The 57,671-nt window shown below is 46.9% G+C and carries 48 protein-coding genes, 1 tRNA gene and 1 pseudogene (1 of these 50 running past the window's edge); 27 read left to right on the top strand and 23 right to left on the bottom strand.

Annotated features, from left to right (window positions below; translation table 11 throughout):
- A protein-coding gene (locus tag QUB63_RS23400; RefSeq protein WP_332947713.1) for a phospholipase D-like domain-containing protein crosses the window boundary here: on the top strand, positions 1 to 1,143 show its 3' portion. 381 nt of this gene lie to the left of the window's left edge; only the last 1,143 of its 1,524 coding nucleotides appear in the window; the start codon falls outside the window, past its left edge; it ends in the stop codon at positions 1,141 to 1,143.
- Here QUB63_RS23400 and QUB63_RS23395 read toward each other — a convergent pair.
- Entirely contained in the window at positions 1,108 to 1,416 is a 309-nt protein-coding gene (locus tag QUB63_RS23395) for a hypothetical protein (protein ID WP_332947712.1), read from the bottom strand. The genes QUB63_RS23400 and QUB63_RS23395 overlap by 36 nt on opposite strands.
- A 138-nt stretch (positions 1,417 to 1,554) precedes the next feature.
- On the opposite strand from QUB63_RS23395, the gene ftsH reads away from it, so the two are divergent.
- Positions 1,555 to 3,492 (top strand): ATP-dependent zinc metalloprotease FtsH, encoded by a 1,938-nt coding sequence (ftsH, locus tag QUB63_RS23390; protein WP_332947711.1) that lies wholly within the window; start codon positions 1,555 to 1,557, stop codon positions 3,490 to 3,492.
- A 264-nt stretch (positions 3,493 to 3,756) separates the two neighbouring features.
- Here the strand turns inward: ftsH and QUB63_RS23385 are convergent, their stop codons facing one another.
- Positions 3,757 to 4,365 carry a M23 family metallopeptidase gene (locus QUB63_RS23385; protein WP_332947710.1) on the bottom strand — a complete coding sequence of 203 codons (609 nt, stop codon included), beginning with the start codon at positions 4,363 to 4,365 and terminating at the stop codon, positions 3,757 to 3,759.
- A 301-nt stretch (positions 4,366 to 4,666) separates the two neighbouring features.
- Here QUB63_RS23385 and QUB63_RS23380 point away from each other — a divergent pair, with 301 nt between their 5' ends.
- The 5 genes from QUB63_RS23380 (at position 4,667) to QUB63_RS23360 (ending at position 11,152) form a co-directional block, all read left to right on the top strand.
- Positions 4,667 to 5,047: a hypothetical protein gene (locus tag QUB63_RS23380; RefSeq protein WP_332947709.1), complete on the top strand. Its 381-nt coding sequence runs from the start codon at positions 4,667 to 4,669 to the stop codon at positions 5,045 to 5,047.
- 348 nt (positions 5,048 to 5,395) lie between these two features.
- Positions 5,396 to 6,844 (top strand): RecQ family ATP-dependent DNA helicase, encoded by a 1,449-nt coding sequence (locus QUB63_RS23375; protein ID WP_332947708.1) that lies wholly within the window; start codon positions 5,396 to 5,398, stop codon positions 6,842 to 6,844.
- Between the two features lie 233 nt (positions 6,845 to 7,077).
- A complete protein-coding gene (locus QUB63_RS23370; protein WP_332947707.1) occupies positions 7,078 to 8,043 on the top strand; it encodes an RluA family pseudouridine synthase in 966 nt (321 codons plus the stop codon).
- Between the two features lie 179 nt (positions 8,044 to 8,222).
- Positions 8,223 to 9,404: a hypothetical protein gene (locus QUB63_RS23365; RefSeq protein WP_332947706.1), complete on the top strand. Its 1,182-nt coding sequence runs from the start codon at positions 8,223 to 8,225 to the stop codon at positions 9,402 to 9,404.
- On the top strand, positions 9,374 to 11,152 hold the full coding sequence (locus tag QUB63_RS23360; RefSeq protein WP_332947705.1) for a formylglycine-generating enzyme family protein: 1,779 nt from the start codon (positions 9,374 to 9,376) through the stop codon (positions 11,150 to 11,152). Before QUB63_RS23365 ends, QUB63_RS23360 begins: the two co-directional genes overlap by 31 nt.
- Before the next feature lie 13 nt (positions 11,153 to 11,165).
- Here QUB63_RS23360 and QUB63_RS23355 read toward each other — a convergent pair whose 3' ends face one another.
- The 4 genes from QUB63_RS23355 to QUB63_RS23340 all read right to left on the bottom strand — a co-directional run bounded on the left by QUB63_RS23355 (position 11,166) and on the right by QUB63_RS23340 (position 17,310).
- A complete protein-coding gene (locus QUB63_RS23355) occupies positions 11,166 to 14,534 on the bottom strand; it encodes an AAA domain-containing protein (RefSeq protein WP_332947703.1) in 3,369 nt (1,122 codons plus the stop codon).
- Between the two features lie 151 nt (positions 14,535 to 14,685).
- Complete coding sequence (locus QUB63_RS23350; protein WP_332947702.1) at positions 14,686 to 15,450, bottom strand: NERD domain-containing protein; 765 nt, start codon at positions 15,448 to 15,450, stop codon at positions 14,686 to 14,688.
- 142 nt (positions 15,451 to 15,592) lie between these two features.
- Positions 15,593 to 16,351 (bottom strand): phycobilisome rod-core linker polypeptide, encoded by a 759-nt coding sequence (locus QUB63_RS23345; protein ID WP_332947701.1) that lies wholly within the window; start codon positions 16,349 to 16,351, stop codon positions 15,593 to 15,595.
- 362 nt (positions 16,352 to 16,713) lie between these two features.
- On the bottom strand, positions 16,714 to 17,310 hold the full coding sequence (locus QUB63_RS23340) for a phycobiliprotein lyase (protein ID WP_332947700.1): 597 nt from the start codon (positions 17,308 to 17,310) through the stop codon (positions 16,714 to 16,716).
- A 237-nt stretch (positions 17,311 to 17,547) separates the two neighbouring features.
- On the opposite strand from QUB63_RS23340, the gene QUB63_RS23335 reads away from it, so the two are divergent.
- Complete coding sequence (locus QUB63_RS23335) at positions 17,548 to 17,718, top strand: NblA/ycf18 family protein (protein WP_332947698.1); 171 nt, start codon at positions 17,548 to 17,550, stop codon at positions 17,716 to 17,718.
- A 189-nt stretch (positions 17,719 to 17,907) separates the two neighbouring features.
- Here the strand turns inward: QUB63_RS23335 and pstB are convergent, their stop codons facing one another.
- The 4 genes from pstB to pstS all read right to left on the bottom strand — a co-directional run bounded on the left by pstB (position 17,908) and on the right by pstS (position 22,423).
- On the bottom strand, positions 17,908 to 18,702 hold the full coding sequence (gene pstB, locus QUB63_RS23330; protein WP_332947736.1) for a phosphate ABC transporter ATP-binding protein PstB: 795 nt from the start codon (positions 18,700 to 18,702) through the stop codon (positions 17,908 to 17,910).
- 99 nt (positions 18,703 to 18,801) lie between these two features.
- Positions 18,802 to 19,698, bottom strand: coding sequence for a phosphate ABC transporter permease PstA (gene pstA, locus QUB63_RS23325; protein WP_332947697.1), 897 nt, complete (start codon positions 19,696 to 19,698; stop codon positions 18,802 to 18,804).
- Between the two features lie 34 nt (positions 19,699 to 19,732).
- Positions 19,733 to 20,689, bottom strand: coding sequence for a phosphate ABC transporter permease subunit PstC (gene pstC / locus QUB63_RS23320; RefSeq protein WP_332947696.1), 957 nt, complete (start codon positions 20,687 to 20,689; stop codon positions 19,733 to 19,735).
- 555 nt (positions 20,690 to 21,244) lie between these two features.
- Positions 21,245 to 22,423: a phosphate ABC transporter substrate-binding protein PstS gene (gene pstS, locus QUB63_RS23315; RefSeq protein WP_332947695.1), complete on the bottom strand. Its 1,179-nt coding sequence runs from the start codon at positions 22,421 to 22,423 to the stop codon at positions 21,245 to 21,247.
- 435 nt (positions 22,424 to 22,858) lie between these two features.
- Between pstS and QUB63_RS23310 the strand changes: the two genes are divergently transcribed.
- The 6 genes from QUB63_RS23310 to QUB63_RS23285 all read left to right on the top strand — a co-directional run bounded on the left by QUB63_RS23310 (position 22,859) and on the right by QUB63_RS23285 (position 27,354).
- Positions 22,859 to 23,437, top strand: coding sequence for a biotin transporter BioY (locus tag QUB63_RS23310; protein WP_332947694.1), 579 nt, complete (start codon positions 22,859 to 22,861; stop codon positions 23,435 to 23,437).
- Positions 23,438 to 23,742: 305 nt separating this feature from the next.
- Positions 23,743 to 24,252 (top strand): signal peptidase II, encoded by a 510-nt coding sequence (gene lspA, locus QUB63_RS23305; protein WP_332947735.1) that lies wholly within the window; start codon positions 23,743 to 23,745, stop codon positions 24,250 to 24,252.
- Positions 24,253 to 24,448: 196 nt separating this feature from the next.
- A complete protein-coding gene (locus QUB63_RS23300; RefSeq protein ID WP_332947693.1) occupies positions 24,449 to 26,086 on the top strand; it encodes a B12-binding domain-containing radical SAM protein in 1,638 nt (545 codons plus the stop codon).
- A gap of 101 nt (positions 26,087 to 26,187) precedes the next feature.
- On the top strand, positions 26,188 to 26,517 hold the full coding sequence (locus QUB63_RS23295; protein WP_332947692.1) for a type II toxin-antitoxin system RelE/ParE family toxin: 330 nt from the start codon (positions 26,188 to 26,190) through the stop codon (positions 26,515 to 26,517).
- Between the two features lie 3 nt (positions 26,518 to 26,520).
- The gene (locus tag QUB63_RS23290) at positions 26,521 to 26,880 is read left to right on the top strand and encodes a helix-turn-helix domain-containing transcriptional regulator (RefSeq protein ID WP_332947691.1); all 360 of its coding nucleotides are present in this window, start codon (positions 26,521 to 26,523) and stop codon (positions 26,878 to 26,880) included.
- 12 nt (positions 26,881 to 26,892) lie between these two features.
- Positions 26,893 to 27,354 carry an SRPBCC family protein gene (locus tag QUB63_RS23285; protein WP_332947690.1) on the top strand — a complete coding sequence of 154 codons (462 nt, stop codon included), beginning with the start codon at positions 26,893 to 26,895 and terminating at the stop codon, positions 27,352 to 27,354.
- 6 nt (positions 27,355 to 27,360) lie between these two features.
- Here QUB63_RS23285 and QUB63_RS23280 read toward each other — a convergent pair whose 3' ends face one another.
- The 3 genes from QUB63_RS23280 to QUB63_RS23270 all read right to left on the bottom strand — a co-directional run bounded on the left by QUB63_RS23280 (position 27,361) and on the right by QUB63_RS23270 (position 30,401).
- Positions 27,361 to 28,089, bottom strand: coding sequence for a gamma-glutamyl-gamma-aminobutyrate hydrolase family protein (locus QUB63_RS23280; protein ID WP_332947689.1), 729 nt, complete (start codon positions 28,087 to 28,089; stop codon positions 27,361 to 27,363).
- Between the two features lie 251 nt (positions 28,090 to 28,340).
- A complete protein-coding gene (locus QUB63_RS23275; protein WP_332947688.1) occupies positions 28,341 to 29,000 on the bottom strand; it encodes a DUF2834 domain-containing protein in 660 nt (219 codons plus the stop codon).
- 123 nt (positions 29,001 to 29,123) lie between these two features.
- On the bottom strand, positions 29,124 to 30,401 hold the full coding sequence (locus tag QUB63_RS23270; protein ID WP_332947687.1) for an FAD-dependent oxidoreductase: 1,278 nt from the start codon (positions 30,399 to 30,401) through the stop codon (positions 29,124 to 29,126).
- Between QUB63_RS23270 and QUB63_RS23265 the strand changes: the two genes are divergently transcribed.
- The 3 genes from QUB63_RS23265 (at position 30,393) to QUB63_RS23255 (ending at position 33,315) form a co-directional block, all read left to right on the top strand.
- Positions 30,393 to 30,599 carry a hypothetical protein gene (locus QUB63_RS23265; protein ID WP_332947686.1) on the top strand — a complete coding sequence of 69 codons (207 nt, stop codon included), beginning with the start codon at positions 30,393 to 30,395 and terminating at the stop codon, positions 30,597 to 30,599. The two genes, QUB63_RS23270 and QUB63_RS23265, sit on opposite strands and share 9 nt — an antisense overlap.
- Before the next feature lie 80 nt (positions 30,600 to 30,679).
- On the top strand, positions 30,680 to 31,996 hold the full coding sequence (locus tag QUB63_RS23260) for a glycoside hydrolase family 10 protein (protein WP_332947685.1): 1,317 nt from the start codon (positions 30,680 to 30,682) through the stop codon (positions 31,994 to 31,996).
- A 338-nt stretch (positions 31,997 to 32,334) separates the two neighbouring features.
- Positions 32,335 to 33,315: an aldo/keto reductase gene (locus tag QUB63_RS23255; RefSeq protein WP_332947684.1), complete on the top strand. Its 981-nt coding sequence runs from the start codon at positions 32,335 to 32,337 to the stop codon at positions 33,313 to 33,315.
- Positions 33,316 to 33,523: 208 nt separating this feature from the next.
- On the opposite strand, the gene QUB63_RS23250 is transcribed toward QUB63_RS23255, so the two are convergent.
- The 4 genes from QUB63_RS23250 to QUB63_RS23235 all read right to left on the bottom strand — a co-directional run bounded on the left by QUB63_RS23250 (position 33,524) and on the right by QUB63_RS23235 (position 38,360).
- Positions 33,524 to 34,741 carry a M20 family metallopeptidase gene (locus QUB63_RS23250; protein WP_332947683.1) on the bottom strand — a complete coding sequence of 406 codons (1,218 nt, stop codon included), beginning with the start codon at positions 34,739 to 34,741 and terminating at the stop codon, positions 33,524 to 33,526.
- A 159-nt stretch (positions 34,742 to 34,900) separates the two neighbouring features.
- Positions 34,901 to 35,608: a dethiobiotin synthase gene (gene bioD, locus QUB63_RS23245; RefSeq protein ID WP_332947734.1), complete on the bottom strand. Its 708-nt coding sequence runs from the start codon at positions 35,606 to 35,608 to the stop codon at positions 34,901 to 34,903.
- A 220-nt stretch (positions 35,609 to 35,828) separates the two neighbouring features.
- A complete protein-coding gene (locus QUB63_RS23240; RefSeq protein ID WP_332947682.1) occupies positions 35,829 to 37,535 on the bottom strand; it encodes a serine/threonine-protein kinase in 1,707 nt (568 codons plus the stop codon).
- A 366-nt stretch (positions 37,536 to 37,901) separates the two neighbouring features.
- Complete coding sequence (locus QUB63_RS23235) at positions 37,902 to 38,360, bottom strand: GatB/YqeY domain-containing protein (RefSeq protein ID WP_332947681.1); 459 nt, start codon at positions 38,358 to 38,360, stop codon at positions 37,902 to 37,904.
- A 330-nt stretch (positions 38,361 to 38,690) separates the two neighbouring features.
- Between QUB63_RS23235 and QUB63_RS23230 the strand changes: the two genes are divergently transcribed.
- Together QUB63_RS23230 and QUB63_RS23225 are read left to right on the top strand one after the other, a co-directional pair.
- Positions 38,691 to 39,683, top strand: coding sequence for a ribose-phosphate pyrophosphokinase (locus QUB63_RS23230; RefSeq protein ID WP_332947680.1), 993 nt, complete (start codon positions 38,691 to 38,693; stop codon positions 39,681 to 39,683).
- A gap of 440 nt (positions 39,684 to 40,123) precedes the next feature.
- Complete coding sequence (locus QUB63_RS23225; protein WP_332947679.1) at positions 40,124 to 41,404, top strand: DUF3747 domain-containing protein; 1,281 nt, start codon at positions 40,124 to 40,126, stop codon at positions 41,402 to 41,404.
- 225 nt (positions 41,405 to 41,629) lie between these two features.
- On the opposite strand, the gene QUB63_RS23220 is transcribed toward QUB63_RS23225, so the two are convergent.
- From QUB63_RS23220 to QUB63_RS23200, 5 genes and pseudogenes are all read right to left on the bottom strand, one after another.
- The gene (locus QUB63_RS23220; RefSeq protein ID WP_332947678.1) at positions 41,630 to 41,980 is read right to left on the bottom strand and encodes a XisI protein; all 351 of its coding nucleotides are present in this window, start codon (positions 41,978 to 41,980) and stop codon (positions 41,630 to 41,632) included.
- Positions 41,968 to 42,384: pseudogene (locus QUB63_RS23215) on the bottom strand (XisH family protein). Before QUB63_RS23215 ends, QUB63_RS23220 begins: the two are co-directional and overlap by 13 nt.
- A gap of 158 nt (positions 42,385 to 42,542) precedes the next feature.
- Positions 42,543 to 43,484, bottom strand: coding sequence for a hypothetical protein (locus QUB63_RS23210; RefSeq protein ID WP_332947677.1), 942 nt, complete (start codon positions 43,482 to 43,484; stop codon positions 42,543 to 42,545).
- Positions 43,462 to 47,766 (bottom strand): AAA domain-containing protein, encoded by a 4,305-nt coding sequence (locus QUB63_RS23205; protein ID WP_332947676.1) that lies wholly within the window; start codon positions 47,764 to 47,766, stop codon positions 43,462 to 43,464. Before QUB63_RS23205 ends, QUB63_RS23210 begins: the two co-directional genes overlap by 23 nt.
- Before the next feature lie 346 nt (positions 47,767 to 48,112).
- Positions 48,113 to 48,185: transfer RNA gene (locus QUB63_RS23200), tRNA-His, on the bottom strand.
- Positions 48,186 to 48,576: 391 nt separating this feature from the next.
- On the opposite strand from QUB63_RS23200, the gene QUB63_RS23195 reads away from it, so the two are divergent.
- The 8 genes from QUB63_RS23195 to QUB63_RS23165 all read left to right on the top strand — a co-directional run bounded on the left by QUB63_RS23195 (position 48,577) and on the right by QUB63_RS23165 (position 54,843).
- On the top strand, positions 48,577 to 49,500 hold the full coding sequence (locus tag QUB63_RS23195; protein WP_332947675.1) for a serine/threonine-protein kinase: 924 nt from the start codon (positions 48,577 to 48,579) through the stop codon (positions 49,498 to 49,500).
- Between the two features lie 162 nt (positions 49,501 to 49,662).
- A complete protein-coding gene (locus QUB63_RS23190; protein ID WP_332947733.1) occupies positions 49,663 to 49,890 on the top strand; it encodes a GUN4 domain-containing protein in 228 nt (75 codons plus the stop codon).
- Positions 49,891 to 50,347: 457 nt separating this feature from the next.
- On the top strand, positions 50,348 to 51,031 hold the full coding sequence (locus QUB63_RS23185; protein ID WP_332947674.1) for a manganese catalase family protein: 684 nt from the start codon (positions 50,348 to 50,350) through the stop codon (positions 51,029 to 51,031).
- A 135-nt stretch (positions 51,032 to 51,166) separates the two neighbouring features.
- Entirely contained in the window at positions 51,167 to 51,907 is a 741-nt protein-coding gene (locus QUB63_RS23180; RefSeq protein WP_442921841.1) for a sirohydrochlorin chelatase, read from the top strand.
- A 74-nt stretch (positions 51,908 to 51,981) separates the two neighbouring features.
- Complete coding sequence (locus QUB63_RS35135; RefSeq protein ID WP_442921842.1) at positions 51,982 to 52,128, top strand: MerR family transcriptional regulator; 147 nt, start codon at positions 51,982 to 51,984, stop codon at positions 52,126 to 52,128.
- Positions 52,129 to 52,151: 23 nt separating this feature from the next.
- Positions 52,152 to 53,228 carry an RNA-guided endonuclease InsQ/TnpB family protein gene (locus QUB63_RS23175; RefSeq protein WP_332947673.1) on the top strand — a complete coding sequence of 359 codons (1,077 nt, stop codon included), beginning with the start codon at positions 52,152 to 52,154 and terminating at the stop codon, positions 53,226 to 53,228.
- A 112-nt stretch (positions 53,229 to 53,340) separates the two neighbouring features.
- Positions 53,341 to 54,123, top strand: a complete 783-nt coding sequence (cobA, locus tag QUB63_RS23170; protein WP_332947672.1) for a uroporphyrinogen-III C-methyltransferase — start codon at positions 53,341 to 53,343, stop codon at positions 54,121 to 54,123.
- A 129-nt stretch (positions 54,124 to 54,252) separates the two neighbouring features.
- Positions 54,253 to 54,843, top strand: coding sequence for a cytochrome b (locus QUB63_RS23165; RefSeq protein ID WP_332947671.1), 591 nt, complete (start codon positions 54,253 to 54,255; stop codon positions 54,841 to 54,843).
- Between the two features lie 292 nt (positions 54,844 to 55,135).
- Here QUB63_RS23165 and QUB63_RS23160 read toward each other — a convergent pair whose 3' ends face one another.
- Complete coding sequence (locus tag QUB63_RS23160; protein ID WP_332947670.1) at positions 55,136 to 57,388, bottom strand: transglycosylase domain-containing protein; 2,253 nt, start codon at positions 57,386 to 57,388, stop codon at positions 55,136 to 55,138.
- Between the last annotated feature and the right edge of the window lie 283 nt (positions 57,389 to 57,671).

Below are 57,671 nucleotides of genomic sequence, written 5' to 3'. Positions count from 1 at the left end.
GAAGAGCGAACATTTGATATAAATTTTGATGGGCTTTTACGATATCCTCGCTGGTACGGACGATTAGAGTATCGTTTACTGAAGCAAAAAGACTTGCGCAATCAAGACATTATAGAAATTGACCCATCTCCCAAAAAGCCACCAGAACTCTCCGATCTTAAACTTAAAGATGTGGACGCAATTATTCGCCAAATAGAAGGCTCAAATAAAGCTAACTTTAAGCAAGAGCGCGACCTTTTAGCATTGAAAGCTCTTGAGCGCAGGCAGAGGTTTTTTCAACCTGCTTTGATGCTAATTTATAAGGCAAAAGATAGTGATAATGTTCAGGTAGCCTTTGCGATTGATGATGTCCTTTCCAATGAACATGAAGCAAGTTTTGCTCGTACCAATGGCGTTAAAAAACTTCGCATATTAGAGGATTTAAAGGAAAGCGCACCCCGAAAGTTAGCTGAAGAAGTTTTAGGACATGAATTTGTTGCTCAAGCTCCTTTACAACAAGTTGAGGATATTAAAGAAGAAGTTTCTGCGGCTCAAGCTCAGATAGAAATCACTCGAAACACCCTCGAACGAACTGAAGATAATAAAGAAAAACTCATTCTTGAGCAACAACTTCAAGAGGCACAACAACAAATAGAGAAACTCCAAGTCAAACTAGATTCTCTCTTAGCAGCGGTTCCTATGCGTTGGCTAGAGATGTACGAACACCGCCCACTCCTGGAACAGGCTCTTCAAGATAGCCAAGAACGTCTGATGATTATCTCTCCTTGGATTCGAGCAAGTTCTGTGGATAAGCGGTTTCTTCAACAGTTTGAGAATCTTCTCAAACGGGGAGTACAAGTTTTCATTGGGTACGGTTTGGGAGAGAACGATGATAAAAAGTACGAATCCGACATTAAAGCTGAAAAAAATCTTCAAAAATTAGGGAATCAGTATAAAACTAATTTTCTCCTCAAGCGCCTTGGGGATACGCACGCAAAAATTCTGATATCTGATGCGAAATTTGCTGTTACAACAAGTTTCAACTGGCTTTCTTTTAAGGGCGATCGCGATCGCACGTTCCGGGATGAGCGGGGGACGCTTGTATCTGACCCTCATAAAATCGATGAACTATTCGATAGCTATAGATCGCGGTTTGACAATTAATTCAAGCTGCATCCGGGACATCTGGCTCGGCAATAAACTCCAGACCCCGCCCCGCAGCTTGTTCACTTTGTGGTAGAGCACTCCTCGCGCCATTTCCTCGCAGCTAGAAGCAAATGCTAGCTCGCGCTCCAAAATCCACTCGCTCTCACCTTGTGGCAACCCCAGGCAAGCTTGAACCAACGCAGCTTGCAACACCTCGTCGCCTTTGCTGCCTAGCTTTAGAGTACGATCGCGAACTGTAATGTACAAGGAAAACAGACTCGAATGGTTCAAAATCCAGCATCTTGAGCGGCCTCTTGAGATGTCATCGACAGATAAACCTATTCAACACCCGGCATCTTGTTAAAATAAACGAACGTAGCAAACCAAAAGCGGTCAATCTTGGCAGTCATCAACAAGCGGCACAGCAATATGAAAAATTCTTGGAAACACGCATGGCTGGGGCATCTAGCTGTAAACAAAGACAAATCGAGCCAGAATCCTAAAAAATCAATTCCAGGACGGAATCTTTGGCGCATCCTGGGGAGTTTGGTGATTTCTCAAGGAATATTGCTCTCGACCCCTGTTTTTGCCGACAGCGCGCCAAACAACACCATGAGTTACAGCCAACTGATCGACAACATAGAAAAAGGGCAAGTCAGTAAAGTCGAAATAGACGAAATCCAAAGAACTGCCAAAGTTAAGCTAAAAGATCAAAAAAGCGATCAGGCGCAAATTGTTACTCTCTTCGACTACAACAACCGAGAACTCTACTCGCAAATCCGCGCCAAAAAGATTGACTTTGAAGTCAAACAAACAGCAGACAACACCGCAGCAGTCAGTTTAGTAGTAAACTTGCTAGTGATTTTTGCAGTGCTGGCAGTGCTGATGGCTATCCTGCGCCGATCGACCCAATCGCAAGGAAATGCCATGAACTTCGGCAAATCCCGAGCCCGTTTCCAAATGGAAGCCAAAACCGGCGTGATGTTCGACGACGTAGCAGGAATCGAAGAAGCTAAAGAAGAACTGCAAGAAGTTGTCACCTTCCTCAAAAAACCCGAACGCTTCAACGCCATCGGCGCCAAAATTCCCAGAGGAGTTCTGTTAATCGGGCCTCCGGGAACAGGTAAAACAATGTTGGCAAAAGCCATCGCAGGCGAAGCAGCCGTCCCCTTCTTCAGCATCTCGGGTTCCGAATTTGTGGAAATGTTCGTCGGAGTCGGCGCCTCCCGCGTCCGCGACTTGTTCCGCAAAGCTAAAGAAAATGCGCCCTGCATCGTCTTCATCGATGAAATAGACGCCGTAGGAAGGCAGCGCGGCGCGGGTATCGGCGGCGGAAATGACGAACGCGAACAAACTCTCAATCAGTTGCTGACAGAGATGGACGGCTTTGAGGGTAACAGCGGCGTGATTGTGATTGCAGCTACCAACCGCCCCGACGTGCTCGATACTGCCTTGCTGCGGCCAGGCAGGTTCGATCGCCAAGTAACGGTAGATTTGCCCAGCTACAAAGGGCGTTTGGGGATTTTGCAAGTGCACGCGCGCAACAAAAAACTCGACGCAGAAGTTGCCCTAGATACGATCGCCCGCCGCACTCCCGGCTTTTCCGGCGCTGACTTGGCAAACTTGCTCAACGAAGCAGCTATTCTCACCGCGAGACGGCGCAAAGACACGATTGGTAACTTAGAAGTTAACGATGCGATCGACCGAATCACGATCGGGCTGACGCTCAACCCGCTGCTCGACAGTAAGAAAAAGTGGCTTGTAGCATACCACGAAATCGGACACGCCCTCGTCTCAACGATGCTCAAAAATACCGACACGCTAGAAAAAGTAACGATCATTCCCCGTTCCGGCGGCATTGCAGGCTTTGCCAACTACGTGCTCGACGACGAAATGATCGACAGCGAAGGTTTGAGGAGTCGGGCGTGGCTGTTAAGCCGGATTACAGTAGCTTTGGGGGGACGGGCGGCGGAGGCAGAAGTTTACGGCGATGCCGAGGTAACTCTCGGCGCCAGCAGCGATATCACAGAAGTCAGCAAGCTAGCGAGGGAGATGGTAACGCTTTACGGAATGTCGGATTTGGGGCCTGTGGCTTTGGAAAGTCCCAACAATGAGGTGTTTTTGGGCCGGGACTGGAATTCGCGATCGGATTATTCTGAAGCAATGGCAATTAAGATCGATCGGCAAGTCCGGGAAATCGCCGTTCACTGCTACGAAGAAGCCCGCCGGATTATCCGCGAAAACCGCCATTTGGTAGACAAACTGGTCGAAGCGCTGTTGGATGAAGAAACGATCGACGGTGAGGAATTCCGCAAAATTGTCGCTCGATATGCCGAGTTGACAAAAAAAGAGTTGGCGCCAACGTGAATTAGTCCTGCCGTCATTAGTCATTAGTCCTGCCGTCAGCAGTCATTGGTAATTGGTAATTGGTAATTGCCAATTGTTAATTGGTAAGGGTTCGGTGGGCATTGCGTACTACTTCTTCTTCCCTCTTCCTACTAATGACTAATGACGGCAGGACGAATGACGAATGACGGCAGGACTCTTGACGGCAGGACTAATCACTAATGACTAATCACTAATGACTAATCACTAATGACTAATCACTAATGACTAATCACTAATGACTAATTAAGACTGTTGGGAATACATTTCCCGGAGTACCAAAGCCGGGTCTACCCAGCGGCCGCCGTACTTCAATCCCCAATGCAGGTGAGGGCCGGTCGTGCGGCCGGTCATTCCCACTCTGGCAATTCTCGCACCAGCCGGCACAGTTTGACCTTGCCAAATTTGCAGCCCGCCTTCGCGATCGATATAATAGCGCCCGCCGTTAGCGGTTTCCACGCGGCCTCTGAGGTGACAGTAGATGTGCTCCCAATCTCCCGATCGCACCACCATACCAGTACCGCACCTGCCATCTTCCCAAACTTCCACCACTTGACCCCCCCACCAATTGCGGATATAGCTGCCTTCCGGGGCCGCCATATCCAAACCGTAATGAAAATCCCCGCCGCGGGGGCCGAAGGGGGAACTGTAGGCTTCAAAATTTTCGACTGGAAAAGAAGCTTCCTGCCACAAATTACCCGTAGCGACTTTGCCTGGTGAGGCTTGCTGAGCCCGGACTAACTCCTGCCTCCATCCCATACCCAGTAAACCAATGCCGATCGAAGCTGCTACCAGCAGCAGGGATTTGGGACGAAAAAAGCGTTTTGCTGCTAAGAGGCTTGTAGAGTCTTGCACGATTTATTTAACTCCTGAAAGTTTAATGTACTTGCGAATCTGCGTTGTCTGATGTGCCAATTCGCTGCAAGATTGCCTCGCGTGCTCTACCCACTAGCGAATCAGTTGACCAACGTGTATCTTACTGCATACAGAACAGGTGTCAAGGCTTCGGGTTAAATGCTGCGGGTAACGGAGAATATTTTTCCAGCCCAATTCGTGCTGCGGTTGAATTCGATCGAGCTTTTGCTTGACACTATAGTTTAGTCCGGGATTTTGGATGCCGTCTAAAATCTCAAATTCATAACACACATATCAAGCAATGCTTACTGAAATTTTCCCCTTTAGTTTTGCCATAGACGCAACTGCGATCGCCGGTACCTCATTGTGGTCATTGGCCCTGTACTGGGGCCTGTCGCCCCTCACAGAATGGGTAATCCTGCAACTCAACCGCTGGATGAATTTTGCCGAAAGATCCCTCTACACCTCGGAAGCGGAGTACGAAAGAACCCGCCAAGCCAGAGAAGCTCAAAATACCTTTTACGCTTCGCTGTTGAGCATTGTGCCCTTTTTGATTGCGGGCGGATTGTGCAATTGGGGCGTTGAATTTTCTCTCGGCACTGGTTGGGCGGTATCTATGGGTACGATCGCCTGTATTGGCGGCGGCGTGTACGAACTCGGGCGCCGAGACGGCGAGTCTTAGGCGATTTGAGATTTGGGATTTTGGATTTTGGATTGGGATTGCTCGATAAATTCGGAGATTCGCAGGGTTCTAGAATGGACGATCGTCTTAAATCCAAAACTCAAAATCTAAAATAGACGAGCAATTGCATAAATCTTTGATGCGAGCCGGTGAACCGCTCCTTCTAGGCAGATGCAACCGACGATGCAACGCAGATAATTTTAGGAATAGTTATTGTTGGGTGCGTCAGTTGTACAATCTTTGCTAAATACAGCTCGTATTGTTGCTGACGCACCCTACGGCCTCAGATTCACTAATTATGTAGAGTGCGCCATAAGAACCTTACGTCTGATTTTGGCACTAAACCACATGAAATACCAACCAGAACCAACATCATTAAATCAAGCCCGCGCCTCCTTCAAAGAAATCTGGGGCTACGACGAATTTCGGCCGCCGCAAGGAGAAATAGTTAGCAGTTTATTAGCCGGAAAAGATACAATTATAATTATGCCGACTGGTGGCGGCAAATCAATCTGTTTTCAACTGCCAGCTTTGTTACAAACAGGCTTAACTTTGGTAGTTTCGCCGTTAGTCGCGCTGATGGAAAATCAAGTGCAAGAATTGCGATCTCGCAATCTACCCGCTTCCCTCCTGCACAGTCAATTGCCAACACAGCAGCGCCGACAAACTATGCAATCGCTGCAACAAAATAAGTTGAGATTGCTGTACCTGTCTCCCGAAACATTGCTCAGCAAACCTGTTTGGGAAATTATCAGTCAGCCGCACATCCCAATCAACGGTTTAATATTAGATGAAGCTCACTGTTTAGTGCAGTGGGGCGATACTTTTCGGCCGGCTTACCGCCGTTTGGGAACAGTGCGATCGGCTTTGTTGAAAGCGAAGCCCGAAGGCAGTAAAATTGCGATCGCAGCTTTCACCGCCACCGCCAACCCGGAAGCACAAAAAATAATCAAAAATGTCTTGCAACTGCACAAGCCAGAAGCTTTTCTGCTGAGTCCGTACCGTTCTAACTTGCACCTGCAAGTGCAGACAGTCTGGACGGCGAGGGGACGCAAACAGCAGTTATTAAATTTTATCAAAGCTCGACCAAAAGAAGCCGGATTAGTCTACGTCCGCACGAGAAAAGATAGCGAAAATTTAGCAGATTTGCTGGAAGGTGCCGGTTATGAAACAGCAGCATATCACGCAGGTTTGAGTGCCGAATCGCGCCGAAAAATAGAAACAGCTTGGCTGAACAATGAGCTTAAATTTGTGACTTGTACCTCCGCCTTCGGGATGGGAATTAACAAGCCGGATGTCCGGTGGGTTGTTCACTTTCAAGCACCTTTGCTATTATCGGAATACATTCAGGAAATTGGTAGAGGCGGACGCGACGGCAAATCTGCGATCGCCCTGACGTTGATTAGCGAACCGACGGGTTTGCTTTATCCCGATGACAAACAAAGAGCACAATTTTTTCAAGACAAATTGCGATCGCAATACCGAGAAGCGCAGCAGTTAGCCAAACAACTGCCAGTTAAAGGCGATGCAGATGCTGTGGGGCGGGAATTTCCAGAAAGCGATCTCGCCCTTTCGATTCTACACAGCAGCGGACAATTAACATGGTCAGATCCTTTCAATTATGCGATCGACAAATCCGCACCGCAAAAAGCCGCCAAACAAAACTTTACCGCCGCCGAAGAAATGGCAAAATATCTCAAACATCGGGAGTGCAGGTGGCAATTTTTGCTGCAAGCTTTTGGCTTTACCAAGGAATCTAAATCAATGCGGTGCGGCCACTGCGATAATTGTCGATAAAATTGACAATTAGACTAAAAGATGTTAGGATAAAAGATGAGACGGCGGTTGAAACCGCTGCTATACAAACGATGTCCGCCGGACGCCGACAAAGAGAGGAGCGCGTAATCTTAATTGCCTTTGTCTTCAACCGGCGTCCGGCGGGTTTTGTCTCTATCGACGCGGTTTGAACCGCCGTCTTCTCTTTGGATAATTCCTACTTTATAAAATCGGGAAAAAACAGTAAAAAATAAATGATAGAAACAGAGACTGCCGCACAGATATATACAGTAGAAAATACAGAGGAATTTAATCAAACTAATGTGACTCAGCGACTAGATATTTGGCTGTCAAACCAGATACCGGACTTATCCCGATCGCGAATCCAAACCCTCATAGCACAAGGCAACGTCAAAGTCAACGACGAAACCTGCACCTCGAAAAAAATATCAGTCAAAACGGGCGATCGCATCCACATCACATTACCCGAAGCCCAGCCCACAAAATTAGAACCCCAAGCAATTCCCCTCGACATCCTCTACGAAGACGACAGCCTAATTATCATCAACAAACCAGCCGGATTAGTCGTCCACCCAGCCGCCGGACATCAAGACGGCACATTAGTCAACGCCCTGTTAGCCCACTGTCCCCTCGCAGAAATCGGTGGAGTCCAGCGCCCCGGAATCGTCCACAGATTAGACAAAGATACAACAGGTGCGATCGCGATCGCCAAAACCGACATTGCCCACCAAAATTTACAAGCCCAACTCAAAAGCAAAACCGCCCGCCGCGAATATTTAGGCATAGTTTACGGCGTTCCCAGCACCGAAAAAGGCACAATAGACCTACCAATCGGCCGGCATCCCACAGACCGCAAAAAAATGGCAGTAGTACCAGTAGAAAAAGGCGGCCGCCCCGCAGTTACTCACTGGACAATCAAAGAAAGAATCGGCAACTATTGCTTAATTCACTATCAATTAGAAACCGGTCGCACCCATCAAATTCGCGTGCATACAGCCGAAATCAAACATCCCATAGTCGGCGACCCGATGTACAGTAGCAACCGTTCTATCGGCGTCAATTTAACAGGACAAGCCCTCCACGCATGGCGGCTGCAATTGCAGCATCCTTTAACCGGAGAATTAATAGAGGCGATCGCGCCCGAACCCGATCAATTCAACACCCTGCTAAAAATATTGCGCTTGCGAGCTCATATTTGATAATTGGTATAGCAGTCGCCAAAGCTATTGTGACAAGTAGCCATCAGACGCTTGCAGAGCCTCGATCCAATTTTTGTCCTCATCTGCCTCTGTCTGCTGCTATAACGGGAGCAGAATCTTTACTTTTTTGATAAGCAACCCTAAAGTGGTATAGAATCCCTTTGAGTATCTGTAAAACAATGACAACTCTTGTATTTGTACATGGCACAGGGGTACGACCAACTCAATACGAGGAAAATTTTGCGCTAATTCAAAAAAAGCTTGGTATCCAACGTCCCGATATCAAAGTCGTCCCGTGTTTGTGGGGCGAAATGTTGGGAACCAAGTTAAATGCTCAAGGGGCATCTATACCTTTGTATGATGCGACACTAGCGCTGTCGGAAGAGGAGGAAGAAGATAAGGAGATTTTGCTGTGGGAACAGCTATACCGTGACCCCCTCTATGAATTACAGTTATTGTCACTGAAACCGAGTGAGGAAGGTTCTGCTAATCCTTTTGCAGAACAACCCAGTGATGAATTAGACTCTCTGTTGCAAAGATTGGAGCCTTCACCCGAACTGCAAGCGCTTTTGGTTGATGCGGGAATTGCTTTGGTGTTTGATGAAGCACTACAAGCAGTTATTCGCAGTGAAGCCTATCATGAAGCTTTGCAAAAAGCATCGGACTCCTTAAGTGAGTATTGTGATGCTATAGCAAGAGCGATTGTCGCTCAGGCAATGTTTTACTGCGAACAACAGGAGAAGTATCCGTCAATTCTCACCAAGGCTGATTTGCGGGATAAAGTGGTACAAACGCTCAGTTGTGCTTTGGGAGAACCGGAGTTGGGATTAGGAGGCGGGGTGTGGAAGCTTCTTTCTTTACTGGCGCATCCAACAACGTTTGCGATAAAGCGCAAGCGCGGCAGCATTACAGATGCAATTTCACCCTTTCCTTGCGATATCTTGCTTTATCAGAGTCGAGGAGAAAAGATTCGCCGATTTATCCGAGAAATTATTGAGCAAGCTGAACCACCAGTAGTTTTGCTAGCTCATAGCTTGGGAGGAATTGCTTGCGTTGATTTGCTCGTCAAAGAACACTTGGAAAAAGTGGCGCTATTAGTGACAGTTGGTTCCCAAGCACCCTTTTTATATGAGATTAATGCCCTACACAGTTTAGAATTTGGTGAACCGCTACCAGAGGATTTTCCAGCTTGGTTGAATATATACGATTTACGGGATTTTCTCAGTTACGTTGGTGCTAATGTGTTCCCGAATAAAGTGCAGGATGTGTTGGTAGATAGCAAACAACCGTTTCCGCGATCGCACAGCGCTTACTGGGAAAATCCTGCAACATGGAAAGCGATTATTCCCAGACTGCCATGATGCAGATAATTGCTAAACCAGGGCGGACTTATGGGTTAGTTGTGGGTATCGAGAAATACAGTAATACTTCTTGGAATGTCGGTGGCCCTGCTAATGACGCTCTCAAGTTCGCCGACTGGCTGTGTAAGCGAGGTGTACCGAAAGAGAATATCCAGCTTTGCTTGTCATCGCTAGAAGAAAATAATCCCCTACTTGAGCAATCAGATTTCACAGTAGAGGAAGCAACCGAGCAAAATCTATCCAATATAATAGAAAATAAATTTTCTAAACAAAAAGGAGATTTGCTTTATATTTTTTGGGCGGGCCATGGTTTGCTTTCCTCCGAACGAGAACGCAGGCTACTATGTGCTGATGCCACATCGCAAAATTGGCGGAACTTGGATTTAAATTCTTTGCTTCTTTTATTAAAGTCAAATTTGTTTGGAATTAAAAATCATATTTGCATTCTTGATGCGTGTGCTAATTATTTGTTGGAGTCGGACGGACGACCAACTAATTTAAAAGGGAAAGAATTCTCTAGTGGTCAGCCTATGCGAGATTATAAACAGTTTGTGTTACTGGCCGCTAGAGAAGGAGAGAAAGCAATAGTTAACACTAAATGTCAAACAGGATACTTCTCTCAAGCAGTCAGGGAGGCACTAGAACAGGAACCTTTAGAAACTTGGCCTCCAAATATGAAGGTAATTTCTGAGAAAGTTAAACAGCAAGTTACCAGCTTGAATAATAAACAACTGCCCATTTATTTTGAAAGTTGTAGTTGGGATGGCGATAGAGCGAGTTATCGTCTAAATGAGTTAAATCTGCCAGATAAAACTCCTCATTTAAAGGATGAATCGGTAAAAAATATCTCGGCGAAGCCGCTAACATCATTAATTCCCGACACCACAACTTTTGAGTTTGAAGTGGTAACTGTGGATGCTCAAGGGCGAGAAACTAAACGTTGCCCAAAACAGGCACAATACTTTGTCGAAATTTTGGGCGACGCAGTTGAGTTGGAAATGGTTTCCATCCCAGGTGGTAAATTTACAATGGGAGCGCCCCAAGAAGAACTTGAATCCCGCGAGGATGAACGTCCCCGACATCTAGTTACTGTAAAACCCTTCTTTATGGGTAAGTATCCCATCACTCAGGCACAGTGGAGAGCGATCGCATCCCGACCAAAAATCAAGCATGACCTCGATCCCAATCCATCTTGCTTTAAAGGAGATCATAGACCCGTTGAACGGGTTTCTTGGTATGATGCTGAGGAGTTCTGCGCTCGACTGTCGCAGAGAACAAGACGATTTTATCGCTTACCCAGTGAAGCTGAATGGGAATACGCCTGTCGCGCTCAAACAACAACCCCATTTCATTTTGGCAAAACAATTACGACACATCTAGCAAACTATTGCGGACAAGACCAGAAAATTAACGCTCTTTTGTACAGAGGAACTTATATTAGCGAACCATTAGGCGTTTACCGCCAACAGACAACTGAGGTAGGTAGTTTTCCAGCTAATGCTTTTGGACTCTGCGACATGCACGGTAATGTTCGGGAATGGTGCGCTGACTATGAACACGAAAATTATCAAGTAGCACCCTTAGATGCTAGTGCATGGCTCAATAATGGAAATGAGGAATATGGAATTTTGCGGGGTGGTTCTTGGAATTATTTTCCTCATGAGTGTCGTTCTGCATCTCGCTTTTCCGAATATGCAACCATTACTGACAAAGAATTTGGTTTTCGGGTTATCTTTTCTTGTATGTAAAATTTGCTGATTACTATGTAATTAACTTATAAATCCTTGCCTTGACATCCGCAATAAACGATGAGTCAGAAAGTTGTATGCTCATCTCGCGGCGGATTTGAACTTTGGGATTGATTAATAACCTTCTACACTGCTCTCTGTAAGGGTGAGAAAGCCAATTCCAACTTCCTATAATAGCCAATTTATCGTCGCAAACCAAACTTCTTTCATTGGTTCCTCTGCTTTCTATATGTATTTCTTTACCTAAACGAATTAAACGTGAACCTGGATGCTGGGAAAATAAATCTCTCAACTCTTTTTCAGCTTGGGCATCATTATTATCATTATCTTCGTTACCTTTCTTTCCGTAAATTACCGTAACCTTAACCCCTTTTTGCAACGCCGAGACAATCTCAGTCACAAACCATTTTGGTTCGTTACCCCGAATCGAAGGTGAGACAATCAAAATTTCGCGTTCTGCTTGCTCAATAGCTTCTCTAAAAATTGTTAAATGGTCGCAATCATAAATTGGAGTCGCTCCAGGCTGTTGCTGCGGAATTTCTGCCTCCGATTTATACTCTAAAATAACACCCCGATATCGAATATGCTCAACAAGCTGACGGGTCAATCTTCCTTTTTCTAGTCTATAAAGATTGCCCACCAAGATAAATAGTTCTTTTGCTCTAGACACGGCAACATTAAGAAGATTAGGTCGCTTATTAAGCCAACTAACATTATCCTGCGAGCGGCATACTTTTGTAGACAGGATAATTACTTTTTTCTCGGAACCTTGAAAAGTGTGAATTGTTCCCACGAACTTTCTATTAAATAGAGGGAATATTTTAGTGATAGCTTCCGTCAGAGCATTAGCTTGAGCGCGAAAGGCTGAAATTACACCGATATCTTTTAATGAGTAACCTTGATCGAGCAAATGCTGAATTATTTCACAGACAGCAGTAACTTCTTCCTCATTAACATTATTGCGGATATTTCCCTCAACATCGTAAGCAATTAAGTGGGATTCCAATAAAGAATCAACTGGTTCCGTTTTGATCTCTAAGCCATAGCCAGCAATAGCATTACAATATTGAATAATGCTAGGTTGACAACGGTAATGCTCCATCAAGCCAATCCCATTACCTGTATTGCCATCTTCTCCAGTTACTCCGGCGGCGCGATGATAGGTAGTAGCGCTATATTCTTCTTCCGGACTGTAACAATGGTAATCACTTTCAGTTAATTCTCTGTCAAGAAATGCTGTTTGACGGTATTTATCGCGTCTTTGGTCACTTAAAGTAATTACAGGCTCAATTTGTAGAGGATCTCCGACAATAATAGCCTTGCGCGATCGCACCAGCAACGGAAAGCTCTGATACAGTGGAATCATTCCAGCTTCATCTATAATTGTGCGGTCAACACACTCAGAGATGCGCGGTAGCATATTTCGTAGTGAGAGCAACCCACTGCTAATGACTGGAAATATCAAACTTATGGCTTTAAAATACTCATCTTGATTTTTTTTAAACGTATTAAGCGCCTTAGAGTTTACCAAAAGAAAATCTAAATATGACTTCAAAGCTTTTTGTACATTGTCCTTATCTTGTAGTGCTTGCTGAGTCAGAAATTCCCGCGATAGCTTAAAGAGTTCTTGGTGTCGAGCGTGAAACTTTTCATGAAAGGAAGCGTAAAAGTCTTCCAATGGAGTTGCCAAACTATTTTCTAAGGAAGTTAACTCTCTATCCGCTCCATCTTTTTGTTGCTCTGTGTTGGCTATATCTTCAGCATTTGTTTGCAAGCTTGCTTGTACGTGTTGTAGGTCTTTTGCTTTTGCTAGTTTTTCCCTAACCCTCTCTAATTCTCGAATAAATTCGTGGCGATTTTTGGGATTTCCTACAGGGAAAGGAGTATTGAATGTAATTTCAATTGCTGATTCGCAAGCTAAAACGGCCTTAGTTATAATCTGTTTTTCTGTTCTCCCAGTTATCCAGCGCCACAAACGAGTCCACCAAGGTAATCTTCCTTCTGGTTTCTCTATGTGTCCTTCCACATTATTAAAGTGCCGTTCTATTTTGCGATAAGCTTCACTTGGTAGTTGTTCATATTTTGCCAAATCTTCTGCTAGTTCTTGCAAGTTGCTTCTAGTAGCTATTGCCTCATCTAAATGCTGTTGAAGTATTTGTATCTCTTTCCGAAGATGAGGCAGTCGTTCTTCATCTAAAGCTCTTTTACGGCGTGCTGCTAAATATTTCGACTTCTCTAATAAAATGTCATCTTTTCTGTGTTTTATTTCCTGCTTTTTTTGATTAAAAACTGTTTCGTTAAAACTATTTTGTTGAATATATTCAAGTCCTTGTTGTAGATTATCGAGAGCACCTCCCGCTTTTTCAATATTCTCTCTACTCCCTCCTTTTATATATAGAAAATCATGTTCTAAACCATCGTTATTTAACCATTCATCTATCTTTTCAATAACATTGTCAACGGCTTTATTATTGGTACTGCTAACAACTGTGAGATTATTGATATCCTCCTCTCCATCAATTAATCTGAGTGCGCGATTGACTACCTGTTGAGCGATAAGATGAAGGATGAGGGTAGTTTTCCCAGAACCAGGTGGGCCTTGGACCGCCGTCACAGGTTCGCTTTGAGCGTGTTTCAGTGCTGTTAATTGTGAAGTAGTTGGTGCGTGGGTCGGGAAAGCACCCATGTAAGTAACTTCGTGTTTCGGAAGTTGAGGCGCACCGAACAGATACTCATAAGCTGGATGTCCTTTCGACCAGTTTTTTGAGCCTGCCTTAATGTCTTTCAGGTCTTTCTTGAGTTTCCCTGAAAATGGGCCTCCTGTAAACTTAAACAAGTACGGCTGCCGTTGAACCGGGCGACGAGAGCCTGGTATGACCACCTGTCGCATCCACTCCTCATAAGTTTGAAACTCAATTGCAAATGTTGTTTTTAGAAACAGTCGCAGCCCATCTTTAGTAATCAATTTCTCGCGCTGTTCATCATCCATTCCCAGAAATTTAGTTAAATTGTCTCCTGCTTCTATGAGTTTTAGTTCGTCAAGGTTCCATCCTTCTTCTTGATAATTTCCCTTAAGAATAGATGTAACATCCAAACTAAACAGAGGACAAAGATAAGATTTTCCCTCTTCTACATCAAAAGTTTGCGGAAAGGATAAAACCCACACAGAGTCCTGCTGATTTTGTTGCTTTTTGGTGGCTTTATGTTGCAGTTCTGAAAAAATAGGTTCCGGAATTAATACACAATCGCCTACTAGCCTGATATCATCCTTTTTTAACTTATCCCGATTGGCTACTTCAATCCGGGCGTTACTGTAATCATCCAAATCAATGTAGTCGAACCAGGCATTGAGAATTGCATCTACCTTGGCTGTATTGTCCAAGATTCCCTCCAGGATATTGTTTCTACCTTAACTGTTTTTTATAGCACAAGTGTCACTTAGATGCTAGTGCAAGTCTGGGGTGGTAATACTATATACAAATTTGTTGATGTCCAACATATCGATGTAGCCGTTTATCTCCTTCCTCCCAATCTTATCTACTTTTATAGGTGCGATCGAGTTCTTGCAACCCTGACACCAGATTTCCCAGTTCCATGACGTAAGCACCCCTAATCTTCTTTTTGTTGCTAAAACTCACCTTGGCATCGCTAAATACAACTACTGGAGTGACCTTGGTTAACTTCTTAGCTTTTTTGATAGCCGTGACTTCTTTGGCAATCTGTGCCAGAAAGTCTTTCTCAAAATCTCTCAATTTCCCGTAATATCGACGATTGAGCACATCGCCATCCAACAGAACTTCGGTTGAGTGAGACTTCACATCAAGGATAAAATTGACCCCTTTAGGCGATCGCAGCCACACATCGATATCGCCTACTTGCGGCAATCTTAAGTTGTACTCAGCTATCCATCCAGATTGGATTAGGGATTCCAAAACTTGCTGAGTCTTTTCTTCACCACAGGCCCCTTGGTCAAATCTCTGAGACGACTTCCAAAACGTTTTCCCGTCCTCAATCAACGGAAGGGCGATTAATGCCCCTATCAAAAGAGCCGCGACCAAAAATAAAGGAGCAAAAGGTGCTACTCCGTATACCAGCAGTGGCAACAACACCAACCCTGTTGCCGCACCGTACCTGTATAAGGCTTTGGTACGAAGCTGTTGAGCATGGCGACGCAATGGTTTTCCAGCACCTTCGTTATATTGCGGCTGCATAAATGCACCTATGCACTTATCGTTGACAATGAGAAAAGGTCGAATTATTTTTCTTCCTTCTTCCTTCTTCCTTCTTCCTAATGACAAAAAATTATGAGTCTCGAGTTTTGGATTCCAAGTTTATCAAAAAACTCAAACCTCAAAACTCAAGACTCAAAACTCTCTCAGCCTAAAAGCCGATCGATTCAGTCGATCGCCCGACACAAATAATTGCATCAGACAGCATCAATTACCGGCGACGGGGAACCATCGTGTCGATATTGATATTAGCCAGAGCCACCCGCTGCGGCGGAGTAGCAGGCAGGGGCATATTGCGCGCCATACCCAAATAGTTCGACGGATCGCCAGCTTTCGGCTGCTGTTCTTGAGGAACAAAACGGCGGACACTTGTCTGCCAGATGATTTGCGGGAAGCCAAGCTGCGAACGGTGGTACTCACCGTAGCGGGGCGTTTTCAAGTTGAAAGGAGTATCCCCTCCAACTCGCTGAGGCAAAATTCGGCGCTGCTGGTAAGGTACGGTATCGTAGCCGAACTTTTCCAGGTACTCTTCGCTATTGACCAACTCGTCAATAAAGCCTTGAGGCCCCTTATTTGCTACCACGATCGACCAAGCAATCTTTTCGCGCTCGCTGTAAACATCCCGGCCCAAAATGCGCTGCACGCACATTTCCACAAACCGATAGTTGCTGTTAGTTTGATAATTCCGCTCTAGGAAAGGAGCCGAAGTCGCCAAACCGCGAATAAAGTCCCGCACCGTAATTTGGCCGAACTTGAGTTGCGACTCCAAAGACTTTTGGCGGTTGCTCTTGAGGATTTGGTGTTCGCTGTAAATCTGGCGATATCCAGCCCAAATCAAATTTTCGATGTCTCCAGACGAGAGCACATTTTCAGTTGTGAAAATTCTCGGCTGCTCGTCGCCCGCTACTTCATAACCAGCAACGCGCTGGTTTTGGCTCTTGGGGGCGTAGCTTAATAAAGGAAGCGCCACGTTAAAATCTCCGTTATCTCAAATTTTCAAAATAGTTGATACCGCGAGCTGCCAGCATAACGATACAACTAACCAACATACAGATTAGGGGATTCTCGCAATCTAAATCTGATTTTCCTGAATTTTTGCAACAATCTGTAACATTTGTTGACTTTGAAGGAAGGAAGAAGGAAGAAGCAAGAAGGAAGAAGGAAGAAGGAAGAGGGCAGTTATGCAGAAAGAGGGATCGTTCCCCAAAAGTGGCTCTATCGGCCGATAAGCGAGGCTCTGCCTCGTCAAACGGGAGGCAGAGCCGCCGTCAGAGTATTCCCAGGCAGAGAGAGCCTGGGAACGAGGCAAACGAGCCGGGAACGAGCCGAAAACTACCAGCCCAGAGCTGAGTAAAACTCGCTGACAACTGGCTCCTTCTGAGCGGCCCCGGCCGCTGCATCCGAGTCTGGTTCCACCCGAACTTCGGTACAAAAAGTTGAAGTGCTGAAACCGCCAAAGCGCTTGACGCTACTCGTCCGCATCCGCACGTTGGGATTGGCAAACCAGAAACGCTCGATCGAACTCATCGTCTCGTATTCCGTAATCAGCAGCAGCGCATCCTCATCATCCATCTCAAAACGCCCGGCCACCGGCACAATTTCCGCATAGCCCCGTTCCCGCAACATCAAACCCTGCCGCGGATTTTCAGGATCGGGGACGATCGCGAACACCGTAGACCCTTTATGATTCTCATCATCCTTATCCCACGCCATCGTGCCGTGCCAAGTCACAAAAGCCCCCCCAGCAGCCCGACTCGGATCGACGGAGTGCATCTGGCAAATCTCTGCCACCCGCGCGTCATCCGCAGCCAGCGCCGTTACCTGAATATTTGAATCTCCAATCTCCGCTTGGCGGAAAGCCAGGTGGTGAGTGCTGCGCTGCGATCGCCACTCCCCAGCACTGCTCTGAAAAAACTCCATTGCATCCATACAAACTAGCTCCTTTGGCTTAGGCTTCCCGGTTTTTACCCCTGTTTTATGATAAAGCTCCCCCCACTTAGATGTACTTTTGCGACACAAATTAGTTTCAAAATGTGTACTTTGGACATATTGTCAAGCAGATGTTATGATAGTTTACAATGTAGGAGACACAACAAAGCCTGCGAAACGTCATTTCGATCTATCTGGTCTCGATTTATCTCATGTAACACACTGGAGGAGCGATTTATGGATATGCCTACAACCAGCCTCAGCATGGAACAGCAGTTTAAATTGCAAGTGCTGCGCGAACAAGTCAAGAGCTTGAGCCAAGACCAAGCTCAGGAATACCTGCTAGAAGTGATGCGGCAAAACATGGTCAAAGAAAACCTATTAAAGCATTGGATGAAGAAAATGTGAGCTTTTCGAGAACTTCTTCCAAAAAAAATCACCGGCTTGTATCTGCAAAAAGTACGATCGAGCTTTTAAACATAAAACCCAGAATCCCGGCTTCTCCAAGAAACCGGGATTCTTCAGTTATATTATGTCCCAATTGGTTCGATCGTTTGTGTAGCGCGATTGTTTGGACCTGTTGGAGAATCCTACAAATCAACCAAAACGGCCGCTGACATAATCCATAGTAGACTCTTCCTTCGGATTTTGGAAAATCACCTCAGTCCTGTCACACTCCACAAGATAGCCAAACCGCTTCCCATCGTCAGAAAGTTTAGCATTGAAAAAAGCAGTCAAGTCAGAAACCCGAGAAGCCTGCTGCATATTGTGAGTAACGATCACGATCGTATACTTCTCCTTGAGTTCCCGCATCAACTCCTCAATCTTAATCGTCGAAATCGGGTCAAGAGAAGCGCAAGGTTCATCCATTAACACTACATCAGGATTAATCGCGATCGCCCGAGCAATACACAAACGCTGCTGCTGGCCCCCCGAAAGAGAAAAACCGCTTTGCTTCAACTTATCCTTTACCTCATCCCACAAATAAGCTTGTTTGAGCGACTTTTCCACCAACTCATCCATATCCCCCTTATAATTGTTCACCCTCGCACCGTAAGCAATATTGTCATAAATCGACTTCGGGAAAGGATTCGGCTTTTGAAACACCATCCCAATCTTGCGGCGCACCTGGACAGCATCAATATCAGGAGCGTAAAGATTTTGACCTTGGTAATCAATTCGGCCCTCTAAACGAAAACCGTTAACTAAATCGTTCAGGCGGTTAAAACATCGCAGAATCGTACTTTTACCGCAGCCAGACGGCCCGATTAAAGCAGTAATCTGATTTTTAGGAATCTCCATACAAACATTTTTTACCGCGTGAAAAGCGCCGTAAAAAATATTAATATTCTCAGTCCGCAAAACAGTTTCCGTCTTTTTTTCCAAATTCATCATACAGTTAATACTCCAATCGAATTTTACAAATGACCAATTACAAATAACAACCAACAACTGACAACTGTCAACTGTCAACTGTCAACTGTCAACTGACTAATAAACCTTTTGGCGAGTTGCCCAGCGAGAAAGAATACTCGTCAGCAAAACCATAAACACCAAAATCAAAGATGCAGCCCAAGCCAATTCTTTCTGTGCCTTAAAAGGAACCGTTGCAAAGTTGTACACCAAAACCGAAAGACTCGGAGTTGGCTTATCAAATCCCGCCGGCCAAAAAGGCGAATTCAGCGCCGTGAAAATCAAAGGAGCAGTTTCACCAGCAGCGCGAGCAACCGCCAGCGTCACACCCGTTAAAATCGCCGGAATTGCCGCAGGCAAAACCACCTGCAACACCGTTTGATAATTAGAAGCACCCACACCAACCGACGCCCATCTGATATCTTGCGGGACGATTTGTAGAGCTTCGTCAGTAGTCCGCACAATTGTCGGCAACATCAGCACGGCCAGCGCCGCGCCCCCTGCAATTGCCGAAAAACCTCCCATATTTACCACGAACAAACCGTAGGCAAATACCCCTGCAATAATCGATGGAACTCCGCTGAGGACATTAGTCGCAAAGCGCACCCAGCGAGCGATATTGCCGCTGCTGAACTCCGACAAATAAACGGCGGCCAACACACCAAAAGGAACAGCAATTAGAGAAGCAATTCCTACGGTCATTAAAGTACCGACAATTGCATTCGCGATACCGCCTCCAGACAGTCCGGGCGGGGGCGGCAGTTTGGTAAACAAGTCTAAATTCAGGCGACTAAAACCTTGTACGGCGACGTAGGAAAGCACTGCAAACAGAGGCAAAAGACTAATTGCTAAACAGGCTCCTGCTAGTACCGTCATCGCGATATTGAACAGCGATTGCGGACTGCCTTTAACTTTCTTCAAGCTGCCTGTATTCGAGGCAAAAGGATTGCGAGCGCCAGACTCTATATTTGACATAAATCAAAACTGTATGGGAAATTGCGGCCAACTTTTAGTTGTACTTGGATCTGACTTGAGAAACAATCCACTCTGCCAAGATATTAACAATCAGCGTCAGAATAAACAGAATTAGCCCCGTGTACATCAGAGCTGCTACTTGCAAGCCAGAGGCTTCGGCAAACTGATTTGCCATCAGAGAAGCAATAGTATTTGCCGGAGCTAGCACAGAAGCACTTAACTGATTGGAATTGCCAATTAACAGAGTAGCTGCCATTGTTTCTCCCATCGCGCGGCCGAGCCCGAGCATAATTCCGCCGACAATACCGGAAAAAGCCGCCGGTACGAGCACTCTAAAAATTGTTGTCCAGCGAGTAGCTCCCAAACCTAGAGATGCTTGCCGCAATTCGGGCGGGAGACTTGCTAAAGAGTCGCGGGAAATAGCAGTAATAATGGGCAAAGTCATGATTCCCAAAATTACTCCGGCGGGTAACATTCCCGGGCCAACTGGTGGAGTGCTAAAAATCGGCAGCCATCCGAAGTTACCGTTGAGAAACTGTCCGATGCTGGTAATTATGGGAATCAATACAGCAATTCCCCACAAACCGTAGACTACGCTGGGAATGGCGGCTAAAAGTTCTACTAAAAAAACTAAAGCTGTCCGCACTGGCAGCGGCAAAAAATCTTCGCTCAAGAAGATCGCTGTCCCTACTCCTAATGGTACCGCAATTAGGAGCGCGATCGCCGAACTGACGATCGTCCCGTAAATCATCGGCAGCGCGCCGTACTCTTCTTTAACCGGATTCCAATCGCTGCCAAACAGAAAGCCCAAACCGTACTGTTGAATAGCAGGTAAAGCCCTGTAAGCAACCGTGAGGGCGATTACCAGCAAAATTACACCAACTCCTATTCCCAAAATCCGAGTCAGCCAGATAAAGCTTTGGTCTAAGGACTTTTCTATCACAGAGCGGGAACGGCTGTCAGATTGAGCATTGTTATTATCTGAAGTCATATAGCCTTTCTCAAGGGCGGTGAGGTATGTTCGGTAATCGGTAATCGGTAATCGGTAATCGGTAATCGGTAATTTGCCATAGCTCGCCCTTGACCGAACTTACTTGAGACGCGCTAGGGACACAAAGTCCAAAAAACCTTAAGAAAAAATAGCCTTTTTAGTAGGGTTTCATGCACACCGCACCTTACCTGAATCTAATTATATGGGGTTCAATGCACACCGCACCCTACCTGAACCTCATCGGGAAAAACTTAGAATGAACTAGAGAAATGCACAGGCGGGATGCCTGTTCCACAAGCAGGAAGAGAAGACCAGAAAAGAGAAGAGAAGGTGTTGACAACTCATGCACTGATTTTTATATAAAAGAAGGGCGGGTTGATTAATTCCCTGACTTTTTAACAAATATTTCTGGTAAAACCCGCCCCTACAGAAATATCTCTTTTTTTCCTTCTTTCTTCCCTCTTCACGCTTGACTTCTTCACGCTTGAATTCAATATTTATCCGTTACATCCGTTACATCCGTTAAACAATCCGTTGCCGAACTTCCTTCAATTACTATTTGCCAATCTCAATCTTGTAGTCGGGGCTGATGCCGTCGGCTGCCAAAGCAACTTTTTCTTTGACGCTTTGGGGCAGAGGAACGTAGCCCAATTCGGAACTAACTTTCTGACCTTCGGTTAAGCCGTATTCAACCATTGCCTCGATGGCTTTAGCTTTGTTGGGGTCAGCAACTTTTTTGGGAACGAGCATCCAAGTGTAGGTGACAATTGGATAGGATTGAGCGCCTTCGGGGTCTTCGATAAATGCTCGCAGGTTTTCCGGCAGGGGCGCTGTTGCTAGAGCTTGAGAAGCTGACTCGTCGTTAGGTACTACAAATGTGCCTGCTTTGTTTTGCAGAGATGCAAATTTGACGTTGTTGTTTTTGGCGTAGCCGTATTCTATGTAGCCGACGCTGCCTGCGGTTTGCAAAATTTGGGCTGTGACGCCTTCGTTGCCTTTTGCCCCTACGCCTACGGGCCACTGTACTGTTTTGCCGTCGCCTACTGCTGTTTTCCAGTCGGGGCTGATGGCACTCAGGTGTTTGGTGAAGACGGCGGTGGTACCGCTACCGTCGGAACGGTGGACGATCGTGATATTCTGGTCTGGCAATTTAGCGCCTGGATTGGCTGCTGCAATTTTGGGGTCGTTCCACTTGGTAATTTTACCTTGGAAGATTTCTGTGTAAACGTCTCTGGGCAGTTTGAGCTCGGGTACGTCTGGCAGGTTGTAGCCGATGACGATGCTGCCGGCTGTCATGGGCAGCAAGAGCACGCCTTTGTCTGCTGGAACTTTGGCGATTTCGTCGTCTTTCATGGCGGTGTCGCTGGCCCCAAAGTCTACTGTGCCTTTGGTGAATTGTTCGACTCCGGCGCCGCTGCCTACTGATTGATAGTTAATTTGTACTTTGGGGTTGATTTTGTTGAAGTCTTGAAACCAACGCTGGTAGATGGGCGCGGGGAATGATGCGCCTGCTGCCGTTATAGCTACGTCTGAGGCGAGGGCGAGTTTGGTGTTGGCTGCTGTGCCGGTGGCAGCCACGGGGGCAGCGCCGGGGGATGCTGCGGTGTCGCCGGGGCTGGGGCTGCTGCTGGTTGTGCTGCCGCCGCCGCAAGCTGCTAAGCTGAGGGCGATCGCCATAGCGGAAATTGCTGTGGTAACACGGTTTGGATTAATCAGGTTGAGACGAAAAAGCATAGGTATAGAAAATTTGCGATCGTTATACGGGTCTCCCGCACCAGCATATCGCGCCAAAGTAAAGGTTAGGTTAAGAATCTTTACATTTTATCACTGTTTAATATTAATATTATTAATCTATAAACTTTATTGATGAACTTGACAATTGTAAGTTGATAAGATAGGGGCAAGATTAATGGGTACGGAAACCAGGATGCGATCGCCCGATCGCGAAAAATCCCAGATTAAATTATCAAAAGCTTCAGGCTTAAGAACCAGAAAACCATACAATGGTGGTTGTTTTGACAAGGTGCTAGTATAAAGAACTTAAAAGCTGCGGGCATTCAAGCTTGCATCTGACGAAGACCGACTTCCATTTCTCGACTTCACGCTTGACTTTTATCCGTTACATCCCGTACCTTGCTCGTTGCCGAACTTCCTTCAACATCTGCTATAATGCCTGCTCCTATCGAATTAATCTGGGCTGTTATTGGTTTGCTCCTAACGATAGGAGGCACTTTTTTGCCTGCATCTGTCACAATGCCGATCGGGTTTTGGGACGATCGCGGACTTCAGGCGTACTCTTTAGGTGTTACCTATCAAATTGGAGCAGTATTGCTAGTAGGCTGCATGGGCGGCAAAAATGCTGCGGCTCTCTCACAAATTGCCTATTTGGTATTAGGATTGACTTTGTGGCCTGTTTTTGCTCAAGGTGGCGGCATCGGCTATCTCAAAGAAGCGAGTTTTGGGTATTTGCTGGGTTTTGTGCCTGGTGCTTGGGTGTGCGGCTGGGTGGCTTTTAAGGTGGCTTCGCGGCTGGAATCGATGGCTTTTAGCTGTTTGTGCGGTTTATTTACGGTTCACGCGATCGGCTTAATTTATCTAATTTTTAGTTACTTGCTGATTCCTGGTAAAAAAACATCTTTATTTGATGAGATTCTGAAATATTCGGTTTATCCCCTGCCGGGACAATTGGCGGTGGTTTGTGCGATCGCACTGTTGTCATTTACTTTGCGCCGCTTGATGTTTTATTAATTGGGGAATCAAGAATTGGGAAAAAGGGAATTGGGAATTGGGAATTAGGGAATTGGGAAAAAGGGAATTGGGAATTGGGAATTAGGGAATTGGGAAAAAGGGAATGGGGAATTGGGAATTAGGGAATTGGGAAAAAGGGAATTGGTAATTGTGTCAAATCAGGTTATACTGTCATTGCGCAACGGGAGAGTCATCTCGCTGCGGCTGGGATTGCTTTGCTGCACAGCATTCTGCTGACAATTTTGACCGGCAAAATTTGAGCAAATTATCCCGTGCCCGATGCCCTATGTTCTATTCCCGAATCCATGCGTTTTAAAAGAAATCCCTTATTCTGGGTTGCTGCTATTATCAGTTTAGTTTTAGACCACCTGAGCAAGTTTTGGGTGGTGCAAAATTTTGACTTGACTGTTCCTCCACAGACTCAGCCGCTGTTACCTGGGATATTTCACTTCACTTATGTTGTTAATACCGGTGCGGCTTTTAGTTTGTTCAGCAATGGCGGGGCGGTTTGGTTGCGCTGGCTGTCTTTGGGCGTGAGTGTGGGATTGATGGTGCTGGCTTGGTTCGGGCCGCGAATTAATCGCTGGGAACAAGCTGGCTACGGTTTGATTTTGGGGGGAGCACTGGGTAACGGGATCGATCGATTTGTTTCGGGCCACGTTGTAGATTTTATCGATTTTCGGATAATTCGGTTCCCGGTATTTAATCTGGCAGATGTGTTTATTAATGCTGGGATTATCTGTTTGCTGATTGCAACTTTTCACGGTGCACCGCCGCCGAGAAACCGGGACGATAGCGATTCTATTTCAGAGTAACGCCAGAAGCAGGAAGTTCGGCAACGGATTGTATAACGGATGTAACGGATGTAACAGCTAATTAACCGTAGGGTGCCCAGCGGGGGAGATGCTTAGTTTGTAGTCGTCACATTCAGACATGACGCACCCTACAATAACTTTGATAATGGCTTAAAATGAGATAGGAACAGACCTATTATTAAAGCTAAACTTGCCCGTGACTCCTAATCCTTTTGCCCGAGAACGCCTGCTATTTGCCCCAGCAACCCCCGATGCTGATGCTATCCCGACGATTTTTGCTTTTCCCAACGAGTACACGGTTGGCATCACCAGTCTCGGCTATCAGATAGTGTGGGCAACTTTGGCTGTGCGATCGGATATTGAAGTGGGCCGTTTATTTACTGATATCAGCGAACAACTTCCCCGACATCCCGAATTACTGGGATTTTCGCTTTCTTGGGAACTCGACTATGTAAATATTCTCAATTTATTGGAATCTCTAGAAATTCCAATTTGGGCGTCAAAACGAACTGACAACCATCCGATAGTCTTCGGTGGCGGCCCGGTATTTACGGCTAATCCCGAACCTTTTGCAGATTTTTTTGATGTGATTTTGCTGGGAGATGGCGAAAATCTCATTGATAATTTTATTGATGCTTGTAAAGAAGTCCGTACCGCCGACCGACAAACTAAATTGCGGCATTTAGCCCAAGTTCCGGGGGTTTACGTTCCCAGTTTGTACGAAGTAACTTATTTGGATGCGACTGAGGGGATTAAATCGATTCAGCCTGTGGATTCGGCAATTCCTAGTATGGTGGAAAAACAGACTTATCGCGGCAATACTTTATCTGCTTCTACTGTGGTGACAGAAAAAGCGGCTTGGGAAAATATTTACATGGTGGAAGTGGTGCGGAGTTGTCCAGAAATGTGCCGTTTCTGTTTGGCAAGTTATCTGACTTTGCCGTTTAGAACTGCGAGTTTGGAGGGTTCGTTAATTCCGGCGATCGAGATCGGTTTAGCTGTGACTAATCGTTTGGGTTTGTTGGGTGCTTCTGTGACTCAGCACCCGGAATTTGAAGCGTTGCTGGATCATTTGAATCATCCGAAATACGACGGCGTGCGGCTGAGTCTTTCTTCGGTACGGACGAATACGGTGACAGTTAAATTGGCAGAAATTTTGACAAAAAGAGACAGCAAATCTGTGACGATTGCGGTGGAAAGCGGCAGCGATCGCCTCCGCAAGATTGTCAACAAAAAACTTACTAACGAGGAAATTATCCAAGCTGCTATTAATGCTAAAGCTGGCGGTTTAAAGGGGATTAAACTTTACGGGATGGCGGGAATTCCCGGGGAAGAAATGGAGGATTTGGAGGAGACGGTGGCGATGATGCAAGCGATTAGAAAAGCGGTTCCGGGTTTGCGCTTGACTCTGGGGTGCAGCACTTTTGTCCCGAAATCTCACACTCCTTTTCAGTGGTTTGGTGTGAATAAAGATGCGGAGAAGAGGCTGAAGTTTTTAGATAAAGAAATGCGGAAGTTGGGTTTAGAATTTAGACCGGAAAGCTATAACTGGTCGGTAATTCAGGGTTTGCTATCGAAGGGCGATCGCAGGTTGTCTAAGCTGTTGGAATTAGTGCGGCATTACGGGGATACTTTGGGCAGTTACCGGCGGGCGTTTAAGGAGCTGCGGGGAGAGTTGCCGGAAATGGATTTTTATGTTTTTCAAGAGTGGGAATTAAATCAGGTTTTGCCTTGGAGTCATTTGAAAGGGCCGCTACCGGAGGCGACTTTGAAGAAGCATTTGGCTGAGGCGATGACTCATTTTAAAACGGAGGATTTGCAGTTGACGAGTTAGGAAATGGGGGGCTGCGAAAGTGCGATCGCATCTTTGCAAGTAAGTAGATAAAAAGCTAACTGAACAAGATAAAATAAGGAGCAACGTACTATAATACAGTTATGCCAGAAGTCCAACCCAAAGAAATTCAGCGTTATGTTGCCTCAGACGGTCAAGTGCCGTTTGATAACTGGTGTGATTCATTCCGAGATCGCAAAATTCCCACAATTATCAATAAAAGACTTAACCGAGTGATTTTGGGAAATTTGGGAGATTGTAAATCAGTTGAAGAAGGAGTCTTTGAATTAAGGATAGACTATGGCCCTGGTTTCCGAATCTATTTTGGAGAAGTAGGAACAACAATTGTACTTCTTCTGTGCGGAGGAGATAAAAGCACTCAAGACAGAGACATTCGCCAAGCAATAGAATACTGGACAAATTATAGGAGTTAAAAAATGCCTAAAAGTTTACCATATCATGATTTTTTGATGGCGCGGTTAAAAGACCCCAGTTATGCGGCTGTCTATCTCGAAACTCATTTTGAATTAGATGAAGGCGAAGAACCTGATGAAGCATTGCTCAAACTTGCTCTGGGCGATGTAGCAGAAGCTTTGGGTCAACCAAAAATGACTCCAGAAGAATATGAATTGCACTTAAAAAAACTGGAGGAATTACTGTCGCAGCAAGGCCGCGATACGATTTACAATCTGGGAACTTGGCTGAATGCTTTGGGATTGAAACTAACTGTTGCTGTTTGTACTGATACAGAGGATAATACTGCCAATGCTGAAGCGCGATCGCAATTAACTGTCTAACCCAACGATACAATGCCCAATTTTAAATACTCGTCGCTGATTAACGCCACCGTTGAAACAGTTTGGAACTTTTACGAAAGGCCGGACATTCTGCAAATGTTGACTCCGCCTTGGCAGCCGGTGAAAATCATTCGCCGCGAAGGGGGACTCGGTGTGGGTGCTGTATCAGAATTTCGGCTGTTATTGGGGCCGATTCCGGTAAAATGGGTGGCGACTCACACAGAGTGCGAACAATATCGCTTGTTTGTGGACGAACAAACTGAGGGGCCGATGGCTGGTTGGACTCACCGACACGAGTTTACCGCAGAAAATGGCCAGACCCGATTGACGGATGCGATCGCATTTTCGATACCGGGCGGCCCGATTGTCGATTTGCTGTTAGGTTGGTGGGTGGAAATGCGCTTAACAGATATGTTTCGCTACCGCCACGAAGTCACAAAGAGAGAGTGCGAAAAAGATGCAAACAACGGCTGAAACTTTTCATGCTGATTTAGTATAATTGATATATTTTGAAGCGGCTGTTTCGACGAAAGCCCGAAAAATTCCGCAGTCGGGGAGACTTTTTGGCGACATTTCTGGATGCCACTGAACTGCTACCATCCAAGGGTGATATTTGTATTCGATTGCTTCTATTAAACCGTCGGGTGCTCGGGCGACAATTTGCCAACCGGGAATCATTGTTTGCACGGCTTGATGGTGCCAAGAAACAACGTTTGTAGAGGTTGTACCCATGATTTTTGCTAGCCGGCTGTCGGGATCTATTTTAATGATATGCTCGATCGCGCGAATCGGGTTTTCTTGTCGGTGATTAACCTCATCTCCGTAAGCATCCGGCACGTGAACGACCAAATTCCCGCCGCTAGCTACATTCAAGACTTGCATTCCCCGGCAAATCCCCAAAACGGGTATGTCAGCCCTCAAAGCTAGCTTAGCTAAGCTTAACTCAAAATTGTCGCGTTCTGCGTTAACCGAGTAAACAGTGCGATCGACAAAACCGCCATAAAGTTCTGGATTAATATCTCCGCCGCCTGAAAAAATCAAACCATCTACGGCATCAAAAATACTACCCGGATCTAATTGGTTCGGGGGCAGTAAAATCGGAATACCGCCTGCCGCCTGCACTGCATCAATATAAGCTCCGTTGAGGCAATATTCGCCGGCTTGACTGCGGTTGTAAGTTGTGATACCAACGATCGGATGTTTTTTCATTTGCTCAAGACTAGGAGATAATTATTTACAACTGGTTCGCAGCATCGGAATGCAAGTCCTTCTTTCCGAGGACTTTACTCCTCACGTTCAAACTAATTTTATTACAGGTTCGTACTGAGGACTTTAGTCCTTCTTTCCGAGGACTTTAGTCCGATGCTGCGAACTAATTTTATTACGGATAATTGACCGAAATTGATATGATTAGTGCCGATCGCTTCCTAGATTAAACTGAGCATTCCCGGCACTGCTGTCTAATTTGTAACAATTTTAGGATTAGTTTCCGGCAGCGGTTTCCGCGTGCACAGATAAGCCAGCGGCCCGAACAGCGGCACTAAAGTTACTGCCCAAAATGCTGTAGCATTCTGCATTCCTCGGCGCGCCATATCGTCGGCTAATAAGGCAGGAAATAGCAGGCAAAGCATACAAAAATCTAAACTCATTACGTGGATAAAACGGCTGGTTTGCCACTGCTGAGCGAAATCATACCAATCGCCTTTTGTCAAGCCAAAGGCAACTAAAGCAGCAGCGCCCAAAGTTAATACAATGGCCGTAAAACGGGAATCTAATATTTTTAAGAAGACGTTTTTAGTACCACGAAATTCTGGATTCGGTTCGCGCAAGGCTAAATAAGGCAGCAAGGCAAATGCGCCGACGCCAAAGGATAAAGTGGCAAACAACCATGCAGGTATTTTCTGCCCCCTGCCGTCAGCAAACAGCACGCAACTGTAGACGATCGGCCAGACTCCCATGATGTTGAACAAAGCTACAATTAAAGGGTTGATCCCTGCTATTTTGCCTGTAGCAAGATTGGTAATTAGTGCGAGAGTTTCGGGGCTGTCGGGTGGTGCGAATACAAAGGCGTAGGTGCTGAATGCAATCCACAGCAGCCAAAATCCAATTTTTCTGAACATACTTAGTTTTTTACTTTTGATATTAGTATAGCAATTTTTAAGGATTGTTTGATTTTTTTTAACCGCAGAGGGCGCAGAGTACGCAGAGGAAGAGAGGGGGAGAGAGGATTAGATATTAATTTGTTATTTGGTATTGTTGGTTTTGGGCAGATTGGTAAAGTTTTTCATGAATTGGCGATCGATCCAATCTTTCCAGTACCACAGCAGCGCCGATTCCCACATGAAAGAGCCGCGAGAGGCGATCGCCCTTTTATTCCCAGTACCTATCAAGCCTAAATATTGTTCCTGCGGTACAAAGGGTTTCAGCGGTTTTTGCAATAAAAACTGCTGCAAATTTTCAAACAGCGGTTTGCCCTGACGCACGGCAAACACGCCTGCTTTGGGACGGGGATAATTAACCATCGCGGCGATGTCTCCAGCCCCGAATACGTTGGGGTGAGAGACTGATTGCAGGCAGTCGTTGACTTGCATAAACCCGTTTGAGTCAGTTGCTAAACCAGATTCTCCGATCCAATGGGCGGCGGATGCTTGTGTCACCCAAAAAATGATCTCGCACTCAACGCTCAAACCAGATTCACAGTATATTTGGGCATTGGGCATTGGGCATTGGGCATTGGGCATTGGGCATTGAGAATCGGATGCTATTTCCATCATTTTTTGATTTTGCACAGCACTGACTTTTTCCATTAAATGCAGTTTAACGCCACGATTAATCAGAATTTCTTTCAGGCGGCGACGAACCCGTTTGTTATGTCCCGGCAGCAATTGTGCCCCGCTATGAAACAAGTTAATTTCTAATCCTTCTTCTTGCTTAAATTTTCCTGTCTCCTTAGGCATCCATCCGTTAGAGCCCGTACATTGCTCGCTGCCGAACCCTTCTTCCTTCGCAAGACGAGATTGCATATTCAATGCTAATTCTACGCCGCCAGCACCGCCACCGACAATCGCGATTCGCAGCGGTTTTTCGGGATAGTTTTGCTGCTCGGAAATTAACTGATTCCAGCTAGCTAAAAACTCCGGTACGGGTTTAGCTGGAATGGCGTATTCTGCGGCCCCCGGCACAGATAGAGTCGCGGGAGTGCTGCCGATATCCACAGAAAGCACGTCAAAGTTAACTGGAACCCGAGTTTGACAAATAACTTGATTTTTGCTAAAGTCGATCGCGATCGCCCGATCGACCAATATTTGACACCCGGCAAATTCCGCGAGCGATCGCAAATCGATGTGACATTCATCATAATCGTAAAACCCGGCAACGTACCCCGGCAACATCCCCGAATAAGGCGCGTACAGGACATCGCTAATCAGAGTCAAACGCACGGACGGCAGCGGTTTCATGCCGAACATTTTTAATACAATAGCATGACTGTGACCGCCGCCAATTAAGACTAAATGTTTCACAATTACAGATGTTCGATCGAAATGTTCTTTCCCCGATATTCTACAGCACTCGCACTCTGGCAGGCAGCACTGTCGGGTCAGGGGAGCTTGCAGCGCGTAATTAATGATTTCCCAGCAGTTTTAGAGAATGCTCTCACTTACCCTCTGGATCGCAGATTGTATTTGGCTCAGTTGCGATCGCACAATCAGCACAAATAGCTGTAGACTGTAGAGCGATCTAATTTTATCACCAAATTATGCCGGGGTGTGTTTGGATAGCTAACTCACCATTCAAAATTATGACATTACGCATCATTCCTCGCAGTTGGCAGCGATCGATTAAACGTTTGTTCCCACTGCTGTTTGCCCTCTCATTCATTATAGTATTGCTGGTCAATAACGCGATCGGGGCGATCGCCCAGCAACCCCGCCAAGAAATTCGCGGAGTTTGGATGACGACAAACGACAAAGACATCCTCAGAGATCGCCGCAAACTCGGAGATGCGATCGGTCAATTAAAGCAGTTAAATTTTAACACAATCTATCCCGTAGTCTGGAACTCTGGCTATGCAATGTATCCCAGCCCAGTCGCCCAGCAAAGAGACATTCAACCCTTTGTTTATAGAGGGTTAGACGGACAAGATATGATCGGAGATTTAATCGCCCAAGCCCACCGCCAAGGCCTGCTAGTAATTCCTTGGTTCGAGTTTGGTTTCATGACACCTCCCACCTCAGAATTAGCATTAAACAATCCCGATTGGCTGACCCAAAAACAAGACGGCAGCCAAACATCAAACGGTGCAGGCGGCGAAGTAGTTTGGCTCAATCCCTTTCATCCCGAAGTGCAGAAATTTATTACCGAACTCGTACTAGAAATCACCACACAATACAACGCCGACGGCATCCAATTCGACGATCACATGAGTTTGCCCTCAGAATTTGGCTACGACGACTATACAGTTGCTTTGTATACCAAAGAAACCAAAAAAGCACCTCCAACCGACTCTCAAGATCCAGCATGGGTGAAGTGGCGAGCCAATAAAATCACGGCATTTATGTCGCAACTAAATCAAGCCGTCAAAGCAGTCAAACCCAATGCAATTTTCTCGATTTCTCCCAATTACTACGAATTTGCTTACAAACATCACCTGCAAGATTGGCTGGCTTGGGTGCGTTTGGATATTGCCGACGAACTCATCGTGCAAGTGTACCGTCCCAATCTAGAATCATTTGTGGACAAGATTAACCGTCCAGAAATGCGAGAAGCACAGCAAAAAATTCCCACCGGAGTTGGGATTATGACAGGTTTAAGAAATCGCCCAGTACCGATGCAGCAAATTCAATCCCAAGTGCGAGCAGTCCAAGAATACGGCTTAGGTGCTGCTTTCTTCTACTACGAAAGCTTGTGGGAAGATGCGCCAGAACCAATTGGCGATCGACTTTCTCAATTTAGTGCCTTCTTCCCGTCTTCTGCATTCCGAACAGCGCTACAAATACCGAGACGTGCGGCAACTTTTCCTCCGCCTCCCCCACCCAAACCCGACCCCAAAGCTAAGCCCGAGCAACCTACAAAAAACAGCCCGCCTTCGCCATCACCAACCACGCAAAAGATTTAAAAAGTCATTAGTCATTGGTAATTTTGTAGGGTGTGCCATTAGTCCGACAGTCCGACAGGGGTTTAAACCCCTGTCTCATAGCTGAAGTCGTCTAAAGACGACTGTAGCAATTCTATCAAACCTGTTTTTATATAGAGTTAGCGCAGAATATATGTGTAACTCTACTTTTCAAAATTGAGATTACTATTTGAGTCGGTTTTAACCGACTTATGCTATTAGACAGGGACTTGAGTCCCTGGCGGCCCGTGGCAGAATGAAACAGCTCTGCTGGGGGCTAGGGGATACCGAGTTATGTTCCTATAAAATATCCGTATTACCAACAACTACCATCAATAAAAATGCAAACAAACCAAAAAATTTTACTGCCCAAAATGGGCTGCGGCACATGGGCCTGGGGCAACCGACTGCTTTGGGGTTACGATGAAACTATGGACGAGGAATTGCAAGCCGCGTTCAATCTTTGCGTTAACAATGGTGTCACCTTATTCGATACAGGGGATTCTTACGGAACCGGGAAATTAAACGGACGCAGCGAGCAGCTTTTAGGGCAGTTTTCTCAACAATATCAAGGTGCACATCAAGACAGTATTTGTATTGCGACAAAACTAGCGGCTTATCCTTGGAGACTGACGCGACAATCAATGATATCTGCTGGAAAAGCCTCGGCTTCCCGCCTCGGAAAAAATGTAGATTTGGTGCAAATGCACTGGTCTACAGCTAATTACGCTCCTTGGCAAGAGGGGGCTCTTTTGGACGGTCTGGCCGACCTTTACGAGCAAGGATTGGTCAAGGGTGTGGGCTTGTCTAATTACGGGCCGAAACGGCTGAAATGGGTGCATCAAAGATTTAGCTCGCGCCAAATTCCAATTGTTACTTTACAAGTGCAATATTCGCTACTTTCCACCTATCCGGTAACAGAACTCGGATTGAAAGAGGTTTGCGATGAATTGGGGATAAAATTAATTGCTTACAGTCCTTTAGCCTTGGGGTTGCTGACGGGGAAATATTCGGAAAACGGCGCTTTTCCTAAAGGTATCCGAGGTTTGGCGTGCAAGCAGCTACTTCCGGGAATGCGATCGCTTTTGGGCTGTTTGCGAGAAATAGCTGCCTTCAGAAACAAGACTGTTTCGCAGGTAGCAATCAACTGGTGCATCTGCAAAGAAACTATTCCAATTCCTGGAGCTAAATCTGCGGCACAGGCGAGGGATAATATTGGTGCTTTGGGCTGGGAGTTGGACTCGGGGGAGATTGCAGAATTGGATAAGGCGGCGGCGAGTGCAGATAAAAAAATGGTGCAGAATATCTTTCAAAGTCGGTAAAAAGACTCTCGCGCGGGGTGGGGGCGGGTTTATTTAAGCTGTCTGCATTCTTTAAATCTTTTGGTGAACCCGCCCCTACAGGTTTTTGACGGAGGGTGCAAGAGATCGGGTTAAATAGATATGATTGCTGTAGGGGCGGGTTTTACAAACTATCATTGCCTAAAATCAATAATCTCATAAACCCGCCCCCACCGGATGACACAATCTTTCATTGATTCGCACAAAACTTTTCCACGCAACGCACAAACATTTCTACACCCATCCCCAGCGCCGTTTCATCAAAATCAAAGCGCGGGTGATGGTGCGGGTAAGCCAAGTTTTTATCGGGATTAGCAGAACCCAAAAAGAAATAGCAGCCGGGGACTTCTTGCAAAAAGAACGACATATCCTCGCCGCCCATTGTTTGACATTCCGGCACTATTCCCGCAGGAGTTTCTACAACCGATTCTGCTACGCTGCGCACCAATTGGGCCATGGTCGAATCGTTGATAACTGGCGGGTAAAGGGCGCAATAATCGAGTTGGTAATTTGCGCCGTGACTCTGACAAATTCCGGCAATTACTTGTTCTATTCGCTTTGCAAAATAACCTTGATATGCAGGATTGAAATAGCGCACCGTGCCACCGATTTGAGCGGTATCGGCAATGACGTTGTGGGTGTGGCCTGCGTGGAATTTGCCGACAGTTACTACCGCTGAGTCGATCGGGTCAATGTTCCGCGCTACAATTGCCTGCAAAGCGCTGACAATTTGGGCTGTAACTACGATCGAGTCCACAGTCTGATGTGGCATTGCGCCGTGCCCGCCTTTGCCAAAAATCGTGCAGTCAAAAACTTCGACAGCCGCCATCAGCGCGCCGCTGCGGACGCCTACAGTGCCTAAAGGTAGATTGTTCCACAAATGCAAGCCGACGATCGCATCAACATCAGGATTCTGCAAAACTCCCGCTTCAATCATCGGTTTTGCGCCGCCCGGGCCTTCTTCGGCGGGCTGAAAGATGAATTTTACCTTACCCGAAAAGCTGTGTTTGTGCTTGGCGAGATAGCAGACTGTACCGAGGGCGATCGCAGTGTGGCCGTCGTGACCGCAAGCGTGCATAATTCCGTCATGCTGCGATCGATAATCCACCTCATTTTCCTCTTGAATCGGCAAAGCATCCATATCCGCCCGAATTGCCAAAACCCGCCCGGGTTTGCCGCTGTCAATAGTTGCGACAACACCCGTTTTAGCAATATTAGTTTGATGCTCAATTCCCCATTCCTGCAACTTTTGCGAGACAAACTGCGCCGTTAAATTCTCGTCAAAACTCAATTCCGGCTTTTGGTGCAAGCGGCGGCGCCATTCGACTAGCTGAGGCTGCAAATTTCTAATCTCCAGCCGCAACTGAGATAAATCTACAGAGGTTAAATTCGGTAAAGTAGAAACCATTTTTCATTCTCCTTATAACAATTTGTGAAACTCTCTCTTTTCTTTCTCTGCGCTCTCTGCGCTCTCTGCGGTTCAAATAAAATCTTAGTTTTTAACCACAGAGGCCGCAGAGTACGCAGAGGAAGAGAAGAATCAGAAAGAGAGGTGTTTAGAATAGGGTTATTTAGAAGTCTGAGGAACTAAATTAACCCCTGGTAGCAACCGCTCTAAATCTAATTGGGAAGCAACTTTAGCTAACTTAGCAAGGTCAGTCGGGTCATCTAAATGTGGCAAAATACCCAACACGGGTATTTGAGTCAGGGACTGGATCAAATCGATCGGCGCCAAATCGGCAATTTCTTGTTCCGAACAAGCTTGAACGCAATTGAGCACAATGCCTCTAAGCTGAAAACCCGCGTGTCTGGCGAGAGCAACGTTCGCTACAGCTTGCCCGATCGCCCCCAACCTCACAGGTACCACCAAAACTCCCCTCAGCCGCCAATCCCTGGCAATATCGGCCACCGTCAGTTCCCGCGTTACAGGGGAACCCAGCCCTCCCAAAGCCTCGACCAGCACAAAATTCTTGCGCTCACAGAGGCTTTGCAGCGCCGTCCAGACCTTTTCGAGTTCGATCGGTCTCCCTTCCCGTTCCGCAGCAACCGGCGGTGCTAGAGGCGCGCTAAAGTGCAGCGGATTGAGTTCTGCGGGGGATTGGTCGAGGCTAAATAAACGGGTGTAGAGTTCGCGATCGCCCGTTCCGGTTTGCAACAGCTTCATAATTCCCAAACTGCGATCGGGAAAATACATTTGCCAATAAGCAGCCAGAGCGCTGGTCAAAACAGTTTTGCCCGCGTCGGTATCAGTTCCAGCAATTAGCAGCGAGTTCATTGGCAAATAGCTATTCATTCAGTTGACAGTTGACAGCTTGCGCTGAGCGAAGTCGAAGGGTTGACAGTTGACCTGGAAGAGAGACCTCTACCTGGAAGTCCGAGGATTGGAGTAATGAATAGTCGGATTTTAATTTCTCCCGAAAAAGCTTGGGGCTTTAAACCAATTCTTTCTGGTAAGTAATTGGCTTCAACTTCAGTCTAGGGGAATTTTGCCAGAACTAGGGTGAAGGCGAGGGTGCGGGAGTTGGTGCAGGTTCCGGCGAGGGTGCGGGAGTCGGTGCAGGTTCCGGCGACGGCGCGGGAGTCGGTGCAGGTTCCGGCGACGGCGCGGGAGTCGGTGCAGGTTCCGGCGACGGCGCTGGAGTGGGTGCGGGAGTCGGCGCTGGAGTCGGTGCGGGAGTCGGTTTGGGTGCGGGAGTCGGTGCGGGAGTCGGTGCGGGCGTCGGTTTGGGCGCCGGAGTCGGTGCGGGCGTCGGTTTGGGCGTCGGTTTGGGCGCCGGAGTCGGCGCGGGCGTCGGTTTGGGCGCGGGAGTCGGCGCGGGAGTCGGTTCTGGCGTCGGTTCTGGCACTGGGGTTGGTTCCGGCAAAGGTGCTGGGCTTGGTTCGGGCAAAGGTTCTGGGCTTGGTTCGGGTAAAGGTTCTGGGCTTGGTTCGGGTAAAGGTTCTGGGCTTGGCGCTGGCAAAGGTTCTGGGCTTGGCGCTGGTGTCAGTTGTGGGGTTGGAGTTGGCAAAGGTTCCGGGTTTGGTATCGGAGTCAGTCTCGGCGTCGGATTTATGGCTGGTGGTGGCGCTGTCGGAGTGGCTTTGGGCGTCGGTTTGTTGAGAAATGAGCCTACTAAGGCCCAGGAACCGAAGCCTGTCAAGATTACTAAGCCTGTTAGCAGTCCGATCGCAGCGACGGGATTGTCCCAAAAAGAGCCACCAGCAGGCTCAATTAGCGGGTCTGGCTGGTTTTGCGGGCCGGCACTTAGGGGCACCATCGGCTCGGGAGCGGGCGGCCTGCCCACGGCTACCGTTGGTATTAGGGAAGCGTTTGACGGCACGACTGCTGGCGCGGGCGGTACGGTTGGCGCGTTAGATTGAGGATTGGTTTTGCCGTCGAGTGCTTGGGCGACTTCGCTGACAGATTGATATCGATCGCCCGGAGAACGGCTTAACATCCGATTCAACACCAAAGCCAAACCCGGGCTTACCTGCACTCGCTGCTGCCAATTCCACTGCAGCGTCGTTTGATCCAGCAATTCCTGCGGTTCTTTGCCCGTCAGCAGGACGATCGCCGTTACAGCTAAAGCATACAGGTCGCTGCTGGCCGTTGCGCGCCCGCTGTGCAACTGTTCCATCGGCGCGTAGCCAATTTTACCCACAGTTGTCGCGTGGGCTGTTCCTTCGGGAGACTGAACTTTAGTGGCGAGTTCTTTCACCACTCCAAAGTCAATCAGTACCGGCAGTTGGTCGTTTTCCCTGCGGATGATATTTTCCGGGGAGATGTCGCGGTGGATGATGCCGCGCGCGTGGATGTGAGCCAGTACCGGCAGCATTTGCCGGATAAATACTAAGACTTCGGCTTCGCTGAAGGGGCGGCCTGCGTTCGTTCGATCGAGCAACAGTTCGCGGTAAGTCATCCCTTCCACGTAATCCTGCACTAAAAACAAACGTTGATTCTCTTCAAATATTGCCCGAAACTGGGGAATTTGCGGGTGTGCAATTTGGTAAAGTATTGCCGCCTCTCTTTGAAACAATTCCTTCGATTTTTCCAAAACGTAAGGCCCGCTTTGCACCGGAATCAACTCTTTCAGGGCGCAGCGTTCTTGAAACCGCCCCAAATCTTCTACTAAATAAGTGCGGCCAAATCCCCCTTGACCTAAAATATTCACCAAGCGGTAGCGGTTTTGTAGGAGAGTTCCAATAGCAATAGGTGGCTGCATAAGTTTAAGTAGAAACTGTTAAAAAATAGGCGAGCGCTGGCCGACTTAGAATGTTAAATCTTTAATGCTCAAGATCGTACTTCACTGTCTGTAGTTCCCAGTCCCGATGAAAGTTAGCATTTTACTTCTTTTTGAGCAACTTTGAGAAATTAGGCGCAAGCGGGCGATCGAGAAGAATGGGCAACCACGGGGGGTTTGCCCCTACATTTCGTTTTTTTGGGCGATCGCAAAGGCGAAAAATTAGGAGGCTGCTACATTCTTCCTGATGACTGCTGTCAACTGCCAACTGCCAACTACCAACTGCCACAGGTCAACTACCAACAGTCAACTGTCAACAGTCAACAGTCAACAGTCAACAGTCAACTGTCAACTGTTAAGCTTTGCTTTCACCATGTCTTGAATTCTGTTACCGTCTGCTTTGCCTTTAAGCTGCTGCATTGCCTTGCCCATCACCTTGCCCATATCTTTTGCAGAAGTAGCGCCCACCGAGGCAATCACTTCCTCAACCACTTGACTCACCTCGAAGTCTGACATCTGCGCCGGCAAATACTCTTCCAGAATTGCCAACTCCGCCTCCTCTTGTGCCACTAAATCTTCGCGGCCACCTTTGCGGTATTGCTCGATCGAATCCCGGCGCTGTTTGGCTATTTGCATCAAAATTTCCAGTTCTTGAGCTTCTGTCAGCGTCTCTTGGCCCGAAGGACGGAGGCTGACCTCTTTTTCGAGAATAAATTTCTTGATGCCGCGAACAGTTTCCAAGCGAACTTTGTCCTTGGACTTCATGGCTGCTTTGATTTCTGCGTCAATGCGTTCTCTTAAGCTCATCGATTTCTACCTGGGTTTGCTATATCAAAAATCCGGAGTATGCTTCAGATTCTTAACTTTTTTTACAGTATTTTTCAAGTTTATTGCCTCTTGGTGGCATTTTTATCGCCTTGAACCCGGACTCCGGCCTTCGACAGAATTTTGGGCGGCTGCACTTCCAGTCCCAGCTCCAACCAGTTTCTCCGACATACGAATGCCAGTCCTATTCAGTTCGCCTAACGTCACACTTGCGGCCGCCCCGAAAGTTAAATCTATCAGAAAATTGGCTGAATATTTCTAGTTTCCGATGGTAAGATGGCGGTAAAATAAACGTCTTGCAAGAGGCCTGCTGTGATCCGTTCTGCTACTTTACCGCTTCCGCTTCCCGAGCCGCCGGTTTCTGCTCACGACCGTCTGCGGCTGTTCTCCGGTTCTGCTAATGTTCCCCTCGCCCAAGAGGTGGCTCGCTATCTGGGGATCGATTTGGGGCCGATGGTTCGCAAGCGGTTCGCTGATGGGGAACTCTACGTTCAAATTCAAGAATCGATTCGGGGCTGCGATGTTTACTTGATTCAGCCAACTTGCTGTCCGGTAAACGATCGCCTCATGGAATTGTTAATTATGATCGATGCTTGTCGCCGCGCTTCGGCCAGACAAGTTACTGCCGTGATTCCCTACTACGGCTATGCTAGGGCAGACCGCAAAACGGCCGGAAGAGAGTCAATTACTGCGAAATTGGTGGCTAATTTGATTACTGAAGCTGGGGCAGGTCGCATTTTGGCGATGGATTTGCACTCAGCTCAGATTCAAGGTTATTTTGACATTCCTTTCGATCACGTTTACGGTTCGCCGGTGCTGTTGGATTATCTGGCGAGCAAGCAGTTGACGGATATTGTTGTGGTTTCGCCGGATGTTGGCGGAGTCGCTAGGGCGAGAGCTTTTGCCAAAAAGCTGGGCGATGCTCCCCTAGCAATTATTGACAAGCGCCGCCAAGCTCACAACGTCGCCGAAGTGATGAACGTCATCGGGGATGTCAGAGGCAAAACAGCCGTGTTAGTGGACGATATGATCGATACTGCGGGGACGATTACCGAAGGCGCGAGATTGTTGCGCCGCGAGGGTGCGAGACAGGTATATGCTTGTGCTACTCATGCGGTTTTTTCACCTCCGGCGATCGAGCGTTTGTCTAGCGGAGTCTTGGAAGAGGTAATTGTTACAAATACAATTCCCGTACCTGAAGAAAACCGTTTTGAGCAGTTGACGGTGCTTTCGGTAGCGAATTTGCTGGGCGAAACTATTTGGCGGATTCACGAAGATAGTTCTGTTAGCAGTATGTTCCGCTAGAGGGGAAAGACTCTTTTTGAATGTTTGTTTTAGGGTGCGTTAACAAGAGTGTGTAACGCACCCTTTTTTATATCGGATATCCCCTCGCATCCCCCTTAAAAAGGGGAGTAGGGGTAGACTTCGATCGAGTTCTTGTCCCCCCCTTAAGAAGGGGGGCTAGGGGGGATCAGGCTTAATTGCACCGTTTGGAGATCCCCCTAAATCCCCCTTAAGAAGGGGAGTAGGGGTAGACTTTGATCGAGTTCTTGTCCCCCCCTTAAGAAGGGGGGTTAGGGGGGATCAGACTTAACTGTACCCTATTGAATTTTATAATATTCGTGCGATCGCGCTTGAGATCGCCGGAACAAGAGATGGTAAAATTCTATCTTGTTGTCTGAGAAGCGCGACCTTTTCATATTCTAGAGATGTCTCGCCAAAAAAGGGGTAAAGAAGGAAAAACTATGAAACATTCACTGGTACGAGCAGCAGCCGCACTCGCAGGTTCAGCAATCTTAACACTCGGGGCGATCGTTCCGGCAAAAGCATATACATTTGAGGAAACCGAAATTAACCAAGACCGAGTAATTGCGATCGCCCAACCCCGCGCTTTGGGCGGCTACCAATTGCTAATTGTAGAACAGGTGACAGACAAGCGGCAATGCTGGAGCGAAAGCGGCTCTAATCCCGTGAGAGTCGATCCGTTATTAGTTACTTTTGATTTCACCGGCATTTGCGGCCGCGCCACAGACAGCAACGGCTTTTCTATTCGCATGGCCGGCACCGATTTAGCATTAAAATACAGCCTGAGTTTGCAAAGCGTTGACGGCAATGTTGTACTAATGGGAACACCCAGCGATCCCAACGCTCAACCGATAATTATCGGCCGCACAAACGGCGATGTTAACGGCTTTATGAAAATCACTCTCGATCCCGCTTGGCGCTTCACTAAAAGATCTTATCAAGGCAAAGTATTAGGTCACTTTTATTTCACTAGCAGTCAACCCGCACCGGGCGAAACCGGCAATACCGGAGGCAATACCGGAGGCAATACCGGAGGCAATACTGGAGGCAATACTGGAGGCAATACCGGAGGAAATACTGGCGGTAATACTGGAGGAAATACTGGCGGTAATACCGGCTCTTCTACATTCGGAGATATTGCTACCGATATCTACTCTTCCGAAATAAAAGAAGCTGTGGGCCTTGGGTTTGTAGCCGGGTTTTCTCAAGATAATACCTTTCGGCCGCAACTTGCCGTTACGCGAGAGCAATTGGTATCTTTAGTATTGGAATCTTTGAAAGGAATACAAGGTGCTAATATCACATTTCCTAGCAATGTTTCTACCCGTCCCTACAGCGATGTTGATAGCTCGCGCTGGAGTGCCGGAAAAGTTCTATTTGCGCGGGACAATAAAATAGTCAGCGGTTATAAAGATGGAACTTTTAAACCTACGCAACCCGTCACTCGCGCTGAATTGATGGCGGTGCTGCGGAGAGCGGCGGAATTTGGTTTGTCGGCGCGGGGAAAGCAGCAGGATTTAGTTGCTAAAGAGCCGCCTAAAACTTTTTCCGATACTCAGAATCATTGGGCTGCTGCTATTATTAATCAAATGTCGGGTTATTGTGGTGTTGCTTCCGCTGTTAACGAAGTTGGAACTCGTTTTGCTCCCGATGATTCTGCAAAGCGGAATTACGCGGCGGCGGCTACTTTGCGGATGCTGAAATGCGTTAAGGCTCAGTAATATTGTGTCCGTTCAATAACCGATCATCTAGGTGTTTGTAGTGAGGACTTTAGTCCTCAGATTATAAGGACTAAAGTCCTCACTACGAACCTATATTACGCTACCAGAAATAATTGGTTGAAAGCCTCTCACGAGTGAGGGAGAAATTAAAATCAGACTATTCATTACTCCAATCCTCTTCCTTCTAGGTAGAGGTCGCTCTCCACAGGTCAACTGTCATGAACGTCAACTGTCAACTGTTGAAGCTACACCATAATCAGTATACGGTCGTTTGTATGGCGGTTGCAATCCCAAAACGATATCCTCTCTTGGCACTCCCATTTCAACTAATTCCTCTGCTGGATTTTCCTCGGTCAAATTTTGCTGAAGCCAGATTTTTCCATCTTTGATGTCAATGTGAATGATGCTTTGATAAATCCGGGTTAAGTGTTCCCAGCCGACATTCATCCACTGATAATGATCTCGTTCTGTGTCGCAGATAAGTTGCACTTCGACTTCATCATCAGAAACATCATCTTCGGCATAACGGGTGATTAATATCTGAACGTATTGACGATATTGAGCTAGTTTGTCCATTGCACAATTACCTCATTTGTTGAATCGTATACGATTAGAAATACCTGATACTGTTGTACCGCAGCTTGAGTAAATTCAGACTGAAAAAATGTTCTCTACACGTCAATTGGTACTGCCAAGTATAGTTTCCGATTAGGTTCAACAGATGCCAGCCCTAGCCGATAACTGAGAAATTGTCCCAATGCAGCATAAAAGTCTGTAATTGCAGAGGGATTAAGGAAGCTTTTGATTTCGACTGCAATTTTCTCCCCTCCTCGCTCCGCTGCGACTAACCTTTCTGCTCCCAAATCGACCTGAAATTTAATATTGCCAAACTTAAACTTTAGCGGATGGGCAGTAATCACCCACTGTTCTTTTTGAAGGGCCCGTTTTACGGATTCGTGGAAGGTATCTTTGGCGGACACAAATTTAATCTCAGCACGATCGCATACAACTATAAATCCTAGCGAAATTCTAGTATATTGTCAATCAGTAAAACACTAACTTTATCAAATTTTTTTAGCCAAGGCAGACTGAAGTCCTCACTACAAACCAGTTCGTAGTGAGGACTTCAGTCCGCATATTACTTGTTTTCTGACTCTATCTCTTTGCGTTTCTTCTTTGATGTCTGTTTGCGAGTTTTTTTTACGGGGATTGTCTCTGACTCGGGCTGTGCGATTTCTGCGGTTGATTTGCACAATTCATTCAACAATTTCTGCTGAGATTCGAGCTCATTCAGCCGATTCGAGGCTGTTTCTAGTATTTGTTTTCCCTGTCGGGCTTGGATGGTAGTTTTATTTTCGATCGCATCCAGCAACACAAAAACTGATACAATTTGCCAAATATCCAAATCATCGCCGATGACATCGCACTTAGACACGACTTTGCCGTTTTCGGGGACGTGAATCCCTAAGCCCGAAGCTTGGATGAGCGGCTGGATTTCTGCTATGCTTAAATCCGCCAGGTCGGTAATTTTATGATCGAGCGATACGAAATCTGCTAAATCTGGTAAATTGATTGATTCTGTCGCTACAGCATCGAACTTGAAGGTAAGAGTTTGATTTAAAGGATCGGAAATGGCGTAAATTGATTGAACGTGCGATCGACTAACCGCACCTTTCTCAAAAAAATCTTGGCCTAAAGGCGCGATCCTCTTCGTTGATGAGCCTCCCGTAGGGGCGGGCTTCGCTAACGCAATTTTACCATTTTCCGCAACCTCCAAAATCTCCAAATTAACCAAAGTCGCCGCCGCAGTCTTCACAAAAACCTCATCCAACCCCAGCAAATGGGCCAATTCCTGCAAAGTCGGCGGGGGTTCAAACTCAACACCCGCCCGCAAAATAAACTCTTCCAACACATTAAACTCGCGAGGTTCGCTAACCGCCACCTCCAGCGGAGTTTGGCGAATTGCAAAGCGGAATTGACGCGCCGCCAACACCGACAAACCCGGATTTTGTTGCTCAATTTGTGCCGCTAGCGAACTTAAATTCGCGTCAATTTGTTTAGCTGAGGATGCTAGCAACATCTACAAAACCTCCGCAGCGACGCACCGTTTTTGAAACTTCCTGATACATTTTTCCCACAGTACCTAGTTGTTGGGTAAATAAATCGTGACAGCCGACAACTACCAGCAATTCCTGAGCGCGGGAAAATGCTACATTCACCCGTTCCGGTTCCTTAGCAAAACCAATATCGCCCCTAATATTATTGCACACTGTGCTCACAATAATCACAGGTCTTTCCATCCCTTGAAATATGTCAACCGTACCAGTGCGGATGCTCAAAGAAGGAAATCTTTCGGCTTCTATTCTATCTTTAATTGCGTTCAATTGAGCGCCGTAAAAAGTGATAATCCCGATTTCCTTCGGCGGTTCACCCTCTACCATTTTAGGCCGCCAAGCGGTTTCCATCTGTTCGCACAAAAGCTCGATCGCATCAATCTCCTTAACATTCAACCGCGAAGTACCCTGCTTTTCCTCTTCAAACCCTTGTCCCACGGGCGTTTTTACCCACAGGACGTGATTGTTTTCCTGAATGATGTCACCTGCGAGATGGTGCGCGCGTCTCGTGTCAGCTTCCAGAATACCGCAGTTGAGTTTTTGCTGGTAAAACTGATTGATTGCGCCCATAATTTGCGGGTGCATTCGGTATTGAGTTGTCAGCATTTTTTTGATGCCGTCGTTAGCTTTTTCAAACAACACTTTGAACAGCGATTCTTTGATAAAACTAAGTTCCTCTCCCGTACAGCCGATGTCTTCGGCGATATCATCGATCGTACTTTGATTAAACATCGGCGGCAATTGCCTGTGATCGCCCACCAATACTAACTTTCTGCCCTTCAAAGCCGGAATCAACAACTCTGGCGGAGTGCATTTACTAACTTCGTCAATGATGACTGCATCAAAGCTGGGAAAGTTTTTGCTAAAATCAAAGCTGGCGGCTTGCACGCAGGTAATGCCGATGACGTTGGCATTGTCAATATAAATTTGCTTTAAATCATTGCGGTCTTTTTCTGATGGATTGCGGAGTTTTTCAATCCAATCTGTGACAAAGTTTTGAGAACGATTGAGGGCTGTTTGTTCTCGTTCTAATTCCCGCTGCCAATGTTTGAATAAACGCTTGATTTTGCTTAAAAAATCTACGCTGAACAATCCGGTACTCGGAACTTCCGGCTGGTATTTTTCGGGGATAGTTTGCCATGCTGACTCCCACCAACTTCTTTCAATAATTAATGCTGCTGTCGGCTGCTGCTGTTGCAGTCGATCGGTAATTTCGCTCAATTCTGCTTGAAGTTCCGCGAGTTGCTGCTGCGAAGCTGCGGCGGCAATTTGCAGCGGGGATAATTGCTCGTCGAGAGTATTTTTGATAACTTCCAAAATGCCGAACGGATCTAAGTCAGCAATGGATTTTTCAAGCTGAATGGCGCTGGTTTTCCAAGCCTCAACTTGCTTGACAAACTGCTGCGGTTGCTCCCAAATATTTGACTTTTGCGCGAGATATTGGGCGGCTAGAATCCGCAACTTTTCCGGTACGTTTGGCTGTTCGACAATTGCTTGCAACAAATTCGTAACTTCGCTAATTTTTAAGTTTGCTTCTTGCTGCGCTGTTTCTACCCGAACTTGCGCGGCAGATATTTGCTGCTGGCTGACGGTTTGACCGATTTTATCTAATAACTGCTGCTGTTTAATTAGTTGTTGTTCGGTTTCGGTTTTCAGGGGAACTATGCACTGGCGGGCGTTTCCGAGGATGCTGTGCAGCAATTCTTTGACTAGGCGATCGCAGGTTGCTTGGATTTGATTCGGCTGCAAGGATTGACTGTAAAATTGTTGAATGTTACCTAAGAAAGTGTCAGCTTTTTCGATGATAAATTTGCGCTGGCTGGGGCTGAGTTGGGCATAGCTGGCGAAGTCTTTGGCTAGTTGCTGCCATTGCGCCCGATCGCCCGCAGCGAGCACGATCGGCATTTGACTCAAATTTAGGTGCAAAAACTCGCTAAACCGGAACTGCTGCCCTTGAATGTCCTTAAAACCCGCGCTGGCTTCATGGGCGATCGCCTTTTGCAGTCTTTCTAAATCGGGCAAACTGACTTTACACTTCGGCGGGACGATCGGCAATTTGAGCGATCGCGCAATTTTCAGCAATCCTGCGGGCAATTCTACCATATCATCCGTCAGCATCGCGCCCGTTTCCCCACAAGATTGCACAACAGTATAAAGTCGGGTATCAGCCGTCTCAATCCACTCTGCAACACTGACGACAACCGCCGCAATTTCCGCTTTTCGCAGTTCCAAATTACTGATTTTCTGTTCGAGATTGTGGCGGTGCGTCTGATTTTGCCGATCGCCCAACTGTAGCTGATTCACAGCATCCGACATCTGCCGCGACACCCGCAGCGACTCCGCAACCCCTGACATAGCGCGACAAACATCCTGGGCGCGATCGAAAGCAGCCTTAAATTCCGATAATTGCGCTGCTACAGTTTCCCGCAGCCAAACCGCAATCCCAAACGCGCCGCAAGCAGGGCGATCGAAACCAATTTGAATAGCACTGGTAGCACAAATCCGCACATTTGCCATAAAGTTCTCGACTAAAACATTCCCTTCCGAATAAGGTTTTAGTTTCGGCATAAACTCGGCAACATCTGAAGATTCCCAGTTAATCTCCGGCGCAGCCAGCAGATTATCTAGCCCATTACATAAAAATTCTCGCTCGCTTTTGGCGGTTAAACTTTCTTCGCAAGCAGCAGCTTGTGCGCTCAACTTTTCCTCAAGATCTGCCTTGCTGTCGTGGAGGTGTTTTAGTTCCTTAAAAAAACCTCTCTCGGCGGCAAAGTAGGCGTTAAATCTGTCGAAGTCTGCCAGCAACTGTCCCAACGATGTGACATTAATTTGGCGCTGCGAGAGCTTTTGTTCGCAGTCAGCCGCCGTATTTTGCAGCCAAGTGCCGATCGCATTTTCCTCCAAAAACGGCTGGCCTTCTTCCTGCACCTTATGGGCTTTTCCCTTCCGCAAAGCCCGAATCGCCGGATTGTGAACCAACCGACTCAAAGCATTATCAACCGCCAAATTTGCCTGAGAAGCAATCAGCGTTTTGCCGCCCTGACGCGCAATTTGATAGCAAATCTCCGCAATCACCGTCGTTTTTCCGGTTCCCGGCGGCCCTTGAATCAAAATTAAATCCCGCGCCGACAGCACCATTTCCACAGCGGCGAGTTGGTCGTCGTTAGCATTGCGATTTAATAAGTTTTCTCGCTCCAATTTAACCAGTTTTTCGGGCAATCTCGCCTGGGAAGAGTCGAATAAAAACTCGCTCAAATAGGGATTTTGAGCGCGGCCATCGGTCAGCATTTTTAAAGCTTTCTTCTTGCGATCGATCTGACTGATATCGCCCGCCGCCTCGAAATACAAGAATCCTTGTTTGGGAAGTTGATATCTGCCGCCCGCCATGCGATCGCCCAAATCAACATCCAACTCGATCCGTAATTTGCTGCGTTCAAAGTCAATTTCGGCGATGCTACCCAAAGTCTCGCCATCGCGGCTGCTTCTGCTTCCGGGCGGCGAATCAAACAAGATAATTTCTTCATTTTTGGCTTGTTTGAGCCGTTCGCGAAAGTCGCCGACTTGTAAGGAATTCTCATCGTAGCCGTCAAGAGTTGCGGAAGTGCGATCGATTTCAAAAGTAACGATTTTGAAGCCGGAACCGTAATTGTGAGCGCGGAAAGGTACGCAAAATTGACGCGCTTCGGCGATGCGTTGTTCTACATTTAAGAAAGTGTGCCAAACTTTTAATTGTTCGGTAGTCGGTATGTGTCTGTCGTCCCAAAATGGCATTTTTTGGACGCGGGCGATCGACTTTGCAGGAATTGGCGATCTACTTTTAGCCAAAAGTCGCAATTGAACCGGCAAAGCATAGCCATCTTTTCTACCTCTAGGAACCGCCACCAAACCAGCATCCAGCAATTTTAAGCCGCCGATGCCATCTTCAGTGCGTACAGTTGCTAGCAAGCGCAAAGTGCGATCGGCTTTTTGCAACAATTCCGGCAATTCAAAATAATCTCCATCCGTAGCAAGAATCAATTCCCAGATTTCCTCTTCAGAAAATCTCTCATTTACCTTTTGGCGGCGCACGTAGAAAAGACTGTGGGATGCGCCGGCTATCTCCGACATCAGAAGTTCCGCACGATCTCTGCATTCCCAATCGCAATATTTCGCTAAAGTGCTGTCCCCTTCAATATCCCGAATAAATTTATTAATTGTGCGATCGCCGCTAAATTTATATCCCCAATCTTCTGCTACTAAAGATGGCATATTTTGATTTTAGATTGTAGATTTTGGATTTTAGATTGGATTTAAGATTAGCACATGGGAACTTATGCTGAGAAAATTGCTAAATCCCAAAGATTAACCTGCGCGCACATACACCGTACAGCTTACTGGTGTCAACTCACTTTTTCCGAAGCCTCGATCCCCCTCGCATACCCCCTACTCCCCCGATCACGCAGGGGAGTAGGGGTCGACTGTCGATCGCTCTTGTCCCCCCCTTAAGAAGGGGGGCGCCAGGGTGATCTAGACTTCGATACAAACCAGAGATACAAAAGCTTTCAGGCATCAGCACACACAACGCGCGCCTGCATCTGCACAATAAAATCAAAAGGGCGAACGATGGGACTTGAACCCACGAATGGTGGTACCACAAACCACTGCCTTAACCACTTGGCTACGCTCGCCATAACGTTTGTAACTATAGCATCATATCTCAGCAAAAGTCTAGGGGTAAAGCAAAAATATTTCAAAATATTTTTCAGCGTCCCTGAACCGATCGCATCAATTGTGCCTCAAATTCCAGGCACAGCCTGAGTTTAGCACAATTTTCGATTTAGGCCATCCGCAAATATCCCGCGCCAGAGCAGTGGCGCCGCCCGGCCTGTTGCAGGTTGCGGCAGCATCCCGATTCCGGCCAGCGGATTAAAATAGCCTCATAGCCATCCCTGCGTCAATTGTCAACTCATTCTCTTCTCTCTCTTCCTTCGCCCCGCGAAGGAAAGAGACAACAAAAGCGGTGCATTTAATAAAACTTCTTCACAATCCAAAATCTCAAATCTCTAATCTAAAATCGATATGAGCTACTGTATCAATCCAGAATGTCAAAAACCACAAAACTACCAAACAGCAAAATCTTGCTTAAACTGCGGCTTTAACCTGTTGCTGAGACAGCGGTATCGCCCGATTCAACTTTTAGGTAGAGGCGGATTCGGCAAAACCTTCCTAGCAATAGATGAAGACATCCCATCGCAACCGCGCTGTGCCCTCAAGCAATTTTATTTTCGCGATCGCGATCCCGAAAATTTCAACAAAGCCCTTGAGTTATTCCACCAAGAAGCAGTCCGTTTAGACGAACTGGGAAAACACCCGCAAATTCCCAAATTATTAGCCTGCTTTGAGCAAGAAGGCCATATTTATTTAGTTCAAGAATTTATAGACGGGCCGACTCTCAAACAAGAATTAGACGATAATGTATACGAGGAAAATCCAATTTGGCAACTGCTGCAAGACTTATTGCCCGTGCTGCAATTTATCCACGACAAGCGCGTCATTCACCGCGACATCAAACCCGAAAATATTATCCGCCGCCTGTCGGACAACAAACTCGTATTGATCGATTTCGGCATTGCCAAACTGCTGACTGATTCAGCCATACTCCGTTCAGCAACGCTCATCGGCAGTCAAGATTATGTAGCTCCCGAACAAATGCGCGGCAAAGTATTTCCTGCTAGCGACCTTTACAGTTTAGGTGTTACTTGCATTCGCCTGATGACGCAAGTTCCGCCGTTGGATATGTACGACTGCAAAACCGAGCGCTGGTGGTGGCGCGAGTTTCTCCCCAAAGGCACGAGTATTAGCGGCGAGTTAGGTGCAATTTTAGATAAATTGCTGCAAACTCATCTCAAGGAGCGGTACAGTTTTGCTGCGGAAGTTTTGCAAGATATCAATGCAGCTTTAGATATTCGCCAGCAAAATTTGCTTGTGCCGAAAAAGCCGTAGCGTAGCGGGGATCCATCCATCGCCCCTACTCTCCTCGATAGCCACAACTCATCTAATATCAACGCGCCACAAACTCCCGAGCCTCCGATTTCACCGACCCAAACCGCCGCCAATCGGGCAGAAACTTTGTCCTTATCTGCGATTTCAAATCTCGCTCCGACCGTGATTTCTGCCGGGGGAGTTGATTATACCAAACTGCGGAATTTTTTGTCAAGCAAAAAGTGGCAAGAAGCCGATCGCCAAACTTGGGCCGTGATGTGTCAGTCTCTCTCCCTGACACCGGGAACTCAGCTAGAAATCAGCCAAATTTACCAGCTACCGTGTCCTGATTTGCAAACAGTCGATCGGCTGTGGCTGCACTACAGTCAAGGTCGGTTTGGCTTCAGTTAACAGTTGACAGTTGACAGTTGACAGTTGACAGCGTTAATCAGTTGACAGTTGACAGTTGACAGTTGACAGCATACAGGTTGACAGTTGACAGCATACAGGTTGACAGTTGACAGTTGACAGTTGACAGCGTTAATCAGTTGACAGTTGACAGTTGACAGTTGACAGCGTTAATCAGTTGACAGTTGACAGCGTTAATCAGTTGACAGTTGACAGTTGACAGTTGACAGTCAATTACCGATTACCAATTAGCGATTACCAATGACTCATCACTAATGACTAATGACTAATGACTAATGACTTAACTCTATCGGAAAGCAGAGAAATTGCTCCAGCTAGATGTATCCTGCGAGCGAGGTTTGACGCGCTCGCTTGTCGCACAATGGATGCTGAAGGCGAACACAGTTAAAATCTGCAATTCTCAGGCTTTAACAACAGAACTAAAGAGAGGTATCGAGCCGTGTTTTTTCATAAAAAACAACTAATGTCTGCGGTAAAAGTAGACGAAGCAAACCCGCGTTTTGCCCAATTGCTCCTAGAACAGTTTGGCGGAGCAACCGGAGAACTGACCGCAGCTTTGCAATACTGGGTGCAGTCCTTTCACTGTGAAGATCCAGGGATTAAGGATATGCTCCAAGATATTGCGATCGAAGAATTCAGTCACTTAGAAATGGTTGGCAAACTCATCGAAATGCACACCAAAAACGTTGACCAAACAGATGCTTACAAAAGCACATTGTTTGCAGTGCGCGGCGTAGGCCCGCACCTGTTAGACAGCCAAGGTCAAGCTTGGACGGGTGCTTATGTCAACGAAGGCGGCGATGTGGTGCGCGATTTGCGCGCTAATATCGGTGCGGAAGCCGGAGCTCGCCAAACCTACGAAGAATTGATTAAACTAGCGCCGGATGCGGGAACGAAAGAGACGCTGCACTTCCTGCTGACTCGCGAAATTTCTCACACTCAAATGTTCATGAAAGCTTTGGAAGCGATGGGCAAACTCACCGATCCGCTGTTCGGCAATATTCCGCCAGATTCCACCGTGGATCTATACTTTAACTTGTCTACAAATGGCAAGGACGAACGCGGCCCTTGGAACTCTGAACCTACTTTTCAGTACATCGCCGAACCAGGCCCGAGAGCTTAATTTGATAGTGGTGTAGTTGTGTGGGGTGCGCGACTTGAGAGATGCCGGCGAAAAGTCGAGCAACTTTCTGGTCGCGCACCCGACGGTGTATAATTATTTGAAATTTCCCGATCGAACATTAAGATCAAATCCATATTGAAATTGCGATCGACCTATTTATTAGTTTCTCACGGCAGCCGCGACCCCAGACCCCAAGTAGCTTTGGAAAACCTAGGTCAACTCCTGTCTCAAAATTTGGCTGACTCGTTCCCCGCAGTAGCCACCGCCACCCTAGAACTGGGCCCCGCGCCGCTGCACGAACAAATTTGCAGTTTTGGCGAACGTACCCTGTCGCTGGGGCTGACTCAATTGCAAATCCTGCCCGTATTTTTATTACCGGGAGTTCACGTCGCCGAAGACATACCGGCAGAGGTGGAAATTGCCCAAAAAACTTTTGGTTCCCGGCTAAAAATTGAAGTGCGCCCGCATTTAGGTTCCCAAGCAGCAGGATTAACAAACTTGCTAAAAACTCAGATGCAAGAGGTAGCTTTTCTCCCCAATTTGCTGTTACCAAAATGGATTTTACTATCTCACGGCAGTCGCCGCCCGTCCGGTAACTCGACAGTTGAAGAAATTGCCAGCCAACTCGGCGCAGAGACAGCTTATTGGTCGGTAAAGCCGAGCTTGGAAGAACGAATTGACAGTTTGGTTCGCGGTGGACAGCAGCAAATAGGAATTGTGCCATACTTCTTATTTAATGGAGGAATTACAGATGCGATCGCCAAAAATGTCGCACAGTTAAAGCAGCAATTTCCCACGGCAGAGCTTCATCTCGCAAATCCTCTAGGCGCAAGTGTAGAATTAGCAGACTTAATAGGGAATTTAATTCAACAATGAACCGCAGAGTTGGGACTTAGTTGACGATTAAATAGACAGAATAGTACACTTATAGACTGATCTATGGTGTATTTATGTTTAAACCTCACGAATTTGGGAGGAAACTTAGTCTTTCGGTAAAAACCCTTCAGCGCTGGGACGCTCCTGGGAAGCAGCCCGCGAAACGTACCTTGTCGGGTCATCGCTTTTACACGGAGGATGACCTTTTGATAGCTAACTGACAATACAGTGTTGAGGTCGAACAATGCTTTTATCCATCAAAACAAAGTTAAAGCTAAACAAGAGTCAGGCAACGGTCATGAGCAAACACGCTGGAATAGCGAGGTTTACTTATAACTGGGGATTGGCTACTTGGAGTAACCTTTATAAAGATGGATTGAAGCCTAATAAATACCTGCTCAAGAAATTCTTTAACAATCATGTAAAGCCTGAGTTTACATGGATTAAAGAAGCGGGAATTTGCCAGAAGATAACTCAATATGCTTTCGACAATCTTGGTGATTCCTTCTCCTTGTTTTTCTCAAAAAAAGCTGGATATCCCAAATTCAAGAAGAAGGGGCATCATGATTCATTCACGATTGATGCAGGTAGCAAACCAATTCCGGTAGGTGGTACGTCCATAAAGCTACCAACAATCGGTTGGGTAAAAACCTATGAAGGATTGCCTCATACTACTTGCAAGTCAATCACTATTTCACGTACCGCCGACAGTTGGTTTATTGCTTTTGCCTACTTCAAGGAGCATGAGCCAACTGTAAAGCAACACGATGTGGTGGGTGTTGACTTGGGAGTTAAAGAGTTGGCAACGCTTTCGACAGGAGTTGTTTTCCCTAACCCAAGGCATTACAAAACGCATCTCAGTAAGTTGCGTAGGCTGTCAAAGGAGTTATCGAGAAAGACGAAAGGTTCCAGCAATAGATTTAAGGCGAAACAAAAACTCTTAAAACATCACGCTAAGGTAGCGAATCTCAGAAGAAATACTCTCCATCAAATCACTACTTACTTATGCAAAAACCACGCAACGATAGTAGTAGAGAATTTGAATGTTTCGGGGATGCTAGCCAATCACAAACTAGCTCAAGTCATAGCTGATTGTGGATTCTATGAATTCAAGCGTCAGCTAGAATACAAGGCTAAAAAGTTGGGCTGCGAAGTAATCATTGCTGACCGTTGGTTTCCTTCGAGTAAGACTTGTTCAAACTGCGGACATATTCAAGATATGCCGCTGAGAGAAAGGACTTACAACTGCGGAAGTTGTGGTCATTCAATGGACAGGGATTTGAACGCAGCAATTAATTTATCGCGCTTGGCTAAAACGTGAAAGCTTACCGAGGGATAACCGCTCCCATGCTCCCCATGAAGTAAGAAGCAAATGTCTAGACTTGTCTAGTATTTGTATAGCAGACACAGAAGACGTAAAGGAATCCAGAAAAATGTCTTTAGGTAAAGTGTATTTAGTAGGTGCGGGGCCCGGAGACCCGGGTTTGATGACTTTGAAGGGAAAAGCTCTGTTAGAGTGTGCGGATGTGGTGATTTACGACGCTTTAGTCAGCCCTCAAATTTTGGCAGCAATCAACCCGCAAGCAGAACGAATTGATGCCGGCAAACGCAAAGGCCGTCACTCGTTAATACAAGACGAAACTACTCAGCTATTGATAGAAAAAGCTGGAGATAATGCGATCGTAGTTCGGCTCAAAGGCGGCGATCCGTTTATCTTCGGCCGCGGCGGTGAAGAAATGGAAGAGTTGGTAAAAGCTGGAGTTGCGGTTGAAGTCGTGCCCGGTGTAACTTCTGGGATTGCGGCCCCTGCTTATGCGGGAATTCCTCTCACACACCGATCGTACAGTTCGTCAGTCACCTTTGTCACCGGTCACGAATCAGCCGGAAAATATCGACCGGAGGTAAATTGGCAGGCGATCGCCCGCGGCTCCGAAACTATTGTAGTATACATGGGAATCCACAATTTGCCTCACATTATCGGCCAGTTGACAGCAGCCGAATTGAGCGCAGAAACGCCCGTAGCATTAGTGCGCTGGGGAACGCGGCCCGAACAAGAAGAATTGATCGGAACTTTGGGTACAATTGTAGAGCAAGTGGAGGCGACTGGATTTGCCGCACCTGCGATCGCAGTAATCGGAAACGTCGTCAATTTGCACTCGATATTGTCGCGCACTCGCCCAGTTTCTCTGACTCAAGACTTACCCATCGGCGGCTAGAAACCAGGTTGATACGAAAAATTTGCGGCGAGGAACGAGAAATATGCGAATAAACCGGGTTTCTGAGATCGCAAGTGCGTCGGGGAGTAAAACTGTCCGGGCTTGAAGTATCTGCAATAGAGGTAGTCGATGAGTTCCAAATTAGTTCCGCAAGCAACAAAGCCCCAACCTCGATCGAATTCAGCCTTCAAGCAATTATGGTCAATGCACGCGGTGATGGCAACCTGTTATCTGCTGCTGTTGGTTGGGGGATTTTGGATGGTTAAAATGCCAGACAATACACCATTACAAGGCAACGCTTATACTTTGCATAAATCCATTGGGGTGTTGACAATTGGATTGCTAACTTGGCGTATTTTCATTTTGCAGCGAGTTTGGTGGCGCAAGTATACGCGCCGCCTTCCCAAGTTTACAGGTGAGTGGATTCGCACGTTTCTACTGCACACGGCAATTTATTTGTTTATGCTAGCGGTTCCTCTGAGCGGAGTTTTCCTCTCTAATTCCTATAAAAGCGGGCATATCCATTTCTTCGGGCTTACAACCTTGCCAGATATTTTTCCTCAAAATGCAGCGGTTGTAGGGCTGGCACGAGACTTACATTTCTGGATTGCTTATACTTTCCTGGCATTTATTGTACTGCACGCGATCGACCAACGAAAATATGTGCGATCGCTTTGGAGACGAGCTACCCAAGCCGTGAAAAAATCAACGTTAAGTTAACATTAATCAGCCCTGGACGTATCCATAACATATTTATGTCATTGCTCGGGGGGAGCGTTAGCTTTCGCTCCGTTTCTCAGACTGTAGAATAAATTTAAATATTGCATCTGTAGTCATTAGTCATTGGTAAGCGGTAATTGGTAATTGGTAATTGGTAATAGTACGCCATACTCAGTCAAAAGTTGCTAGTCCAGATTTCTGTGCTACTAAGTAATGACTAATGACGGCAGGACTCATGACTCATGACTAATGACGGCAGGACTCATGACTAATGACGGCAGGACTAATGATTTCAACGCGCCACCTGCCGCATATACTCCCCCCACAACTGAGCAGCATTTGCACTACCTCCCCCAGTCGGAGAATTATCATCATTTCCCAACCAAACTCCCGTCACCAGTTGCTGGCTGGGAATATAACCGACAAACCACAAATCTTTATTATCATTAGTCGTGCCTGTTTTTCCAGCTTCTCCCAACCCCAAAGCAGCACTGCTCCCCGTACCTCCCCGCACCACACCTTGCAGCATATCAGTCATCGTATCCGCTACCTCTTCAGAAACTAACTGCCGGTTGGCAATCCCATCTTTTTGATAGTCATAAATCACCCGACAACTGTTAAAATCATTTCGATCTTTGCAATCGCTGCTGTCAATAATTCGCTTGATTACGTGGGGGCGATTCCCCAAACCCCGATTCGCTAAAACCCCGAACGCACCCGTTAATTGCAATACGTTAACTTCACTTTCACCTAACACCAAACCGGGGGAAGAACGCAGGGGAGATGTAATACCCAAACGTCTGGCCATGCCCACTACATTGTCTAAACCGACATCTTGTGCTACTCTCAAAGCAATTGCATTTTCCGACTGTGCTAAACCCCGATACATATCAGCACTGCCGCTAGTTCTTTCGCAGCCGCTGTAACTTTGTCCGCCCCAGGAAAGCGGTTCGCAAGAATAAGTTTGGCTGGCTGGGATGCCGCGTTCGAGGGCCGCTGTATAGGTGAAAATTTTAAAGGTAGAACCGGGCTGTCTCAATGCTTGGGTAGCCCGATTAAACTGACTTTGCAAGTAATCTACGCCCCCAACTAAAGCTAAGACTTCCCCAGTTTTAGTATTGAGAGTTACGACGGCTCCTTGAGAAAAACCTGCACTCGCTCCGGCATTTTCTACAGCATTTTTTAGGGAAGCTTCAGCCACTTTTTGCAGGCCGGGATTCAAGCCTGTTTCTACAATAAAATTGCCTTCTCTGGCTAACTGCTCCCCCAGCAAAAACTCCAATTCGTCAAATACATAATTGTAGAAATAAGGCGCGATCGTACTTTGCAGGTATTGGCGGGCTTTGGGATTGATGTCAATTCGCGATCGCCTCGCGCGATCGGCTTCTTCCTGAGAAACCGTCCCCATGGCGCGCATCCGTTCGATCACCCGATCGCGGTACTGCACCGCCAACTGATAATTTTGAATCGGGTTAAAACTGTTTGGTGCCGGCAAAATGCCCGCCAAAGTCGCCGCCTCCGACAAACTCAAATCCTTCGCCGACTTGCCAAAATAAAACTGAGCCGCATCCTCAAAACCGTACAGGTCAATTCCCAAAAACACGCGATTTAAATAAGTCAGCAACAGCTCATCTTTGCTGTAATAACTCTCCAGTTTCAAAGCAACTACGGCTTCCCGCAACTTGCGTCCTGCCGAATCTTGAGTTCCCACATAATCTCGAAACAAACTCCGCGCTAACTGCTGCGTCACAGTGCTGCCGCCTTCGCGAATTCCTCCCCCGCGAACATTCGTCAACAGCGCCCGCAAAACGCCGATCGGATCTACTCCCAAATGCCAATTGTAGCGGCTGTCTTCTGAAGCAAGTACCGCCTTGGATAAATAAGGCGAAAAATCCTGCAATCGCTTTAATTCTAGGTGAGCGTTATTCTGAGGAGGGCGCAGCGGAGTTTGTCCGTCGCGGGCGTAAACAATCACGGGGCCGTTGATACTTCTCGGCAGAGGCCGCACATGAAACTTGGTCGATTCAGCACCTACCAACACCGCTATCAAAGCGGTGATTCCGCTGACGCCGTAAAAGCTGTAACGCACAAGTTCCAAATACCAAGGCGGCGGATCTACGTACTGAATTCTGACGGCGGCGGCGAGTTCCGGCGGCCCTAAAGTGAACACGTCTCCGTGACGCAGGGACATACTTTTAACTCGCCTTTTTCCGGCGTAAATGCCGTTGGTGGAGTCTTCATCTTTAATTACAAAAGGTGTTCGCCGTCGAGTATCCCGCGCTAGGGATAGGTGGACGTGACTGACAACGGGATTGCGAACTACAATATCTGAAGCTTTGGACGATCGACCTAACAAATATCGATCGCCCAATAGCGGATAAACCTCAGCTTTAGCTGCACCCGCATCCTGCACCCACAGTTCGGGTACTTTGGCATTTGGTTTCAGGGCTAGCTGGTTAAAATTAACCTTGGCAATTGTCTGGACTGCTTGGGTAATCGCACCCAAGACGGTTTGAGGTTTGCGGGGCGGCTGCGGTGGGGTCATATTTCGCTGTAGACTACGATCGAGCGATCGGCTCTTGCACCATTCTACTCGCAACTTTTGGCTATTTTCAAAAGCAGGTCCGATCGGGGAAAAATCTAGTTTTTATGGATATATCTGGAAAGAAACCCGGTTTCTGGCCTGATTGCACCAGTGGCTCTCAAACCCGGTTTCTGGCGAAAATCTCGGTTGGGTGGCTAAATATCTCCAAAGAAACCCGGTTTCTGGCCTGATTGCACCAGTGGCTCTCAAACCCGGTTTCTGGCGAAAATCTCGGTTGGGTGGC

The organism is Microcoleus sp. ARI1-B5 (genome assembly GCF_036705795.1).
In the GTDB taxonomy this organism is placed as follows: Bacteria; Cyanobacteriota; Cyanobacteriia; order Cyanobacteriales; family Microcoleaceae; genus Microcoleus.
Note: the sequence above shows the minus strand (reverse complement) of the source record. Positions and strands in the feature narration are given on the sequence as shown.

What these genes read in the sequence shown, in the direction of transcription:
- QUB63_RS23375 (WP_332947708.1), top strand. Translation starts at nt 5,396, where the DNA reads ATGAAATACCAACCAGAACCAACATCATTAAATCAAGCCCGCGCCTCC.
- pstA (WP_332947697.1), bottom strand. Translation starts at nt 19,698, where the DNA reads ATGTCAAATATAGAGTCTGGCGCTCGCAATCCTTTTGCCTCGAATACA.
- QUB63_RS23195 (WP_332947675.1), top strand. Translation starts at nt 48,577, where the DNA reads ATGAGCTACTGTATCAATCCAGAATGTCAAAAACCACAAAACTACCAA.
- QUB63_RS23175 (WP_332947673.1), top strand. Translation starts at nt 52,152, where the DNA reads ATGCTTTTATCCATCAAAACAAAGTTAAAGCTAAACAAGAGTCAGGCA.
- QUB63_RS23210 (WP_332947677.1), bottom strand. Translation starts at nt 43,484, where the DNA reads ATGTTGCTAGCATCCTCAGCTAAACAAATTGACGCGAATTTAAGTTCG.
- QUB63_RS23310 (WP_332947694.1), top strand. Translation starts at nt 22,859, where the DNA reads ATGCCTGCTCCTATCGAATTAATCTGGGCTGTTATTGGTTTGCTCCTA.
- cobA (WP_332947672.1), top strand. Translation starts at nt 53,341, where the DNA reads ATGTCTTTAGGTAAAGTGTATTTAGTAGGTGCGGGGCCCGGAGACCCG.
- ftsH (WP_332947711.1), top strand. Translation starts at nt 1,555, where the DNA reads ATGAAAAATTCTTGGAAACACGCATGGCTGGGGCATCTAGCTGTAAAC.
- QUB63_RS23165 (WP_332947671.1), top strand. Translation starts at nt 54,253, where the DNA reads ATGAGTTCCAAATTAGTTCCGCAAGCAACAAAGCCCCAACCTCGATCG.
- QUB63_RS23335 (WP_332947698.1), top strand. Translation starts at nt 17,548, where the DNA reads ATGGATATGCCTACAACCAGCCTCAGCATGGAACAGCAGTTTAAATTG.
- pstB (WP_332947736.1), bottom strand. Translation starts at nt 18,702, where the DNA reads ATGAATTTGGAAAAAAAGACGGAAACTGTTTTGCGGACTGAGAATATT.
- QUB63_RS23340 (WP_332947700.1), bottom strand. Translation starts at nt 17,310, where the DNA reads ATGGATGCAATGGAGTTTTTTCAGAGCAGTGCTGGGGAGTGGCGATCG.
- QUB63_RS23260 (WP_332947685.1), top strand. Translation starts at nt 30,680, where the DNA reads ATGACATTACGCATCATTCCTCGCAGTTGGCAGCGATCGATTAAACGT.
- QUB63_RS23285 (WP_332947690.1), top strand. Translation starts at nt 26,893, where the DNA reads ATGCCCAATTTTAAATACTCGTCGCTGATTAACGCCACCGTTGAAACA.
- QUB63_RS23265 (WP_332947686.1), top strand. Translation starts at nt 30,393, where the DNA reads ATGTTTCACAATTACAGATGTTCGATCGAAATGTTCTTTCCCCGATAT.
- QUB63_RS23225 (WP_332947679.1), top strand. Translation starts at nt 40,124, where the DNA reads ATGAAACATTCACTGGTACGAGCAGCAGCCGCACTCGCAGGTTCAGCA.
- QUB63_RS23205 (WP_332947676.1), bottom strand. Translation starts at nt 47,766, where the DNA reads ATGCCATCTTTAGTAGCAGAAGATTGGGGATATAAATTTAGCGGCGAT.
- QUB63_RS23220 (WP_332947678.1), bottom strand. Translation starts at nt 41,980, where the DNA reads ATGGACAAACTAGCTCAATATCGTCAATACGTTCAGATATTAATCACC.
- QUB63_RS35135 (WP_442921842.1), top strand. Translation starts at nt 51,982, where the DNA reads ATGTTTAAACCTCACGAATTTGGGAGGAAACTTAGTCTTTCGGTAAAA.
- QUB63_RS23255 (WP_332947684.1), top strand. Translation starts at nt 32,335, where the DNA reads ATGCAAACAAACCAAAAAATTTTACTGCCCAAAATGGGCTGCGGCACA.
- QUB63_RS23160 (WP_332947670.1), bottom strand. Translation starts at nt 57,388, where the DNA reads ATGACCCCACCGCAGCCGCCCCGCAAACCTCAAACCGTCTTGGGTGCG.
- QUB63_RS23235 (WP_332947681.1), bottom strand. Translation starts at nt 38,360, where the DNA reads ATGAGCTTAAGAGAACGCATTGACGCAGAAATCAAAGCAGCCATGAAG.
- QUB63_RS23360 (WP_332947705.1), top strand. Translation starts at nt 9,374, where the DNA reads ATGGAAAGCGATTATTCCCAGACTGCCATGATGCAGATAATTGCTAAA.
- QUB63_RS23380 (WP_332947709.1), top strand. Translation starts at nt 4,667, where the DNA reads ATGCTTACTGAAATTTTCCCCTTTAGTTTTGCCATAGACGCAACTGCG.
- QUB63_RS23295 (WP_332947692.1), top strand. Translation starts at nt 26,188, where the DNA reads ATGCCAGAAGTCCAACCCAAAGAAATTCAGCGTTATGTTGCCTCAGAC.
- QUB63_RS23250 (WP_332947683.1), bottom strand. Translation starts at nt 34,741, where the DNA reads ATGGTTTCTACTTTACCGAATTTAACCTCTGTAGATTTATCTCAGTTG.
- QUB63_RS23290 (WP_332947691.1), top strand. Translation starts at nt 26,521, where the DNA reads ATGCCTAAAAGTTTACCATATCATGATTTTTTGATGGCGCGGTTAAAA.
- pstC (WP_332947696.1), bottom strand. Translation starts at nt 20,689, where the DNA reads ATGACTTCAGATAATAACAATGCTCAATCTGACAGCCGTTCCCGCTCT.
- QUB63_RS23275 (WP_332947688.1), bottom strand. Translation starts at nt 29,000, where the DNA reads ATGTTCAGAAAAATTGGATTTTGGCTGCTGTGGATTGCATTCAGCACC.
- QUB63_RS23240 (WP_332947682.1), bottom strand. Translation starts at nt 37,535, where the DNA reads ATGCAGCCACCTATTGCTATTGGAACTCTCCTACAAAACCGCTACCGC.
- lspA (WP_332947735.1), top strand. Translation starts at nt 23,743, where the DNA reads ATGCGTTTTAAAAGAAATCCCTTATTCTGGGTTGCTGCTATTATCAGT.
- QUB63_RS23370 (WP_332947707.1), top strand. Translation starts at nt 7,078, where the DNA reads ATGATAGAAACAGAGACTGCCGCACAGATATATACAGTAGAAAATACA.
- bioD (WP_332947734.1), bottom strand. Translation starts at nt 35,608, where the DNA reads ATGAACTCGCTGCTAATTGCTGGAACTGATACCGACGCGGGCAAAACT.
- pstS (WP_332947695.1), bottom strand. Translation starts at nt 22,423, where the DNA reads ATGCTTTTTCGTCTCAACCTGATTAATCCAAACCGTGTTACCACAGCA.
- QUB63_RS23365 (WP_332947706.1), top strand. Translation starts at nt 8,223, where the DNA reads ATGACAACTCTTGTATTTGTACATGGCACAGGGGTACGACCAACTCAA.
- QUB63_RS23280 (WP_332947689.1), bottom strand. Translation starts at nt 28,089, where the DNA reads ATGAAAAAACATCCGATCGTTGGTATCACAACTTACAACCGCAGTCAA.